The sequence below is a fragment of the Nostocoides vanveenii genome (assembly GCF_039531165.1).
Taxonomy (GTDB): Bacteria; Actinomycetota; Actinomycetes; order Actinomycetales; family Dermatophilaceae; genus Nostocoides_A; species Nostocoides_A vanveenii.
The window spans coordinates 1-57,237 of the sequence record NZ_BAAAPN010000009.1 but is presented as its reverse complement, the minus strand read 5'-3'; the positions used below and the strand labels follow the sequence as shown (position 1 = coordinate 57,237).

55 protein-coding genes and 1 tRNA gene (1 of these 56 only partly in view) are annotated in these 57,237 nt (G+C 68.1%); 19 read left to right on the top strand and 37 right to left on the bottom strand.

The annotated features are described in order from the left end of the window. From pafA to ABD209_RS01665, 7 genes are all read right to left on the bottom strand, one after another. Positions 1 to 116, bottom strand: partial view of a Pup--protein ligase gene (gene pafA, locus ABD209_RS01695; RefSeq protein WP_344061181.1) — the beginning only. Its footprint begins 1,270 nt before the window's first position; 116 of the gene's 1,386 nt are visible here — the first part of the coding sequence; its start codon is at positions 114 to 116; its stop codon lies beyond the left edge, outside the window. Between the two features lie 19 nt (positions 117 to 135). After that, a complete protein-coding gene (gene prcA, locus ABD209_RS01690; protein ID WP_344061178.1) occupies positions 136 to 1,014 on the bottom strand; it encodes a proteasome subunit alpha in 879 nt (292 codons plus the stop codon). Beyond that, entirely contained in the window at positions 1,011 to 1,832 is an 822-nt protein-coding gene (gene prcB, locus ABD209_RS01685) for a proteasome subunit beta (RefSeq protein WP_344061175.1), read from the bottom strand. Before prcB ends, prcA begins: the two co-directional genes overlap by 4 nt. Continuing rightward, entirely contained in the window at positions 1,829 to 2,026 is a 198-nt protein-coding gene (locus tag ABD209_RS01680) for a ubiquitin-like protein Pup (protein WP_324386175.1), read from the bottom strand. The genes prcB and ABD209_RS01680 overlap by 4 nt, the downstream gene beginning before the upstream one ends. An 88-nt stretch (positions 2,027 to 2,114) precedes the next feature. Further along, a complete protein-coding gene (gene dop, locus ABD209_RS01675; protein ID WP_344061169.1) occupies positions 2,115 to 3,650 on the bottom strand; it encodes a depupylase/deamidase Dop in 1,536 nt (511 codons plus the stop codon). A gap of 20 nt (positions 3,651 to 3,670) precedes the next feature. Continuing rightward, positions 3,671 to 4,312: a vWA domain-containing protein gene (locus ABD209_RS01670; protein ID WP_344061167.1), complete on the bottom strand. Its 642-nt coding sequence runs from the start codon at positions 4,310 to 4,312 to the stop codon at positions 3,671 to 3,673. After that, positions 4,309 to 4,707 (bottom strand): hypothetical protein, encoded by a 399-nt coding sequence (locus ABD209_RS01665; protein WP_344061164.1) that lies wholly within the window; start codon positions 4,705 to 4,707, stop codon positions 4,309 to 4,311. The genes ABD209_RS01670 and ABD209_RS01665 overlap by 4 nt, the downstream gene beginning before the upstream one ends. Positions 4,708 to 4,776: 69 nt before the next feature. On the opposite strand from ABD209_RS01665, the gene ABD209_RS01660 reads away from it, so the two are divergent. From ABD209_RS01660 to ABD209_RS01645, 4 genes are all read left to right on the top strand, one after another. Then, entirely contained in the window at positions 4,777 to 5,772 is a 996-nt protein-coding gene (locus ABD209_RS01660; protein WP_344061161.1) for an alpha/beta hydrolase, read from the top strand. A 37-nt stretch (positions 5,773 to 5,809) separates the two neighbouring features. Then, positions 5,810 to 6,790, top strand: a complete 981-nt coding sequence (locus ABD209_RS01655) for a ribose-phosphate diphosphokinase (protein ID WP_324386568.1) — start codon at positions 5,810 to 5,812, stop codon at positions 6,788 to 6,790. Between the two features lie 361 nt (positions 6,791 to 7,151). Next, a complete protein-coding gene (ligD, locus tag ABD209_RS01650) occupies positions 7,152 to 8,126 on the top strand; it encodes a non-homologous end-joining DNA ligase (RefSeq protein ID WP_344061158.1) in 975 nt (324 codons plus the stop codon). 327 nt (positions 8,127 to 8,453) lie between these two features. Further along, positions 8,454 to 8,759, top strand: a complete 306-nt coding sequence (locus ABD209_RS01645) for a hypothetical protein (RefSeq protein WP_344061155.1) — start codon at positions 8,454 to 8,456, stop codon at positions 8,757 to 8,759. Positions 8,760 to 8,819: 60 nt separating this feature from the next. Here ABD209_RS01645 and ABD209_RS01640 read toward each other — a convergent pair whose 3' ends face one another. The 4 genes from ABD209_RS01640 to ABD209_RS01625 all read right to left on the bottom strand — a co-directional run bounded on the left by ABD209_RS01640 (position 8,820) and on the right by ABD209_RS01625 (position 13,916). Then, a complete protein-coding gene (locus tag ABD209_RS01640; protein ID WP_344061152.1) occupies positions 8,820 to 9,782 on the bottom strand; it encodes a TolB family protein in 963 nt (320 codons plus the stop codon). 213 nt (positions 9,783 to 9,995) lie between these two features. Beyond that, on the bottom strand, positions 9,996 to 11,603 hold the full coding sequence (gene arc, locus ABD209_RS01635) for a proteasome ATPase (RefSeq protein WP_324386576.1): 1,608 nt from the start codon (positions 11,601 to 11,603) through the stop codon (positions 9,996 to 9,998). A 95-nt stretch (positions 11,604 to 11,698) separates the two neighbouring features. Then, a complete protein-coding gene (locus ABD209_RS01630; protein WP_344061149.1) occupies positions 11,699 to 12,682 on the bottom strand; it encodes a tRNA (adenine-N1)-methyltransferase in 984 nt (327 codons plus the stop codon). Between the two features lie 109 nt (positions 12,683 to 12,791). Beyond that, on the bottom strand, positions 12,792 to 13,916 hold the full coding sequence (locus ABD209_RS01625; RefSeq protein ID WP_344061146.1) for a site-2 protease family protein: 1,125 nt from the start codon (positions 13,914 to 13,916) through the stop codon (positions 12,792 to 12,794). A 69-nt stretch (positions 13,917 to 13,985) separates the two neighbouring features. Here ABD209_RS01625 and metH point away from each other — a divergent pair, with 69 nt between their 5' ends. Further along, positions 13,986 to 17,702, top strand: a complete 3,717-nt coding sequence (gene metH, locus ABD209_RS01620; RefSeq protein WP_425564525.1) for a methionine synthase — start codon at positions 13,986 to 13,988, stop codon at positions 17,700 to 17,702. Positions 17,703 to 17,812: 110 nt separating this feature from the next. Here metH and ABD209_RS01615 read toward each other — a convergent pair whose 3' ends face one another. Next, a complete protein-coding gene (locus tag ABD209_RS01615; protein WP_344061144.1) occupies positions 17,813 to 18,481 on the bottom strand; it encodes an HAD family hydrolase in 669 nt (222 codons plus the stop codon). A gap of 112 nt (positions 18,482 to 18,593) precedes the next feature. Between ABD209_RS01615 and ABD209_RS01610 the strand changes: the two genes are divergently transcribed. Beyond that, positions 18,594 to 19,442, top strand: coding sequence for a PAC2 family protein (locus ABD209_RS01610; protein WP_344061141.1), 849 nt, complete (start codon positions 18,594 to 18,596; stop codon positions 19,440 to 19,442). A gap of 50 nt (positions 19,443 to 19,492) precedes the next feature. Here ABD209_RS01610 and mshC read toward each other — a convergent pair whose 3' ends face one another. The 10 genes from mshC to ABD209_RS01560 all read right to left on the bottom strand — a co-directional run bounded on the left by mshC (position 19,493) and on the right by ABD209_RS01560 (position 30,128). Next, positions 19,493 to 20,740, bottom strand: a complete 1,248-nt coding sequence (gene mshC, locus ABD209_RS01605) for a cysteine--1-D-myo-inosityl 2-amino-2-deoxy-alpha-D-glucopyranoside ligase (RefSeq protein ID WP_344061138.1) — start codon at positions 20,738 to 20,740, stop codon at positions 19,493 to 19,495. A gap of 31 nt (positions 20,741 to 20,771) precedes the next feature. Beyond that, positions 20,772 to 21,545, bottom strand: a complete 774-nt coding sequence (locus tag ABD209_RS01600; RefSeq protein WP_344061135.1) for an SCO1664 family protein — start codon at positions 21,543 to 21,545, stop codon at positions 20,772 to 20,774. A gap of 14 nt (positions 21,546 to 21,559) precedes the next feature. Continuing rightward, positions 21,560 to 22,096, bottom strand: coding sequence for a DUF3090 domain-containing protein (locus tag ABD209_RS01595; RefSeq protein ID WP_324386515.1), 537 nt, complete (start codon positions 22,094 to 22,096; stop codon positions 21,560 to 21,562). Continuing rightward, entirely contained in the window at positions 22,093 to 22,878 is a 786-nt protein-coding gene (locus ABD209_RS01590) for an MSMEG_4193 family putative phosphomutase (RefSeq protein WP_344061132.1), read from the bottom strand. Before ABD209_RS01590 ends, ABD209_RS01595 begins: the two co-directional genes overlap by 4 nt. Positions 22,879 to 22,902: 24 nt before the next feature. Beyond that, entirely contained in the window at positions 22,903 to 23,757 is an 855-nt protein-coding gene (locus ABD209_RS01585) for an undecaprenyl-diphosphate phosphatase (protein ID WP_324386517.1), read from the bottom strand. A 149-nt stretch (positions 23,758 to 23,906) separates the two neighbouring features. Then, complete coding sequence (locus ABD209_RS01580) at positions 23,907 to 24,320, bottom strand: hypothetical protein (RefSeq protein WP_344061129.1); 414 nt, start codon at positions 24,318 to 24,320, stop codon at positions 23,907 to 23,909. 121 nt (positions 24,321 to 24,441) lie between these two features. Next, on the bottom strand, positions 24,442 to 25,758 hold the full coding sequence (locus ABD209_RS01575) for a M20/M25/M40 family metallo-hydrolase (RefSeq protein ID WP_324386519.1): 1,317 nt from the start codon (positions 25,756 to 25,758) through the stop codon (positions 24,442 to 24,444). A gap of 4 nt (positions 25,759 to 25,762) precedes the next feature. Further along, positions 25,763 to 26,239, bottom strand: coding sequence for a hypothetical protein (locus ABD209_RS01570; RefSeq protein ID WP_344061126.1), 477 nt, complete (start codon positions 26,237 to 26,239; stop codon positions 25,763 to 25,765). Between the two features lie 103 nt (positions 26,240 to 26,342). Continuing rightward, positions 26,343 to 27,434, bottom strand: coding sequence for an ATP-dependent DNA ligase (locus ABD209_RS01565; RefSeq protein ID WP_324386521.1), 1,092 nt, complete (start codon positions 27,432 to 27,434; stop codon positions 26,343 to 26,345). A 9-nt stretch (positions 27,435 to 27,443) separates the two neighbouring features. Beyond that, positions 27,444 to 30,128 (bottom strand): DEAD/DEAH box helicase, encoded by a 2,685-nt coding sequence (locus tag ABD209_RS01560; RefSeq protein WP_344061123.1) that lies wholly within the window; start codon positions 30,126 to 30,128, stop codon positions 27,444 to 27,446. Positions 30,129 to 30,275: 147 nt separating this feature from the next. Between ABD209_RS01560 and ABD209_RS01555 the strand changes: the two genes are divergently transcribed. Continuing rightward, on the top strand, positions 30,276 to 31,238 hold the full coding sequence (locus ABD209_RS01555; RefSeq protein ID WP_324386523.1) for an SPFH domain-containing protein: 963 nt from the start codon (positions 30,276 to 30,278) through the stop codon (positions 31,236 to 31,238). Positions 31,239 to 31,240: 2 nt separating this feature from the next. Beyond that, positions 31,241 to 31,459 (top strand): type II toxin-antitoxin system antitoxin, encoded by a 219-nt coding sequence (locus ABD209_RS01550; RefSeq protein ID WP_324386524.1) that lies wholly within the window; start codon positions 31,241 to 31,243, stop codon positions 31,457 to 31,459. A 32-nt stretch (positions 31,460 to 31,491) separates the two neighbouring features. Here the strand turns inward: ABD209_RS01550 and ABD209_RS01545 are convergent, their stop codons facing one another. Then, the gene (locus tag ABD209_RS01545; RefSeq protein ID WP_344061209.1) at positions 31,492 to 32,328 is read right to left on the bottom strand and encodes a pirin family protein; all 837 of its coding nucleotides are present in this window, start codon (positions 32,326 to 32,328) and stop codon (positions 31,492 to 31,494) included. A 145-nt stretch (positions 32,329 to 32,473) separates the two neighbouring features. Then, positions 32,474 to 33,430, bottom strand: coding sequence for a DUF389 domain-containing protein (locus ABD209_RS01540; RefSeq protein WP_344061118.1), 957 nt, complete (start codon positions 33,428 to 33,430; stop codon positions 32,474 to 32,476). A gap of 173 nt (positions 33,431 to 33,603) precedes the next feature. On the opposite strand from ABD209_RS01540, the gene ABD209_RS01535 reads away from it, so the two are divergent. Next, positions 33,604 to 33,687 (top strand) — tRNA-Leu (locus ABD209_RS01535). A 20-nt stretch (positions 33,688 to 33,707) separates the two neighbouring features. On the opposite strand, the gene ABD209_RS01530 is transcribed toward ABD209_RS01535, so the two are convergent. After that, positions 33,708 to 34,982, bottom strand: a complete 1,275-nt coding sequence (locus ABD209_RS01530; protein WP_344061115.1) for a YihY/virulence factor BrkB family protein — start codon at positions 34,980 to 34,982, stop codon at positions 33,708 to 33,710. A gap of 374 nt (positions 34,983 to 35,356) precedes the next feature. Between ABD209_RS01530 and ABD209_RS01525 the strand changes: the two genes are divergently transcribed. Together ABD209_RS01525 and ABD209_RS01520 are read left to right on the top strand one after the other, a co-directional pair. Continuing rightward, on the top strand, positions 35,357 to 36,880 hold the full coding sequence (locus ABD209_RS01525; protein WP_344061113.1) for an ATP-dependent DNA ligase: 1,524 nt from the start codon (positions 35,357 to 35,359) through the stop codon (positions 36,878 to 36,880). Between the two features lie 80 nt (positions 36,881 to 36,960). Beyond that, the gene (locus ABD209_RS01520) at positions 36,961 to 37,425 is read left to right on the top strand and encodes an SRPBCC family protein (RefSeq protein WP_344061111.1); all 465 of its coding nucleotides are present in this window, start codon (positions 36,961 to 36,963) and stop codon (positions 37,423 to 37,425) included. Here ABD209_RS01520 and ABD209_RS01515 read toward each other — a convergent pair. After that, on the bottom strand, positions 37,394 to 38,017 hold the full coding sequence (locus ABD209_RS01515; protein ID WP_344061109.1) for a VOC family protein: 624 nt from the start codon (positions 38,015 to 38,017) through the stop codon (positions 37,394 to 37,396). The two genes, ABD209_RS01520 and ABD209_RS01515, sit on opposite strands and share 32 nt — an antisense overlap. An 11-nt stretch (positions 38,018 to 38,028) precedes the next feature. On the opposite strand from ABD209_RS01515, the gene ABD209_RS01510 reads away from it, so the two are divergent. Both ABD209_RS01510 and ABD209_RS01505 read left to right on the top strand, forming a co-directional pair. After that, complete coding sequence (locus ABD209_RS01510; RefSeq protein ID WP_344061106.1) at positions 38,029 to 38,796, top strand: HipA family kinase; 768 nt, start codon at positions 38,029 to 38,031, stop codon at positions 38,794 to 38,796. Continuing rightward, positions 38,793 to 39,215, top strand: a complete 423-nt coding sequence (locus ABD209_RS01505; protein WP_344061103.1) for a DUF3037 domain-containing protein — start codon at positions 38,793 to 38,795, stop codon at positions 39,213 to 39,215. The genes ABD209_RS01510 and ABD209_RS01505 overlap by 4 nt, the downstream gene beginning before the upstream one ends. Here the strand turns inward: ABD209_RS01505 and ABD209_RS01500 are convergent. From ABD209_RS01500 to ABD209_RS01460, 9 genes are all read right to left on the bottom strand, one after another. Then, the gene (locus ABD209_RS01500) at positions 39,187 to 39,756 is read right to left on the bottom strand and encodes a hypothetical protein (protein ID WP_344061100.1); all 570 of its coding nucleotides are present in this window, start codon (positions 39,754 to 39,756) and stop codon (positions 39,187 to 39,189) included. The two genes, ABD209_RS01505 and ABD209_RS01500, sit on opposite strands and share 29 nt — an antisense overlap. Further along, positions 39,753 to 40,928 (bottom strand): hypothetical protein, encoded by a 1,176-nt coding sequence (locus ABD209_RS01495; RefSeq protein ID WP_344061097.1) that lies wholly within the window; start codon positions 40,926 to 40,928, stop codon positions 39,753 to 39,755. Before ABD209_RS01495 ends, ABD209_RS01500 begins: the two co-directional genes overlap by 4 nt. Positions 40,929 to 41,005: 77 nt before the next feature. Further along, on the bottom strand, positions 41,006 to 41,662 hold the full coding sequence (locus tag ABD209_RS01490) for an ATP-binding cassette domain-containing protein (protein WP_344061206.1): 657 nt from the start codon (positions 41,660 to 41,662) through the stop codon (positions 41,006 to 41,008). A 637-nt stretch (positions 41,663 to 42,299) separates the two neighbouring features. Then, positions 42,300 to 42,443 (bottom strand): hypothetical protein, encoded by a 144-nt coding sequence (locus tag ABD209_RS01485; RefSeq protein WP_344061094.1) that lies wholly within the window; start codon positions 42,441 to 42,443, stop codon positions 42,300 to 42,302. A 205-nt stretch (positions 42,444 to 42,648) separates the two neighbouring features. Next, positions 42,649 to 43,458, bottom strand: a complete 810-nt coding sequence (locus ABD209_RS01480) for a TrmH family RNA methyltransferase (RefSeq protein ID WP_344061091.1) — start codon at positions 43,456 to 43,458, stop codon at positions 42,649 to 42,651. A gap of 22 nt (positions 43,459 to 43,480) precedes the next feature. Further along, positions 43,481 to 44,302, bottom strand: a complete 822-nt coding sequence (locus ABD209_RS01475; RefSeq protein ID WP_344061088.1) for a sulfite exporter TauE/SafE family protein — start codon at positions 44,300 to 44,302, stop codon at positions 43,481 to 43,483. A 108-nt stretch (positions 44,303 to 44,410) separates the two neighbouring features. Next, positions 44,411 to 45,589 (bottom strand): SPFH domain-containing protein, encoded by a 1,179-nt coding sequence (locus ABD209_RS01470; protein ID WP_344061085.1) that lies wholly within the window; start codon positions 45,587 to 45,589, stop codon positions 44,411 to 44,413. Positions 45,590 to 45,689: 100 nt separating this feature from the next. Further along, positions 45,690 to 46,154 (bottom strand): NfeD family protein, encoded by a 465-nt coding sequence (locus tag ABD209_RS01465; protein WP_344061082.1) that lies wholly within the window; start codon positions 46,152 to 46,154, stop codon positions 45,690 to 45,692. 29 nt (positions 46,155 to 46,183) lie between these two features. After that, entirely contained in the window at positions 46,184 to 46,987 is an 804-nt protein-coding gene (locus tag ABD209_RS01460; protein ID WP_324386463.1) for an ABC transporter ATP-binding protein, read from the bottom strand. A 65-nt stretch (positions 46,988 to 47,052) separates the two neighbouring features. Between ABD209_RS01460 and argA the strand changes: the two genes are divergently transcribed. Then, complete coding sequence (argA, locus tag ABD209_RS01455) at positions 47,053 to 48,426, top strand: amino-acid N-acetyltransferase (RefSeq protein WP_344061079.1); 1,374 nt, start codon at positions 47,053 to 47,055, stop codon at positions 48,424 to 48,426. Between the two features lie 67 nt (positions 48,427 to 48,493). Here argA and glgA read toward each other — a convergent pair whose 3' ends face one another. Continuing rightward, positions 48,494 to 49,687, bottom strand: coding sequence for a glycogen synthase (glgA, locus tag ABD209_RS01450; protein ID WP_344061077.1), 1,194 nt, complete (start codon positions 49,685 to 49,687; stop codon positions 48,494 to 48,496). Between the two features lie 102 nt (positions 49,688 to 49,789). Here glgA and glgC point away from each other — a divergent pair, with 102 nt between their 5' ends. The 4 genes from glgC to cphA all read left to right on the top strand — a co-directional run bounded on the left by glgC (position 49,790) and on the right by cphA (position 55,551). Further along, entirely contained in the window at positions 49,790 to 51,040 is a 1,251-nt protein-coding gene (gene glgC, locus ABD209_RS01445) for a glucose-1-phosphate adenylyltransferase (protein ID WP_344061075.1), read from the top strand. Between the two features lie 66 nt (positions 51,041 to 51,106). Continuing rightward, complete coding sequence (gene serB, locus ABD209_RS01440) at positions 51,107 to 51,769, top strand: phosphoserine phosphatase SerB (protein WP_344061072.1); 663 nt, start codon at positions 51,107 to 51,109, stop codon at positions 51,767 to 51,769. A gap of 59 nt (positions 51,770 to 51,828) precedes the next feature. After that, positions 51,829 to 52,695, top strand: a complete 867-nt coding sequence (locus ABD209_RS01435) for a cyanophycinase (protein ID WP_344061069.1) — start codon at positions 51,829 to 51,831, stop codon at positions 52,693 to 52,695. Between the two features lie 27 nt (positions 52,696 to 52,722). Next, the gene (gene cphA / locus ABD209_RS01430) at positions 52,723 to 55,551 is read left to right on the top strand and encodes a cyanophycin synthetase (RefSeq protein ID WP_344061066.1); all 2,829 of its coding nucleotides are present in this window, start codon (positions 52,723 to 52,725) and stop codon (positions 55,549 to 55,551) included. A 70-nt stretch (positions 55,552 to 55,621) separates the two neighbouring features. Here cphA and ABD209_RS01425 read toward each other — a convergent pair whose 3' ends face one another. Continuing rightward, the gene (locus ABD209_RS01425) at positions 55,622 to 56,575 is read right to left on the bottom strand and encodes a hypothetical protein (protein WP_344061063.1); all 954 of its coding nucleotides are present in this window, start codon (positions 56,573 to 56,575) and stop codon (positions 55,622 to 55,624) included. Positions 56,576 to 56,766: 191 nt separating this feature from the next. Here ABD209_RS01425 and ABD209_RS01420 point away from each other — a divergent pair. Then, a partial coding sequence (locus tag ABD209_RS01420; protein WP_344061061.1) for a transposase occupies positions 56,767 to 57,237 on the top strand: 471 nt, incomplete at its 3' end.

Genomic DNA, 57,237 nt, shown 5'->3' with positions numbered 1-57,237 from the left:
GAGACGACCTTGCGGAAGAGATAACGGGCGACCTCGTCCGGCGTCAGCGTCCGGTGGCCGTCGGCCACGCAGGTGATACCGAACTCGGTCTCGATGCCATAGATGCGCCGTTCCATCGCCTCTCCCCGCTCCGCGTCAATCGCCCTCGGCGCCGTCGCCGGCGCCTTCCTGCGCGTCCTGTTCCGCCGGCCGCTGCGTCTGCGGATTGGTGGACGTATGCCGTGGGCTCGCCGACGCCTGATCGCCGGCCACATCGTGCAGGATGTCGCGATGCCCGGGCTCGCCGTCCTCGGCGGGCGCATCGCTGGTCGGGTCGGACTCGCTGAGCAAGGCGGCCAGGAGCGGCCCGGTGATCCGCCGGAAGGTGCGCCGCGGCCGGGTGCGATCCAGCACGGCGACCTCGAGGCCGCTCTGGTCGAGTTGGCGTGGCTCGCCGCCCGCCGGGTCCATCGCGAGTAGGCGCACCGCCAGGCCCAACGCCTCAGCGAGGGTCATGCCCGGTCGCCACTGCTCCTTCAAGCCGGCTTCGAGCGGCTCGGTGGCCCCGCCCATGGCGAGCCAGCCGACCTCGTCGGCGACGGAGCCGTCATAGGTCAGGCGATAGATCTGATCACCTTCGGGCGTGGTGCCGACCTCGGCGACACAGATCTCGACCTCGTAGGGCTTGCTCTCCTGGATGAAGACGCTGCCGAGGGTCTGGGCGTAGGCGTTGGCCAGCGCTCGCGCACTGACATCGGAGCGGTCATAGGAGTAGCCGCGCAAGTCGGCATAGCGGATGCCGGCCACGCGCAGATTCTCGAACTCGTTGTATTTGCCGACGGCCGCGAAGCCGATGCGGTCGTAGATCTCGGAGACCTTGTGCAGCGCCCGCGAGCGATTCTCGGCGACGAAGGCGATGCCCAAGTCGTAGCCGAGGACGATCACCGAGCGGCCGCGGGCGATGCCCTTGCGCGCGAAATCGGCCCGGTCCTTCATCAACTGTTCGGGCGAGACGTAGAACGGCTGCTGGCTCATCGGGCACCTCCCGGGTTGCCGGTGCGACCGGCGAGGACGGCTTCGACCGCGGCGGCAACCGACGCATCCTCGGCGAAGCGGGAGCCTTCGGCGTCGACGATGGCCACCGTCGGCCAGGTCCGGCGCAGCACATCGGGGCCGCCGGTCGCCGAGTCGTCGTCGGCGGCGTCATAGAGCGCTTCGACGGCCACCGACAAGGCCTGCGCCTGGTCCATGTCCGGGTGCCAGAGCTTCTTCATCGAGCCCCGGGCGAAGGGCGAGCCAGAGCCGACACTGTGGTGGTTGTGCTCCTCGTAGCACCCGCCGGTCACGTCATAGGAGAAGATCCGCCCGGTCACGGTGTCCAGGTCGAAGCCACCGAAGATCGGCACGACGGCCAGGCCCTGCATCGCCATCCCGAGGTTGCCGCGGATCATCGCGGCAAGGCGATTCGCCTTGCCTTCCAAGGACATCAGCGTGCCCTCGATCTTTTCGTAATGCTCCAGCTCCACCTGGAAGAGCTTGACCAGTTCGATGGCCAGCCCCGCTGTGCCGGCAATACCGACAACCGAGAATTCATCGGTCGCAAAGACCTTCTCCATATCCCGGTTGGCGATCAGGTTGCCCATCGTGGCCCGGCGGTCGCCGGCCATGATCAGGCCGCCGGCATACGTCAGGACGACGATCGTCGTGCCGTGCGGCGCATCGATCGACCCTGGTGGCAGTGGGCGCCTGGCAGGCAGCAACTCGGGGGCGTGGGTCGCGACGAACTCGGTGAAGGAGGAGGAGCCGGCCGACCGGAAGGTGTCCGGCAACCTGCCCACGTCGGCAGCCGTCACTGCCCGCCCTTTTGCACGAAGCTCTTGACGAATTCCTCGGCATTGGACTCCAGCACGCCGTCGATCTCGCTGAGCAGGTCGTCGACCTCGCTGTCGATCTGTTCCTTGCGCGCGCTCACCTGCCCGGCGTCGTCCCCGCCGCCCTCGTCCCCGTCCCCGCGACGGGTGGGCCTGATCTGCTCCTGGCCAGCCATGACAACCTCGCTTCTCGGTGCTTTGTTCGAGCCTATGTCACGGAGCCAACAGCGCCCCGTAAGGCACGGCGTGCTCCCATCGCCGAGGTCAGCGGCGGTCGAGGTCGCCGGTCAGCCACTCCAGGAGGGCCGCGACATCGGGGCTGGCGTCGATGATGTCGCCCACCGCCTCCCGCGTCCCCCGCAGCGGCTCCATCATCGGAATGCGGTGCAGCGTCCGGCGGCCGGGCACTTCGAGGATGATCGAGTCCCAGGACGCGGCGACCACGTCGTCGCCGAAGCGCTCCAGGCACCGGCCGCGGAAGTAGGCGCGCGTGTCCTCCGGCGGCCTCGTGACGGCCGACGCGACCTCGTCCTCGGAGACGAGGTCGGTGAACCGGCCACCCGCCCGCAGCTTGTTGAAGATCCCCTTGTCGGGCCGGACATCAGACCATTGGATGTCGATGGCCTTCAGTCGCGGGTCATTCCATTCCATCGCATCGCGCTCGCGATAGGCCTGCAGAAGCTGGAGTTTCGCGACCCAGTCTACCTCGCGGGCCGCACTCATCGGGTCGCTTTCGAGCTTCGCGAGCACATCGGCCCACCACCGCATCACCTCGGCCGTATGCCGTTCGCTCCCCTCCCCCGTCGCCTCCAGTCGCGCGTGGCACAGGTCGTGATAACGCCAGAGCAACTGCACCGCAGTGAGCTTGCGCCCGTCGTGCAACTCGATCAGCGTCGTCAGGCTCGGGTCGTGCGAGATCGCCTGCAGCGTGGCCACCGGGTTGCGCACCGAGAGGTTGTCGGTCATCGCCCCCGCCTCGATGAGCTCGAGGACCAGTGAGGTGGTGCCCAGCTTGAGCAGGCCCGCAACATCGCAGTGATTCGCGTCGCCGATGATCACATGCAGCCGGCGATACTTGTCGGCGACCGAGTGCGGCTCGTCACGGGTGTTGATGATCGGCCGCTTCAGCGTCGTCTCCAACCCGACCTCGACCTCGAAAAAGTCACTGCGCTGGGCGATCTGGTAGCCCGGGCGCTTCGAGTCGACGCCGAGGCCGACCCGCCCGGACCCGCACATCACCTGCCGCGCGACAAAGAAGGGCGTCAGGTGCCGGACGATCTCGGCGAAGGGCGTCGAGCGCCGCATGAGGTAGTTCTCGTGTGTGCCATAGGAGGCGCCCTTGCCATCGGTGTTGTTCTTGTAGAGGTTGACACCGGGCGGGCTGGCGGCCAGCCGCGCGACGGCGTCGGCCATGATCGCCTCGCCGGCCCGGTCCCAGATCAGCCCGGCCCGGGGGGTGGTCACCTCGGGTGAGCTGTACTCCGGGTGGGCGTGATCGACATACAGGCGGGCACCATTGGTCAGCACGACATTGGCGAGCGTCGGGTCGTCGGTGTCGCCGCCCCACTCGTCGGTCAGTTGCGAGGGATGCGCGACCCTGCGGCTGATGTCGAAGCCGCGGGCGTCGCGCAGCGGGGCCTCGTCGGCATAGTCCCAGGAGGCGCGCGCCGCGCGTACGCCCTGCGCCTGCGCGTATGCCGTGACCACCTGCCCCGAGAGCACCATCGGGTTGGCGTGCGGCGCCTTGGGCATCGAGATGCCGTACTCGGTCTCGATCCCCATGACGCGCTGCACACCCATGCGGTCAGCCTATGTCGCGCTCATCCGGCCGAGTCGCGACGCTCCTTCTCCGAATACCCGCGCAGCGAGGCGTCGGCGCAGTGCCGGCGGGCCGTGCGCAACTCGCCGACCATGCTCGACGCGGCGGCCATCGCGGGGGCGACGGCACCGCGGGCATACGTCAACGAATTGGCGGCCGCGACCCCGATGCTGGCGCCGACCTCGATGGCGTCCTGATCGGCCCCCATATAGAGGAATTGCCACAGGTAGTCGCGTTCCTGCTGCTCGATGAGCGCCTTGACCGCCGCGTGCGTCCACTCCTGGCTGGCGTTCTCCAGGCCATCGGTCATGATCGCGACGACGACGGTGCCGGGGCGCTCTGCCTCGGGCAGGCGCGCGAGGGCCTGACCGGCCTCGGTGACCAGGCGGCCGATCGCGTCGAGTAAGGCGGTCGTGCCGCGCGGCTGCAGGGTCAGCGGCTCGACGAGGGCGACGTCGAGATCGGCGTAGACGACCTCGTAGGCGTTGTCGAACTGCGCAAGCGTGACCCGGCATCGCCCAGCCGCGTTGCGCTGCTCGGCGATGAAGGCCGCGAAGCCGCCCTCGGTGTCGGTCTTGATCGACTGCATCGAGCCGCTGCGGTCGAGCAGGAAATACAGATGAGTCAGCGTGCTGTCGGTCATGGTGCTCCTTCGGTGGTGGGTCGCCGGGGCTTGAAGCGCATGGGCGCCGGGGTGGGCGGTGCTGCCGGGGCCGGTGTGCCGGTCTCCGCGTCGTACTGGGCTCGGCGGATGGCGTCCGCGGTCACCCGGCCCGCGTCATTGGCATAGCCGGCGAGGCGAGCCGTGCGCGCGAGGCGCGGGCCGACGGCGTTCTCGGTCAGCCCCGCGGCGGCCCCGGCTCCCCGCAGGCTGGCGCCTTCGTCGAGCACGGCCGCCGCTAACGCGTCGTCGATGAGCCGGGCCAGCAGGTCGGCCGCCGCGCGCAAGTGCGGCAGGGCAACCACCGGGGTCATCGCACCGGCCACGTCGAGTGCGGCCTTGATTTCCTCGATGCCGGGCTTCTGGTCTTCGATCATGGCCCCATTGTCCCGCAGATTATGCGGGACCGCAATATTTGCGGGGCCGCAGGTCTGCAAGGATGCGTCATGCTCCGCCCCTATCCCGGAATGGCCCCCTGGCTGACCACCGTCGTCACGCTCGTCGATGCGGCGGGTCGTAAGCCGATCCAGGATCTCGATCTCGACGGCATCGCGGCCAATCGTGCCGCGGTCTATCCGCGCGGCCGGCTCGCGCAGCGTGTGCTGGGCGCCATCGACCCGAGCGTCACCATCACCACCGCGGTTGCCGACGGGCGAGGCGGGACGCGAATCCCGTTGCGGCTGTATCGATCCGGACGCAGCGGACCCGGCGCGCCGGTCATCTTCTTCTACCACGGGGGCGGCTGGGTGCAGGGCAATGTCCTCAACTACGACCCACTCTGTGCCGACCTGGCGGCCGGTGTCGGCGCCTTCGTGGTGTCGGTCGACTACCGCCTCGCCCCTGAGCACAAGGCGCCCGCCGCAGCGCACGACTGCATCGACGCCACGAGGTGGCTGCTGGCGCGCGCCGAGCAGTACGCCGTGGACGCGAGCCGCGTTGCGGTATCGGGCGATTCGGCGGGTGGGAATCTCGCCGCCGTCGTCACGAAGGCCTTCCGCGATGCGGGGGCGGACGGCATACGGGCTCAGGCGTTGATCTATCCGGCAGTGGACTGCACGCTCGCCTCGCCGTCCATCGACGAGCACGCGTCGGCGCCCATCCTGACCCGCGCCGGCATCCACGCCTTCCTCGGGCACTATCTGGACGGGAGCGGCGTCGACCCGCGCGATCCCATCGTCTCGCCGCTCTTCGGCGACCTGCGCGACCTGCCGCCGGCGCTGATCCAGACCGCGGATCTGGACCCGATCCGTGACGACGGCCTGCGGTATGCCGCGGCTCTCGCCAGCGCGGGCATACCGGTTCGGGTCACGAACTTTCAGGGTGCGCCGCACGGCTTTGCCTCGCTAGCGGGCGCGTATCGGGGCGGCGAAGCCCATCGGCGGGAGTTGGTGGGCTTCCTCACAGCCGCACTCTCGGCGGCGAGGGCAGGCGTGGGCGGCTAGGCTGGCGCCAGTCCGTCCGCAGCGCCGTAGGGAATGTATGCGCGACATCGTGGTCTTCTCCGGGTCGAGTCACCGGGCCCTGTCCCAACGCATCTGCTCGGCGCTCGGGGTGCCCTTGTCGCCGAGCGTGACCTCGCGCTTCAGCAATGACTGCCTGCAGGCGCAACTCGGGGCGAACTGCCGGCAGCGGGATGTCTACATCATCCAGCCGATCGTGCCGCCGACCCAGGAGTCCTTGATGGAGCTCCTGCTGATGATCGACGCGGCCAAGGGGGCGTCGGCAGCGCAGATCACCGCGGTCCTACCGCACTATGCGTATGCCCGATCGGACAAGAAGGACGCCTCCCGAATCTCCATGGGCGGTCGCCTGGTCGCGGACCTGATCACGACCGCGGGCGCGCACCGGGTGCTGACCATGGCGCTGCACGCGCCGCAGGTGCACGGCTTCTTCTCGGTGCCGGTGGATCACCTGACGGCGATCGGGGTGCTGGCCGACCATTTCCGGGGCGGGAATCTCGAGAATTGTGTCGTCGTATCCCCCGACCTCGGCAATGCCAAGACGGCGACCCAGTTTGCGCGCCTCCTGGGCCTGCCGGTCGCGGCGGGGTCGAAGATGCGCAAGGCCGACGACAAGGTGGTCATCGACATGATCGTCGGTGACGTCGCGGGCAAACGCGCGATCGTGCTCGATGATGAGATCGCCACGGGTGGGTCGATCATCGAGTTGCTCGAACGGCTGAAGGACTTCGGCTGCACCGAGGCGGCGATCGCCTGCACGCATGGGTTGTTCACCGGGCGGGCCGTGGAGCGGCTCTCGACGCACCCGATGATCAGCGAGGTCGTGACCACCGACACCGTGCCCATGCCGGATGTGGAATGGCCCGGGTTGAAGGTGCGCTCGGTGTCGGGGCTCTTTGCCGAAGCGATCGGACGGATCCACATGGGCGAGTCGATCTCCTCCCTCTTCGACGGCGTCGACCCCACCCACGCCCCACCCCAGCCCACGCTCTTCACCTGAGAGCGCACCGACTGGGGCCGCATTTTCGTGTGGTCGGGGTGGAGCCGGCCAGGCAACCGGATCAGTGGCGACGCGTGCGCGCTGGTGTCTGGATTCCCGCGGGGATTTGCGCCGCCCTGACACCTGAGCAGCAGCACGCGGCCGCAGTCCATTCGGCAGCCTTGACCATGACCTCCGGGAGACCGCTGATTTGTGCCGGTCCGAGCGCAGCGAGGACGTGACCACCGAACTCGGGCCTGACTTTCGTTGGCGGGCCTCGGTATAATCCGGCCCCCCAACGAAAAGGCGGCCCGAGTCGTGCTGAAGGCGCCGGGAGCCGCGCCGGCGCGGGGGCGGGGGCCACACGGCATACGGTTGGTGTATGGCGGCGCGCAAGGGTGAGTTCGGGGAGCCGGTCGTACTCGACGTGGACGGCTACGACGTCAAGCTCTCCAGCCCCGATCGTGTCTACTTCGCCGAGCGCGGCGAGACCAAGCTCGACCTCGCGCGCTACTACGAGTCCGTCGCGCCCGGCATCGTCAACGCACTGCGCGAGCGGCCGTGTATGTTGCACCGCTTCCCCGACGGCGTCGACGGGCCCAAGGTCCACCAGAAGCGCCTGCCCCGCGGCGCGCCGCCCTGGGTCGAGACGGTGCGGTTGCACTTCCCGCGTTACGGGCTGCACGCCGACGAGTTATGCGTGACCAAGGCCGCGGATGTGATCTGGGCGGTCCAGATGTCGACGGTCGAGTTCCACCCGTGGAACAGCCGGCGGGCCGACACCGAGAAGCCGGACGAGTGGCGCATCGACCTCGACCCGATGCCCGACGCTCCCTTCGCGCGCGTCCGCCGCGCCGCCGAAGTCAGCCACGAGGTCCTCGACGAGCTCGGCGCTGTCGGCTATCCCAAGACCTCCGGTGGCCGTGGCCTGCACGTCTATGTCCGCATCGTGCCCGAGCACGGGTTTGGCGACGTGCGCCGCGCGGCTCTCGCCTTCGCGCGCGAGGTCGAGCGCAGGCTCCCGGACGATGTGACGACGACCTGGTGGCGCAAGGACCGCGACCCGGCGGCCGTCTTTGTCGACTACAACCAGAACGCGCGCGACCATACGATTGCCGCCGCCTACTCCGTGCGCGGCAACCCGCGCGGCACCGTCTCGGCCCCTCTGACCTGGGGCGAGATCGCTACCGCCGAGCCCGACGACTTCACGATCGCGACCATGCCCGCGCGCTTCGCCGAACTGGGCGACCTGCACGCGGCCATCGACACCACGCCCTACGACATTGCACCGCTGCTGGATCGGGCCGAGCGCGACGAGCATGCGGGCGCGCAGTCGCCACCCGAGGACGACGACTAACTCGGGTAATCCAGCCGAGAGGGCGCGCGGCGCCAGCCGGTATGCCGTGCACCCCCCAGCCCCTCGTCCGTCATCGCTCGGCGATGACGACCCCGAACCTCATCCAAAATCCCGGTGGCGAGTCCTCGGCGGGCAGCGCTGACGGGAATCCGGTCGCCGCACCGAAGTGGACCAAGGGACCTCAGAGTGGTTTCACCCCCCGTCAAATATGGTGTGGGCCTCTTCCCGACGTCGACAGCCCCGGGCCCGCCATCTCGAGGGAAAAGCTTCTTCGCCGGGGGTCCTTTGGGCACGCGGCCGGTCGTCACGGCCAGCCAGACGATTTCCTTGGCTGCCTACGCGACGGCCATCAGCAAGGGCTCGGTCAAGTACACCCTGTCCGGGTGGTTCGGCGGTTTCAGCGATCAGGATGACAACGCCAAGCTCAGTGTCACCTTCAAGAGCGCAACTGGCGCGAGCGTCGGAACGTCCGGATCGATCGGCGGCGTCAAGGCGGCCGATCGCGGCAACACGACAAAGTTTCTCCCCGCCACCAAGGCGGGAGCGGTGCCCAAGACCGCTCGGACTGCCCTGGTCACGATCACCATGCAATGGACTCAGGGCTTCTACGTCGACGATTACACGACAATCTGAGCCTGGTGCTGTCCGGCACCTGATGGTGCGGGCGTTCATGGGCCGAGAGCGCGACCTCGGTCACCAGCGCCAGTCCAGCGGCCGCGCGTTCGTGAAGAGCAGGCGGCGCGAGGTGCCAGCGGCATTGGTCACCCAAGCGTCCGAGAATGCCTTCGCATAGGCGACCCAGCGCCCGTCCGGCGACCACACCGGCGTGTCGGCAGAGTTCGGGAAGTCGCCGGGGCCGACCCACGGGGTGATCCGCACCGGGCTGGCCCCTGTTGGGCTGGTACGAATGACCGACGTCGCCCCCTCGACGTCGCGGGCGTCCACCCACACCAGCCGGCGACCGTCGGCCGACCAGTCCGGGTTGGCCAGGCGGCCGGCCACGCGGGAGACGACCGCGCCGGTGCTCGCGTTGACGACGAGGGGTAGCACCTTCGACGGAGCATCGGCATACCGGCAAGCATGTTGCAGCGCAAGGCGATTCAGGCGAGGGTGCCAGCTCGGATTGAGATAGGCATCGCTCGCCGAACCCTTGCACGCACCCGCGCTCGGGTGTTCTGTGCCGGTCAAGATCCACGTCGCCTTACCAGAAGGCGCGGTCGACCGGACCGTGGCCACGCCGCACCCGCGGAAGTCGGCCGCGCACGAGGAGTATGCCAGCCGCTTCCCATCCGGCGACCACGTCGGGTCCTCGTCGTATGCCGGTCCGCTCGTGATCCGTTGCTTGGCCCCGCCCGCGGCGGTCATCACCCAGATGTCCGGGTCGCCCGAGGTGTAGCTGGAGTAGGCGATGCGCATCCGGTCCGGAGACCAAGCGGCGGTGCTGACCTTGGCGGCCAGCCGGCGCCAACCGGTCCCGTCGGCGCGCACCGACCAGAGGTCACCGTCGCGCGCGACGAGCAGGGTGCCCGGCAAACGGAAGGAGTCCCGCACCTCGGAGGGCGGTAGGCCGGCCGCGCTTCCTTCGCCTGCCACACCCACGAGCGCGGTGACCGCGAGCGCGGGGGCCACGGCGAGCGCGCAGCGACGGGACGGCATACGGATGAACATGGCTTCTCCTGATGGCTTCGGCGGCGACTTCCCTTGAGCGCGCCAGACGCGTGACCGGCAGGTGAGGTTGCGGCGGTGGGGAATTCGCCAAACCGGGACAGCGGGGCCGGCCCGCCCTACGGTGCCGATGCCGATCCCCAGCGGCCGACTCAGCAGCGCGCCGGCACGCCTTGACCAGAGTCGAGCGTGCCCGCGCGCTGCTCAGAGATACTGCCCGGTGTTGCCGACCGACTCGATCGTGCGCCCCGGCTCGGTGCCGGACTTGGTCGAGACCAGGGTGCGGACATAGATGATCCGCTCGCCCTTCTTGCCCGAGATCCGCGCCCAGTCGTCCGGGTTGGTCGTATTGGGCAGGTCTTCGTTCTCCTTGAACTCATCGACGCAACTGGCCAGCAGATGCTCGACGCGAATGCCCCGCTGCCCGGTGGTGAGCAACTCCTTGATCGCGATCTTCTTGGCCCGGTCGACGACGTTCTGGATCATCGCGCCGGAGTTGAAATCCTTGAAGTAGAGGATCTCCTTGTCGCCCCCGGCATAGGTGACCTCGAGGAAGCGATTCTCCTCCTGCTCGGAGTACATCCGCGCCACCGTGGCCTCGATCATCGCCTCGACCGTCTCCTCCGGGGAGCCGCCGTGCTCGGCTAGGTCGTCGGCGTGCAGCGGCAGATCGGCCGTCAAGTATTTGCGGAAAATGTCGCGGGAGGCCTCGGCATCGGGGCGTTCGATCTTGATCTTCACATCGAGCCGTCCCGGTCGCAGGATCGCCGGGTCGATCATGTCCTCGCGGTTGGTGGCACCGATGACGATGACGTGCTCCAAGCCCTCGACGCCGTCGATCTCGGCCAACAATTGCGGCACGATCGTCGTCTCCACGTCGCTGGAGACACCCGACCCTCGGGTGCGGAAAAGCGAGTCCATCTCATCGAAGAAGACCACGACAGGCGTGCCCTCATTCGACTTCTCGCGGGCGCGGTGGAAGATCAGCCGGATATGCCGCTCGGTCTCGCCGACATACTTGTTGAGCAGCTCCGGGCCCTTGATGTTGAGGAAGTAGGACTTCGCCAGCGGCTTGCCCTCCTTCTCGGCCACCTTGCGCGCCAGCGATGCCGCGACGGCCTTGGCGATCATCGTCTTGCCGCATCCCGGCGGGCCGTAGAGGAGCACCCCCTTGGGCGCCTTGAGGTGGTGCTCGAGATAGAGCTCGGGGTGCAGGTAGGGCAGTTCCACCGAGTCACGGATCGCCTCGATCTGCCCGCGCAGCCCGCCGATGTCCTCATAGGAGATGTCGGGGACTTCCTCGAGCACCAAGTCGGCCACCTCGGCCTTCTCGATCCGCTCGAAGACGAAGCCGGAGCGCGGCTCCAGGAGCAGGGCGTCACCGACGCGAATGCTGCCCTGGGGAACGGAGTCGGCCAACCGGCATACGCGCTCCTCGTCGGCATGGGCCACGACGAGGACCCGGTCGGGTTCGATGAGCTCCTTGACCAGCACAACCTCACCCACACGTTCATACCCGCAGGTGGCCACGATATTGAGGGCCTCGTTCAGGCGCACCTCGCGGCCCTGGCGCAGCTCCGCGCGCTCGATGGTCGGGCTCACGGCGACCTGCATCTTGCGCCCGCCGGTCAGCACGTCGGCGGTCCCGTCGTCGTGGATCTCCAACACGATCCCGTATGCCGCGGGCGGTGCCGCGAGCCGGTCGACCTCGGACTTGAGGGTGACGAGTTGTTCGCGTGCGTCCTTCAGCGTGCGCACGAGACGGTCGTTCTGGGCGGACATGGTCGCCAGCTGCGATTGCAGGCGACGCATCTCGATGGACGAGTCCTCGGCCACGTCGACCTCCTTGAAAGCCAAGCCGTCGCCCCCGGAATGGGAGGCGCGGTCAGCTCGACCCTAACTCGCGATCAGGGCAGACGCCGGGAGGTTTCGCCCATCGAACGTGCGACTTTGCGCACGCGCTTGTCGCTGGGGACACGCTCGCCGATGTCCTCGGCGTCCCACTCGGCCTCGCCGTCGAGGTCGGTGACATAGCCCTTGCCGGGGCGCCGCTTGCGCAGGGGCGGGGTGACGCCGGGGGCGAGCCGGCGGCTGGTGATCAGGAAGCCGGTATGGCCGTGCATCCGGTGTTGGGGCCGGACGGCCAGGCCCTCGAGGTGCCAGTCGCGGACGATGGATTCCCAGGCGTGCGGTTCGGTGAACCCGCCGTGGTCGCGCATCGCCTCGGCGACCCGGGAGAGTTGGGTGGCGGTCGCGACGTAGCAGATGAGCACCCCGCCAGGCAGCAGCGCCTCCCCGACGACGCCGAGGCACTCCCAGGGCGCGAGCATGTCGAGGATGACACGATCGACGCTCGCCGGCCCAACGACTGACGGCAGCGACTCGACGAGATCGCCGACGGTGACCGTCCACGCCGGGTGGTCGGCGCCGAAGAAGGCGCGGGCGTTGGCCTGGGCGATGGTCGCGAAATCGGCCCGGCGCTCGAAGGACAGCACCCGCCCGGACTCCCCCACCGCGCGGAGCAGGGACATCGACAACGCGCCCGAGCCGACCCCGGCCTCGACGACAACCGCGCCGGGGAAGATGTCACCCATCGTGACGATCTGACCGGCGTCCTTGGGATAGACGACGGCCGCGCCACGGGGCATCGACATCACATAGTCGGCGAGCAGTGGGCGGATCGCCAGGTACTGCGTCCCCGCGGTGTTGGTGGTGGTCGATCCGTCGGGGGCGCCGATCAGGTCGTTGTGGCGCAGGAACCCGCGGTGGGTGTGGAACTCCTTGCCGGCCTCGAGGGTGATGGTGTGCATCCGGCCTTTGGGGTCGGTCAGTTGCACGCGGTCGCCCACCTGGAAAGGCCCGCGCCGCAGGCCCGCATCGATCGCCGTCACGGGCGGCAACTGTAGTGCCCCTCCCGCGCCGGGCCCGACTCAGCACAGGGTGGGTGACGTCGAGCAGGGTCTACCGTGCTGGAGGTGCCCTAACCTCTGCTAGCAGACGTTAGGGACGGGGGGCGCGAGCGGACGCGGCGGCATTGACGGCGGCCACGCTGACCACGCCGAGCACGCGGCCGTCCCAGCGGATTGCGACGAGCCCGGCCGGTTGCCGGCTGAGTGGGGCGAGGACCGGCGTGATCGGGCCGTTCGGGTCGACGTCGACGACCCAGTCCGGCGGCATCGGTCGGGTCACGCTCAGCACGGGCGTCTGCCCGATCGCGGCCCCGGGGACCGCGGCCAGCGCGTCCGCGTCGACCAGGCCGATCGGCATACCGGAGGTGTCGACGACGACGGGAGGCAGGCCAGAGGGCAGATCGGCCAAGCTCGCGCCGGCCGGCACGGGGACGACGGGCTGCAGAAGATCGACCACCCGCACGCCCGCGATAATGCCGGCGACTTTGCCCGAGCGGATCGCGTTCTGAGCCCCCTGCCACAGAAACATGCAGATCAGCAGCGACCACCCGATCGATCCGAAGGACGGCTTCTCACCCGCCAGCAACGGCCGCCCGACGAACCAAAAGAGCACGCCGAGCGTCACGACCAGCCCGGCATAACCCGCGACGACCCGCCCTCGGTGCCGGTTTCCGGTGACCTTCCAGACCAGCGCCTCGACCAGCTGCCCGCCGTCCAGCGGTAGCCCCGGCAAGAGATTGAAAAGCGCGAGCAGGAAGTTGAGCAGGGCAAAGATGCTTGCCAGCCCGTGCGGGATCCCCGGTTCTACCAGGGCCGCGACGCCCTGGCCCAGGGCCGCGAGCACGAGATTCGAGAGCGGTCCGACAACGGCCACCACGGCGCTCGGCCCGGGCGTCGCGCGCGAAACGTCCAGTGCCGTATGCCCGCCCCACAAGTCCGCGACCACCCGGTGCACCGGATACCCGAACGACCGCGCCCCCAGTGCATGCGCGCCCTCGTGCACGAACACGGCGACCAGCAACATCAGGGCGTATGCCGCGGCGATCAGATAGGCGCGAAAGCCCAGGTCCGGGTTGGCCTCCTGCAACTGCGGACCCAGCAGCACCAGGATGATCACCGCCAGGATCCCCCAGCTCCGGCCGATGTAGACCGGCACCGAGCCGATGGTGGCCACCTTCAATCCCGGTGATCGCTCGCTCTCGGGTTGACTGCTCACGCCCAGAACCTACCCGCCGGGGCGGCGATAAGTTCGTTGGTCGGTTGGCGGGTGGGGGATACTTCGGGCGTGTCCCTCCGCCCTGATGCCACCGCCGATCTGGCTGCCCTCCTGCGCGAGCGCCTACTCATCCTCGACGGCGCGATGGGCACGATGATCCAGCGACACCGGCCCAGCGAGGCCGACTATCGGGGTGAGCGCTTCGCCGACTGGCCGAGCGATCTGATCGGCAACAACGACCTGCTCTCGCTCACTCAGCCACAGATGATCGCCGATATCCACCGCGCCTATCTCGCCGCAGGCGCAAACCTCATCAGCACCAATACCTTTAACGCGCAACAGATTTCACTCGCCGATTACGGTATGCAGCAACTCGCCCGCGAGTTCAACGTCGCCTCCGCGCAGCTCGCGCGGGCAGCCGTGGACGAGGCGCTCACAGCCGATCCGAGCATCCCGAGGTATGTCGTCGGATCCCTGGGCCCGACCAACAAGACGGCCTCCATCTCCCCCGATGTCAGCGACCCGGGCGCGCGCAATGTCAGCTATGACGAGCTCGTCGCGGCCTATCGGGAGCAGGCGCAGGGCCTGATCGACGGCGGTGCCGACATCCTGGCCGTCGAGACGATCTTCGACACCCTCAACGCCAAGGCCGCGATCTTCGCGCTCGAGTCGCTCTTTGAGGACGAGGGCCGGCGCTGGCCGGTCATCGTCTCCGGGACGATCACCGACGCCTCCGGCCGCACCCTCTCCGGGCAGGTCGCCGAGGCCTTCTGGCACTCGATCCGGCACGCCCGGCCGATCGCGGTCGGCTTCAACTGCGCCCTCGGGGCCGCGCAGATGCGACCGCACATCGCGGAGTTGGCGCGCGTCGCCGACACCTTCATCTCGTGCTATCCCAATGCGGGGCTGCCCAATGCGTTCGGCGAATACGACGAGACGGCTGCCGAAACCTCTTCTGCCGTGGCAGAGTTCGCCAGCAGCGGCCTGGTCAACCTGGTCGGCGGCTGCTGCGGGACGACGCCCGAGCACATCGCCGCGATCGCCGCGGCGGTCTCGGGGATTCAGCCACGCGGCATACCGGACATCGCGCCGGCGATGCGTCTGTCAGGGCTGGAGCCGCTGACGATCACCGAGGACAGCCTCTTCGTCAACGTCGGTGAGCGGACGAATATCACCGGGTCGGCGCGATTCCGCAAGCTGATCCAGGCCGGCGACTATGCCGCCGCGCTCTCGGTGGCGCGCCAGCAGGTCGAGGCGGGCGCCCAGATCATCGACGTCAATATGGACGAGGGCATGATCGACGGGGTCGCGGCGATGGACCGTTTCCTGAAGCTGATCGCCTCCGAGCCGGACATCTCGGTCGTGCCGGTGATGATCGACTCATCCAAGTGGGAGGTCATCGAAGCCGGCCTAAAGTGCGTGCAGGGCAAGCCGATCGTCAACTCGATCTCGATGAAGGAGGGCGAGGCCGCCTTCATCGAGCAGGCGCGGCTGTGCCGCAAGTATGGCGCGGCCATCGTCGTGATGGCTTTCGACGAGGACGGGCAAGCCGACAACTTCCAGCGGCGCACAGAGATCACCCGCCGGGCCTACGACCTGCTCACCAAGGAGGTCGGCTTCCCGGCCGAGGACATCGTCATCGATCCCAACATTTTCGCCGTGGCCACCGGGATCGAGGAACATGCGACCTACGGCATCGACTACATCGAGGCGACCCGGTGGATCAAGGAGAATCTGCCGCACGCCCTGATCTCGGGCGGCGTCTCCAATGTCTCCTTCTCCTTCCGTGGCAACAACCCCGTGCGCGAGGCCATTCACGCGGTCTTCCTCTACCACGCGATCGCGGCGGGCATGGACATGGGCATCGTCAACGCCGGCGCGCTCGTCGTCTACGACCAGATCGATAACGAGCTGCGCGAGCGGATCGAGGACGTCGTCCTCAACCGGCGCGCGGATGCGACCGACCGACTGCTGGAGATCGCCGAGCGCTTCAATGTCGCTGCCGCGCAGGAGGACTCCTCTGCTCCTGAGTGGCGCACCCTGCCGATGCGCGGCCGCATCACGCACGCGCTCGTCAAGGGCATCGACGACTTCATCGAGGACGACACCGAGGAGATGCGGGCCGCCCTGTCCGCCGAAGGCGGCCGCCCGCTGGAGGTTATCGAGGGTCCGCTGATGGACGGGATGGGCGTCGTCGGCGATCTTTTCGGCGCCGGAAAGATGTTCCTCCCGCAGGTGGTCAAGTCGGCCCGCGTGATGAAGAAGGCGGTCGCCTATCTCATTCCCTTCATCGAGGCCGAGAAGCAGCCGGGCGAGGCCAGCCGCGCTAAGGGCACCTTGGTCACCGCGACCGTCAAGGGCGATGTCCATGACATCGGCAAGAACATCGTCGGCGTTGTGCTCCAGTGCAACAATTACGACGTCATCGACCTCGGCGTGATGGTCCCCGCGCAGAAGATCCTGGACACCGCCCGCGAGATCGGGGCGGATGCCATCGGCCTGTCCGGCCTGATCACGCCCTCGCTCGACGAGATGGTCAATGTCGCGGCGGAGATGGAGCGGCAGGGCTTCGACATCCCGCTGCTCATCGGCGGGGCCACCACGTCCAAGGCACACACGGCCGTCAAGATCGACCAGCGCTATCACGGTCCAGTCGTCTGGGTGAAGGACGCCTCAAGGTCGGTTCCCGTTGTCTCGCAGCTGCTTTCGGACGAGAATCGGCCGGCCCTGCTGGAGACGCTCGCGGGCGAGTATGACGCCATCCGCGTCCGCCACGCGGCCAAGTCCAATGACCGCCCCCTCCTGACGTATGCCGATGCCCGGGCCGCCGCGCCCGCGATCGAGTTCACGTCGCAGACCGTGACCCAGCCGAAGCAGCCGGGCATTCACCGCTTCATCGACTACGACCTCGCGGACCTGCGCGAATACATCGACTGGACGCCCTTCTTTGCGGCCTGGGAGCTGCGTGGGCGGTTCCCGGACATCCTCAACAACCCGGTCACGGCGGAGGCGGCGCGTAAGCTCTACGACGACGCGCAGCAGATGCTCGACCGGATCGTGGCGGAAAAGTGGTTGCGCGCCAAGGGCATTGCCGGCATCTTCCCGGCGGCGCGCGTCGGTGACGACACGGTCGTCTACACCGACGAGTCCCGCAGCGAGGTTCGGCTGGTGCTCCATCACCTGCGTCAGCAGGGACAGCATCGCCAGGGAATTCCTAACCGGTCGCTCGCCGACTTCATCGCGCCCGAGGAGTTTGGCGAGCCGGACCACGTCGGAGCCTTTGCGGTAACCGCTGGCCTCGGGACGACCGAGCGGGTTCTTGCGTTCAGGGCCGAGCACGACGACTACAACGCCATCCTGCTGGAGTCCCTTGCCGACCGCCTGGCCGAGGCGTTCGCCGAGCGGCTGCACCAGCGGGTGCGCACCGAACTCTGGGGCTATGCCACAGACGAGACGCTCGACAACGACGCCCTGATCGCCGAGAGCTACCGCGGCATCCGCCCGGCCCCCGGCTATCCGGCCTGCCCGGATCACACCGAGAAGCAAGCGATCTGGGACTTGCTCGACGTCCAGGCGGAGACCGGCATCGAGTTGACCGAGTCGATGGCGATGTGGCCCGGCGCGGCCGTCAGCGGGCTCTATTTCGCCCACCCGAGCGCGCAGTATTTCGTCGTCGGCCGGCTCGCGCGCGACCAAGTCGAGGCCTATGCCGAACGCAAGGGCTGGGACCTGCGGACCGCCGAGCGCTGGCTCGGCGCCAACCTCGGCTACCACCCCGAGGACTAACCAGTTCCACGCTTCGTCGAGTGGTCGGTCCCGGCCACTCGACGGGGCGGAACCGGCCACTCGACGGGGCTGAACCGGCCACTCGACGGGGCTGAACCGGCCACTCGACGTTAGGGGAAGAGGGGGGTGAGGTCGCGCGCGCCCAGGCCGGCCAAGGACGGCAGGCGGACGGCGCCGGGGATGTTGGGGACCTTGACGACATTGGGCACCGCGATGGTCGGCACGCCGGCGGCGACGGCCGAGCGCACGCCGGTCGCGGAGTCTTCGATCGCGACGCACCGCTCGGGCGGGACGTCCAAGGCGGCGGTGGCCGCAAGATACGGCTCGGGGTGCGGCTTTCCGTGGGTGACCCGATCACCGGTCACGACGACGGCGAAGGACCCTTCGGGCAGGGAGTCGGTCACGGCGCGCGCCAGCGACGCCCACGACATCGTCACCAGGGCGCAGGGGACGCCATGCGCGCGCAGATCGTCGAGCAACTCCCGGGCACCCGGCCGCCACGGGACGCATTCGGTCACCCGGGCGACCACCCGCTCGAGCAGAGCCTCGACGAGTTCATCCGGCGACATCGACACCGGGGAGTTGGCCAGGATGAACTCCGCCGACACCAGCAGCGGGTTGCCGACGATCTGGTGGGCGAGTTCGTCGCTCCATTGCCCGCCGTATTCGGCGACGATCGCGTACTCAGCGGCGATCCAGTAGGGCTCGGTGTCGACGAGGGTCCCGTCCATGTCCCAGAGCACGGCCGCGGGCAGCGGAGGTGTCGATCGGTCGGTCACGTGTGGAGTCCCTGTCGATGTGGTGGCGAATGCCCATGCTATTTCGGGTCGGCGCGATAGCCTGCCTATGCCCAGAAGTGGAGATGACCTCAAGGTCGGCAAGGAGAAGCGAGTGATCGAGCTCGACGACCTCCCGGAGTTGCGGGACACGGTGATGATCCTTGCCTTCGAGGGCTGGAACGACGCCGGTGAGGCCGCTACGGACGCGATCGAGCACCTCTCGGGGCTCTGGGACGCGCACCCCGTTGCGGCCCTCGACCCCGAGGACTACTACGACTTCCAGGTCAACCGTCCGCGGGCCGTCATCGACAATGGGCGCCGCCGCATCCAGTGGCGCACCACCCGCATCCTGCACGCGCGCCGCCCCGGCCTCGATCGCAGCGTGATCCTCGTCAGCGGGATCGAGCCCAGCTTCAAGTGGCGGGGCTTCACCGTGGAGTTGATGGAGTTCGCGCAGAGCGCCGGCGTGACAACCTTCATCACCCTTGGGGCGCTGATGGCCGATGTCGCCCACTCGCGCCCGATCCCGGTCACGGCAACGTCGGAGGACGACGCCACGATCCACCGTTTCGACCTCGAACCGAGCACGTATGAGGGCCCCACCGGCATCGTCGGTGTGCTCGCCGATGCGGCCACCCAGTCCGGGATCACGTCCATCTCCTGCTGGGCCGCGGTGCCGCACTACGCCGGTCACCCGCCGTCGCCCAAGGCGACCCTCGCCCTGCTGGACACCTTGAGCAAGCTGATCGATCGGCCGATCGACGCCGAGGACCTGACGGAGCAGGCCCAGGCCTGGGAGAAGGGCGTCAACGCTCTCGCCGAGTCGGATGACGAGGTCGCCGAATACGTCGAAGCTCTGGAGAAGGCCCAGGACACCGCCGAGTTGCCCGAGGCCAGCGGCGACGTCATTGCCCGCGAGTTCGAGCGCTACCTTCGCGGCCAGGGCGGCACCGAAGGCTGAGCGAACGCGGTCAGGCAGCCGGCGGGCGGGGCGGCCGGGCGCACGGATCGCTAGAGTCGCACGCCCAGTAGCGCGTCGAGCGCCCGGGCCAGGATGCCCGGCTGGTCGGCGGCCAGGTCGCCCGCGCCGGCCAGTGACGCAGCGACCCACGCATCGACGGCGGCTACGGCCGCCGGGGCATCCAGGTTGTCGGCCAGGGCGGCGCGGATCGCGGCCACGGTGGCCTCGGCGGGCGGCCCCTCATTGACCGATACCCCTGCACGCCACGACGACAGGCGCGTCCGCGCCGTTTCCAGGTCGTTGTCGGTGAACTCCCAGGGCGCGTCGTAGCGGTGGCCGAGCAGCAGCAACCGGATGGCCATCGGGTCGATCCCGGCCCCGCGCAGGGCGGAGACGAGCACCAGGTTGCCCTTGGACTTGCTCATCTTCTCGCCGTCGAGGCCGACCATGGCCTGGTGCACATACGCCTTGGCGAAGCGCTCGCCCAGGACCTCGGCCTGGGTCGCGGACATATCGTGATGGGGGAAGACGAGGTCGACGCCCCCGCCCTGGACGTCGATGGGCAGCCCGAGGCGGTCGCCGGCGATGGCCGTGCACTCGATGTGCCAGCCCGGCCGTCCGGCGGGCAACCCCGGCACCCGCCAAGCCGGCTCACCCGGCCGCTCGGCGCGCCACAGCAGGGGGTCGAGCGGATCGCGCTTCCCGGGCCGGTCGGGGTCGCCGCCCCGGTCGACGATCACGTCCATCATGGCCGTGCGCGTGAAGTTGCTGACGATCGGAAAATCGTCGGCGCGCGTCAGGTCCAGGTAGATGTCCGGGCCGTCCGCGCCCGGCACCCCCAACTCGTATGCCGCTCCCGCCGCGATCAGTTCGCGCACGTCCGCAGCGATGACGTCGATGGACTCGACGACGCCGACCAACTCCGCCGGCGGCAGCACGCCCAGCGCGGTCATGTCTTCGCGGAAGAGGGCGATCTCGGAGGCAGCGAGATCGGTCCAGTCCACGCCGTCGCGCGCTGCGCGCTCGAGCAGCGGGTCGTCGACGTCGGTCACATTCTGGATGTAGCGCACCCGCAATCCGCTGTCGCGCAGCGCGCGTCCGAGCAGATCGAAGGTCACATAGGTGGCGGCGTGACCGAGGTGGGTGGCGTCATACGGGGTGATCCCGCAGACATACAGGCTGGCGCTGCCGTCGCTGCCGGTCACCTCCACGAGCTCGCCGGACGCGGTGTCGCGCACGCGCACGGAACCGCCGTGACCGGGGATGGCTGGGATCGTGACCTCGGGCCAGGCTCTCACGTCGGCAAGGGTAACTGCCGCCGCCGACAGATCAGAGCGGCGGCCAGGGGATGGCGGGCCACTCCCCCGCGGGCGCCGGATGGTGCCGCTCCGCCAGCAAGGCCGCGACCCGCGCCCGGAGCGCACGCACCTCGCGGACCGTCAGGTGCTCGGCCAGTTCCGAGGACTCCTCGTCCACGCGCTCCAGCCGGGTGGCAAGGGTCTCCAGGCGGTGGATCTCGCTGTCGGGCAATGCTTCTCCGGCCCAACCCCATAAGACAGTCCGCAACTTGGGCTCGCGGTGGAAGGTCACGCCGTGATCGACGGCATACAGGCGCCCTTCATGCCGGAAGGCGTGCGCGCCTTTGCGGTCGGTGTTGTTCAGGACGACGTCGAGCACGGCCAGGGCACGCACGTCCGGTGCGTCCTCATGGGCGACGAGCAGCGGCCCGCCGTCGTCGTCGACGGCTCGCAGGACGGGGATCAGTCCGGTGGCCAGGCTGCCAGGGCGGATCACGTGGACGACGGATTCGGGGGCGTCCTCGCCCAGGCCGCCGAGCCACTCCTGGACCATGCCGCGTCCCAGTGGGCCGTCGCGCAGGATGGTGCGGGGCACCATGTGCCAGCCGCCTAGTTCGCTGATGACATAGGCCGCCCGCTCCCGCCCCGCGAGCGAGCCGTCGGGGAAATCCCACAGCGGGCGCTCGCCGGAGATCGGCTTGTAGATCGCCAGCGGACCGGTGCCGGCAGCATCGAGCCGGGTCAGCAGCGTGGTGTTGGAGGCGCCCGCGACCCGGCCGAGGATGTGCAACTCGGCGCGCTGCAACTGCTCCGCGTCGATCAGCGCCGGTAGCCGTTCGCGCGGGGGCAGATGTGCCCGGTCGGATCCAGGGGCAGCCCGCAGAAGGGACAGGGCGGGCGGCCGGCGGCCACTAGCGCCTTGCAGCGTCGCGCGAACTCGGCCGCCATCGGCGCGCTGAGCGTCACCTGAACCGACTGGATCGCGGCCGGCAGGCCGGCCTCGCGGGCCTGCTGCTGCGCCTCCTCGTCGGCGTCGGGGTCGCGGTCGTGGCATTCGAGAATGACGACCCGACGGTCCGCCTCGAAGCGCAGGGCGAGGGTGTTGATGCGGAAATCGTCTTCGAAGGGGGTGTCCAGGGGCTCGTTGTCGACCGCAAGCGGCACGGCCGGCAGCGACCCAGAGGCCTCCAGGGCATCGCTGATCCGGTCGGCGATCGCGATGACGTGCACCTTTTCCACCGACATCGTCGAGATCCGGGCGCCGTCGCGGGCCTGCAGGAAGAAGGTCCGGTTGCCGGGCGGGCCGACCGTGCCTGCAACGAAGCGCTCCGGCGGGTCGTAGGACGTCAGGCTCATCGGACGTCCTCGCGCCCGACCTGACCGGTGGAACTCATGTCTTCGACCCTACCCGCCGGGTCGGGCGCGCCTCCGCCGCCGCCGCCGATGATCCCGTCGCCGGTGTCGTCGGCCGGAGCCTCCTCGGCGATGGGCGCCGGGATCAGGCCCTCTAGGCCTGTGCCCGTGCCGTTGATCCCGAGGACGAGCGGCCGGCCGGTGGTATAGAGGATGACGCTCACCGATGCCGGGTCAACGTGGATGCGCTGGAACTGATCCAGGTGGGTCCCCAGGGCGTCGGCGAGGATCGCCTTGATGACGTCGCCGTGGCTGACCGCCGCCCAGATGGCCTGCGCGCCATGCTCGCCGCGAACCTCGGCATCGTGCCCTCGCACTGCGGCGATCGCCCGGGCCGACATCTGCGCCAGGGATTCGTTGGCGTGCTCCGGGCTGGGCGGGAAGGTCGCGGCGGACGGTGCCCGCTGCACGGTCTGCCAGAGGTCCTCGGCCGCCAGGTCCTTCAGCGGCCGGCCGGTCCACGCGCCATACCGGCACTCCTCCAGGCCCACCTCCGTCAGCACGGGCAGCCCGTGCGCCTCGGCCACCAGCGTGGCGGTCTCGACCGTGCGCTGCAGCGGGCTGGCGACCACACGGCATACGGGCAGGGCGCTGAGGCGCTCCGCGAGCCGGGCGGCCTGGGTGCGGCCGACCTCGTCGAGGCCGATGCCGGGCAGGTGGCCGGCGAGCGTCCCGGAAGCGTTGGCGGTCGTCCGGCCGTGGCGGATCAGCAGGAGTGTCGGCACTGGGGCAGTCTAGGTCGCGCGACCTCAGGTCGCCGCGAGCCAGCCCGCGCCCAGCGCCAGGGCCAGGCCGGCACCGGCCAGGACGCGGTAGCCGATGAAGGAGCGCAGCGAGTTGGTCGCGACGAAGCGCAGGAGCCAGGCGATCGAGGCATACGCGACGACGAAGGCGACCACGGTGCCTAGGAGCATCTGGCCGGCGCCGAGTGCACCGAGGTTGTCCTTCTCGGACACCATCGAGAACAGGCCGGCCGCGGTCAGTGCCGGGATGGCCATGAAGAAGCTCAGTTCGGTCGCGGTGACGCGGTCGATGCCGCGCAGGAGCCCGGCCGAGATCGTGGCCCCGGACCGGGACACTCCGGGGATCAGCGAGAAGCACTGGACCAGGCCGATGATGACCCCGTCCTTGGCGTCGACCTGCCCCTCACCGCGCTGGCTGCCGGCCGCTGCGAGGTCGTCGTGGCGCTTCTCGGCGACGAACATCACCGCACTCCAGGCGACCAGGGCCGCGGCGACGACCCAAAGATTACGCAAGGGACCTTCGATGACGTGACGCGCCAGGAAGCCGACGATCCCGACCGGGATCGAGCCGAGGATGACCGCCCAGGCCAGGGGGTAGTCATGATTTGTGCGCGCCTGGGCATCGGTCAGCCCGCGCACCCACGCCAGAAACAGCCGAATGATCTTGCGCCCGAAGAAGAGAAGGGTCGCCAGGATTGCTCCGAGCTGAATGATCGCCGTGTAGGCCGTGACCGCCGGTTCGTCGACCTTGAGGCCGAGCATTTTCTCGGCGACCGTCAGATGGCCGGTGGAAGAGACGGGGAGGAACTCGGTGAGTCCCTCGACGACGCCGAGCACGACGGCATCGAAATAGCTGAGCATGAGCAGAGGCCTCGGGGGTCAGAGGGCGGGCATGGGAGCGAGCACGGCAACGAGCAACGCGGTGCAGAATTCAACCAGCCAAAACTGGGAAGCACCTGAGGGCGCGCCGGACGGACTGTGGGGGGCGCGGTTGAGTGCGGGAGCGGACGTCAGCTCGGGTGGCCGGCCGCGTCGTCGCCGAGCTCGACGACGTCGAACTCCTCGTCGTCCAGGCCGAGATAGCGCTGATCCGAATCGGACTCGTCATCGCTGCCCGTCGCGCTCTCGTCGTCGTCCTCATCGTCGAGGTCATCGTCGTCGTCGAGGTCGTCCTCGTCGTCCGGCTCCTCATCCAACTCCTCATCCTCGTCGGAGTCGTCGTCCTCGCCTGCGTAGAGCTCGAGCGGAGTCATCTCGCCGAAGGCTTCCAGCAGGGACTCGTCATATTCCTCGAAGGCGTCGGCCAGGTCGTCATAAGCGGCCACCACGGCCGGGTCGTCCTCGCCGCGGCGTTGTGCGCAGGCTTCCAGGTGTCGTTCGAAGGCGGCGGTCAAGGCAACAAGGGCAGCGCGCGGGTCGGCCATGGCAGACACGGTAGCGCGTGCCTGTTCGCACACAAGGAGCCCGGGTCACCGACAACTCACCCGGGCGGAGACCCGCCGCTTCGCCGATGGCGCTGTCCGTCGGCCGCTTGCGCGGGGTTCGTCAGCAGGTGGCGATCAGGCGCGCGAGGACCCGAGTGCCAAACTCCAGCGCAGCCACGGGCACGCGCTCGTCGATTCCGTGGAACATCGGGGCGAAGTCGAGGTCGGCGGGCAGTTGCAGGGGCGCGAAGCCGTAGCCGGTGATGCCGAGCCGCGAGAGGGCCTTGTTGTCCGTGCCCCCGGAGAGGCAGTAGGGCAGTACCTCTGCGCCTGGATCTTCGGCCTGGATGGCCTCGATCATCGCCTCGACCAGCCCGCCGGAGAAGGGTGAGTCCAGGGCGATGTCCTCGTGCAGGATGTCGATGTCGACGTGATCGCCGGCCAGGTCGCGCAAGGTCTTCATGACGGTTTCGTCATGACCGGGCAGGAAGCGTGCGTCAATGCTGGCGTGCGCGTCCTGCGGGATGACGTTCTGCTTGTACCCGGCCTCCAGCATCGTCAGGTTGGCCGTGTCGCGCAGCGTGCCCCGCACGAATCCGGCCGCCCCGCCGAGGTGCGCGAGCAGCGGGTCGAGGTCGCCGCCGGCATACGAGGTCCCGGTCAGGTCGGCGAGGCCGTCCAGGAGCGACTCGACCGACGGGATGAACTCGCGCGGCCACTCGTGGGCGTCGATCCGGGCGATCGCCTGGGCGAGACGGACGATCGGGTTCTCGTCATTGGGGACAGAGCCGTGCCCGGCCCGGCCGTGCGCGGTCATCCGAAGCCAGAGGATGCCCTTTTCCGCGGTCTGGAGCAGATAGGCGCGGCGCGGATTGCCGTCGGCGCCGGGGACGGTGACGCTGTAGCCTCCGACCTCGCTGATCGCCTCGGACACGCCGGCGAAGATCTCCGGATGGTTCGCGACGACATACTGCGAGCCGTGCACGCCGCCCGCCTCCTCGTCGGCGAAGAAGCCGATCACCAGGTCGCGCGGCGGGACGGTGCCGGTGCGGGCGAGTTCGCGGACGGTCGCGAGGATCATCGCGTCCATCCCCTTCATGTCGACCGCGCCACGACCCCAGATGCACCCATCGCGCTCGACCCCGGCGAAGGGATCGACCTGCCAGTCCGCCGCATTCGCCGGAACGACGTCGAGATGACCGTGGATGGCCAGGCCGGGCCGGGTGCGATCCGCCCCCGGGATGCGCAGGAAGACACTCGCGCGCCCCGGGTCGGATTCGATGACGGTCGGCGTCAGGCCCACCTCTTCGAGCAACCCGACGACGTATGCCGCGGCCGCCGCCTCCCCGGGGCCGCGTCCGTCGCCGAAGTTGCTCGAATCGATGCGGATCAGCTCTTGGCAGATCCGCGCGACCTCGTCCTGCGCCGTCACCGCCATCGCGTCAGCTGCAGACCTTGCCCAGCGCCTCGCTGTAGGCGGTGAGCTTGTCGGTGTAGGCGGTGGTCGCGTTCATCGCCTCGGTGCCGGATTTGCCGACAATGTCCTTGGCGGCCGTCTCCGCTGCGGTGTAGAGATCCTTCAGACCGTTCGGGAGCTTGTCGATGGTGCCGGCGGGGAAGGCCTTGTCGAAGGCTGCCTGATCGAACTTGCCGGTCAGTCCCTCCAACCCGACACCGGCCATCGCCAGCCCGACGTTCGCGGCGTCCATACACCCCTCGAGATTGCCGGGCAGGCCAGCGCCGCTGGCGGTGTCGGTGGCGGGAGCCGAACTAGCAGCGCTGGTCGTGGCGGCTGCGGTTGTGGCCGGCGGCGTGGTGGCCGCTGCGCTCGTGGTGGACGAGCCACCGCCACCGCCGCAGGCGGTCAGGGCCGTGGCGGCGGCAAAGACGAGAGCGGTCAGCTGGGTGCGGGCATACATCGAACGATCTCCCCATAGTTCGTTGTTGTGATCGGCGCAGCGCGCCGCCCACCCACTGTAAAGGAGGGGGCGTGCGGTGGGCCCGTCGGCCCCGCACGACGGCTCAGTCGGTGCGCAGGATGTCTGCCAGGTCGTAGGACGCGACCTCGTCGAGCTGGTCGTAGCCGCAGCTCTCTGGTTCGCGATCGGGGCGCCAGCGCTTGAATTGTGCCGTATGCCGGAAACGCCGGCCCTCCATGTGGTCGTAGCCGACTTCGAGGACGCGTTCGGGCCGCAGCGGCACGAACGAGAGATCCTTGCCGGCGCTCCATCGGCTCTGGGTGCCGGGGACTCGGTCGGGGTTGGCGATCGCCCACTCGGCCCAGCCGCCCCAGGGGTGCTCCTCGAAAGGGCACTCCAGGGGACGCAACTCCTCGACCAGCGCGGCTCGGCGGGCCTGCGTGAAGGATGCCGAGACGCCGATGTGTTGCAGCCCGCTCTCGGTGTCATAGAGCCCGAGCAGCAAGGATCCAAGGAGGGGATGGTCGGGCGTGGAGTTCTTGTGGAGGCGATAGCCGGCGAGGACGACGTCCGCGGTGCGCTCGTGCTTGATCTTGAACATCGTGCGTCCGTTGGGGACGTATGCCGCGCCCATCGGCTTGGCCATCACCCCGTCCAGTCCCGCGCCCTCGAATTGTTCGAACCATGCGTGTGCTCGGGCGGGGTCGGTCGTGGTCCGTGTGATGTGCACACTCGGGCTGTCCTTGGTCAGCACGCCCGTCAGGGCAGCGCGGCGCTCGGTGAAAGGGCGGTCCATGAGGTTCTCCGAGGCGAGCGCCAGGAGGTCGAAGGCGACATATTGCGCGGGCGTCTGGGTGCTGAGCAAGGTGACGCGGGACGTGGCTGGGTGGATGCGTTCCTGGAGGACTTCGAACTCCAAGCGGTCACCGATTGCGACGAAGATCTCGCCGTCGAGGACGACCTTGTCGGGCAGGCACCCGCGCATCGCGGCGACGACCTCGGGGAAATACCGCGTCAGTGGCTTGGTGTTGCGCGAGGTCAATTCGATCTCGTCACCGTCTTTGAACACCAGGCACCGGAAGCCGTCCCACTTCGGCTCGAAGGAGAGTCCGCCGTCGTGCTTGCCGGGGTCAGGGATGCCCTTGACCGACTTGGCGAGCATCGGCAGGACGGGCGGGAGCACGGGCAGATCCATCCCGTCACCCTAGGGCGCGGGAGCGAAGTCGAGGGTGCGCAGGTCGAGTTCGCCGGCCTCGTCGGTGGCCGCGATGTCGAGACGCAGGGTCACTCGCCAGTCCCGGTCGCCCTCGGGGTCATCGAGCACCTGAGTCACGATCCACTCCCCCGGGCGCTCGTCGATGGCGAACAGACCCGGGCCGCGCGCTTCGGGCCCGGTGCCGATGTCGGCGTATTCGGCGAAATAGTCGCCGGCGGCGCTCTCCCACTCGGCCTGGGTCAGGCCCGAATCCAACTGGGCCAGAGCGGCATACGCCTCGCGGGCGAGCAGGTCGATGCGCCGGAAGGCCGCCTGGCGGACCATGACGCGCAGGGCGCGCGGGTTGGCGCTGAGGACGCGGGTGTCACCCGAGCGGACCTCGGTCGCGTCCTCGTCGCTGGGGTTGGCCAGCTCCTCCCACTCATCGAGCAGGCTCGAATCGGTCTGTCGCACAAGCTCACCGAGCCATTCGAGGAGATCGTCGAATTCCTCCGAGCGCACACTGACCGGAACCGTGGAGCGCAGCGCGCGATACGCGTCGGACAGATAGCGCAACACCACGCCTTCGGCACGCGCAAGCTTGTAGCGGCCGACGAACTGACCAAAAGTCATACCGGTCTCGAACATCTCGCGCACAACGGATTTCGGCGACAGATCGCCGTCGTGGATCCACGGATGGCTGCGGCGATAGCTGGCGAAGGTCGCGCCGAGAAAGTCGGCGAGCGGCTTGGGCCAGGTGACATCCTCCAGCAGCGCCACGCGCTCCTCGTAGTCGAGGCCGTCCGCCTTGAGCTGGTCCACAGCCACCCCACGCGCCTCGAACTGCTGCGCCATCAAGACCGCCCGCGGATCCTCCAGCGTCGCCTCGATGACGCTGACCAGATCTAGCGTGTAGCCCGGATCCTGCGGATCGAGCACGTCGATGGCCGCAACGGCGAAGGCGGAAAGCGGCTGGTTGAGCGCGAAGCCGTGCTGCAGATCGTCGACCAGCCGGTATGCCGTGGCCAACGTCCCCGCGACGTCGAGCGGCATGTCGTCCTCGCCCGCCGCATCGGAATCCCTTGTGTCTGCCTCGACCCCGGCCTCGTCCGGCTCGGCGCCCCCGTCCGTGGCCGCGTAAGGAATCCCGCCCACGAGGCCGGCCTCCGTGGCCTGCGTCGCTCCCTCGGGAGAGGTGAGCAGGGCCGCCGGGACCGCGTAGCCGGGCTCGTCCACGTCGACCTCGACGATGTCGGCACGCACGAGCGCGTCGATCACCTGGGCGGCATGTCGGATCAGTCCTGGGTAGCGCGAGGCGTCTTCGTGGTTGTCGGACAACAGGATTCGCAGGGTTTCGCCCTGACCATCCGGTTCGGCGAAGGCGTTGAGGAGCATTGCGTGGGTGACGTGGAAACGTGAGCGGAGCGCTTCCGGCGGGGCGGCGACCAGCCGGTCATACGTCGCTTGGGTGTAGGAGAGGACGCCCTGGGGCGGGCCCTTGCGAGCGACCTTGCGGCGCTTCTTGGGATCGTCACCGGCCTTAAGGAGCGCCCGGTGATTCTCGATGACGTGCTCGGGCGCCTGGACGACGACGAAACCTTCGACGTCATACCCGGCGCGCCCCGCGCGACCCGCGATCTGGTGGAACTCGCGCGCCCGCAGGACCCGCTGGCGCCGGCCGTCGTACTTGGTCAGCGAGGTGATCAGCACGGTCCGGATAGGAACATTGATGCCGACCCCGAGGGTTTCGGTGCCGCACACGACTTTGAGCAGGCCGGCTTGAGCGAGCATCTCGACGAGCCGGCGGTATTTCGGCAGCATCCCGGCGTGGTGGATGCCGATGCCATGCAGGACAAGGCGTTTCAGCGTCTGGCCGAAGCCCTTGCCGAAGCGGAAGCCACCGACGAGGGCCTTGATGGCGTCCTTGTTCGCGGTCGAGGAGACGTTGACACTCATCAGGGCCAGGGCCCGCTCGACGGCTGCCTGCTGGGTGAAATGGACGACGTAGATCGGCGCCTGCCGCTCACGTAGCAGATCCTCGATGGTCTCGTGGATCGGCGTCATGGCCCACGCGAAGTGCAGCGGCACCGGCCGGTCCGCGTGCGTGATGGCCACTGTCTCGCGTCCGGTGCGGCGGGTCAGGTCAGTCTCGAAGAAGCTGGTGTCACCGAGGGTCGCCGACATCAACAAGAACTGCGTGTGTGGCAGTAAGAGGAGCGGGACCTGCCAGGCCCACCCGCGGTCGGGCTCGGCATAGAAGTGGAATTCGTCCATGACGACCACCCCGACATCGGCCGTATGCCGTTGGCGCAGCGCCTGATTCGCGAGCACCTCAGCGGTGGCGCAGATGATCGGGGCGTCCGTGTTGACCGCAGCGTCTCCGGTCAGCATGCCAACGTTCTCGGCCCCGAAGATCGCGACCAGGGCGAAAAACTTCTCCGACACCAGCGCCTTGATCGGGGCGGTGTACCAACTGCGCTCCCCAGCGCCGAGCGCCTTGGCGTGCGCGGCCACCGCCACGAGGGACTTCCCGGAGCCGGTGGGCGTCGCCAGGATGACATTCGCACCGCCGAGCAGCGCCAGGACCGCCTCCTCCTGTGCCGGATAGAGTGTGATCCCTTGCCGCGCAGTCCATTCGGTGAAGTCCGTGAGCACCTCGTCCGGCGTGCGCGCGGCGCGCGGTGCGGCATACATGCGTGGGCTCCTTGCGGGTCAGTGGTGCGGACGCCCAGCCATTCCACCATCCCTGGGGCCGAGTCGAGGCCCGGGAACCGGACGCGCTGCAAAAGCGTCATTAATGTGATATCACTTAGATAGCTTCTCAAAGACAGGGGAAACACCATGACGCAGAACATCAGCGAGCCCTCGGTCCCGCAGCCAGCGGGCGTGCCGGTCGGTCATCAAGGGGCGCGAGTGGACGTGGCCGAGCGCCCGTCGTTCGCGGTCAACGGATTCTTGGCCCTCGCGGCCGGCGTGGCCCTGCTCGCGAGCGCGGCCTATGTCTTCGTCAAGGCGATCCCGGTGGGCCAGGTTGGCGTCAATCCGAGCGTCGGCCGAATGATCGCGGCCGTCGTGCTGTTCGTCCTGGCCCTGCTGATCCTGTCCTCGATCGTGGTCGTCCAGCCCGGTCAGAGCAAGGTGATCCAGTTCTTCGGTCGCTATATCGGCACAAACCGCCGGACCGGCCTTGCGATGGTTGCGCCGCTGACGACCAAGAAGCGAGTCTCCTTGCGGGTCAACAACTTCGAGACCAATGCCCTCAAGGTCAACGACGCCAGCGGCAACCCCGTGGAGATTGCTTGCATCGTGGTCTGGCAGGTCGCCGACACGGCCAAGGCCTCGTTCTCCGTCGAGGACTACCAGGGCTTCGTGCGTGTGCAGTCCGAGGCAGCGCTGCGGCATGTCGCGACCAGTCACCCCTACGACGATGCCGCGGGCGACGGCGAGTCGCTGCGCGGGTCGACCGATGTCGTCTCGGGCGAGCTGGCTCAGGAAGTCGCCGCCCGGGTAGCGGTGGCCGGCGTCGAGATCATCGAGGTCCGGATCTCACATCTGGCCTACGCCCCCGAGATCGCCCAGGCGATGCTGCGTCGCCAGCAGGCGTCGGCCGTCGTCGCGGCACGCGCCAAGATCGTCGAGGGAGCTGTGGGCATGGTCGAGATGGCGCTGGCCAAGCTCGAAGAGGAGTCGATCGTCGATCTTGACGACGAGCGCCGCGCCGCCATGGTCTCGAACCTGCTCGTCGTCCTGTGCAGCGAGCAGAACGCGGCACCCGTCCTCAACGCGGGCAGCCTCTACACCTAGTCATGACGGGCTCGAACGCGGATCGGCCGGAGCGGCGTCAGGTGCTGCTCCGGCTCGATCCTGCCGTGCACGAGGCATTGACCCGCTGGGCGGGCGACGAGTTGCGCAGCGTGAACGCCCAAATCGAGATGGTGCTGCGCCGCGCGCTCGCTGATGCCGGTCGCTCCCCCAGGTCCGCCCAGCCCATCCCTCGCCGCGGCCGCCCTCGCAAGGACCCATGAGACGGGTGACGATTGGCGGCGACGCACGCAGCTTAGGTGCGGCCGGAACGGTTCCGCGACCGCAGCCGCCCACTCGGCAGCGGCGGCGCGGGGATGCGGGCGACCGCGCCGGCATACCCGGGCACGTCGCCGAAGCGATCGCTGCTCGCCTCCCACTCGTCGCGCGCTTCCACGATTTCGTCGTGGGTGCGGGCGACGAAGTTCCACCACATGACGATCTCCTCCTCGAAGGGGAGGCCGCCGAGTAGCACGACACGCGCCCCCGCCGGCCCGGCCGCCAGCGTCAGCGAGTCGCGCCCGGCGTCGAAGCACGCCAGGTCGCCGAAGGCCAAGTCCCGCCCGGCGACGCTCAGGGCGCCGATGTCGAGCAGCACCCCGTGCTCGTATGCCGGGTCCAACCTCAGGTCCAGCATCGCCCCGGGCACGAGGTCGAGTTGCGCCCCCAGCAGCGGAGTGTGTGTTTTGACAGGCGATGCCGCCACATTGCCCAGCGCGCCCAGGAACACGTATGCCGTGCCCGCTTCCCCCGGCAGCGCCGCCCGCTGCGGGGCGAAGTGCTCGAACGACCGCTCGTGCTGGCGGGCTTCCTCGGGCAGCGCCACCCATAACTGGACGCCGTGCAGCACGTGCGTGGCCGGCGTGGACACCTCGGAGTGGGCGATGCCCCGCCCACCGGTCATCAGGTTGACCTCCCCGGGACGGACCATCGCGTGATTGCCGCCGGAGTCGCGGTGCTCGATCTCGCCGTCGAAGAGCCAGGAGACGGTCTGCAGGCCGGTGTGCGGGTGGGGTGGCACGTCCATACCGCCCGATCCGTCGACGCCGACGGGCGCGGGACCGTAGTGGTCGACGAAGCACCACGCCCCGATGAAACGACCGATCGCGATGCGGCAGCGTGCGTCGCACGGTCAGTGCACGTATGCCGCCGAGGGGCACCTCGCGTCCGTCGAGTACCTGCACCACAACCTCCTTGGTCCGATCTGCTGAACCTAGACCTCACGGCATACGGTCGGTTCATTGCGGCAGGCGGCCGACCATCGTCTTGCTGCGCGGGCTGATCCGAGACCAGATGGACTGCTGCAAGAACAGCGTCAACCAGCCGGCGATCGCCATGCCCGCAAGGTTGACCACGAGTTGGATGACCGATCCGCGAATCTCGCCCCAGGCGCCGAACGCTAGCCCCAGCCCGACATTGCCGGCTGCGGGAATCGTTGTGACCGAGATGAAGACACCCGACAGGCCGCCGACCTTGGCCGAGGTCAGCGAGAGGACGCCGGCCGCCGCCGCCACGATCGCCACGATGAAGGACCACTTGTCCGGGGAGTAGATGAAGGCGGTGCCGGGGCGCGGGCCGATGACGTCCTCGAGGGTGACCCAGCCGAGGAGGCGCCCGGTCAGGCTGGCGAGCGTGGTGATGGCAATGGCGACGCCGAAGCCCAGGGTGAGAGTCCGAGTGGCCAGCGCCAGCAGGTGCCAACGCCGTCGCACGAGTGCCAGGCCGATCGCGGCGATCGCCCCGAACTCGGGGCCGAGGACCATGGCGCCGACGGTCAGGATCCCCGAGTCGACCACAATGGCGATGCTGGCCAGGAGGGTGGCCATGGTCATGAACGACAGGAAGGTCCAGTTGAACTCGGAGTCGGCGTATGCCCGATTCCCCACCTGCGCCCACACCACCGCATCGGCGCTGGAGCCTGGGGCCTGACTCTCTGCCTCGTAGGCGCCGTGCGAGAGCCAGGTCCCGACTTCCTCGATGTGGACGGTGCCGTACTTGTGCACGCCTAGGTCGCGCAGCGCGTCGAGGATCTCGTTGGCACCTTCGCGCGCCACATCGGCGGTGACGATGTCGCCCAGGGGCCGCAGCGCTGCACCACGGTGGAAGCCGACCGCGCTGACATACGGATGGCCGTTGACCACGTCGAGCACACCGGGGGTCAGTTCGGTAGGCGTGGTCACGCGCAGGTGCAGCACGGCGCCAGTGTGCCGCACGCGGGGAATTCCGGTGATCCGCGGGCCATTCCCGATGAGGCAACGATCACGGCGTGCTGGCAGGACGCGGGAGGCGCCCGCGATTGGGTAGGCCCCGGCCGGCGTGCTAGTCTCTCCCCTCGGTGCGGCGCTCCTGGGCGTCACGCCGATACCTCGTCCGGGTGGCGGAATTGGCAGACGCGCTAGCTTGAGGTGCTAGTCCCCTCACGGGGATGGGGGTTCAAGTCCCCCCTCGGACACATCGTGACGGCTTCGCCTCCTATCGCGCGCGGGCCATTGCCTTCTTGCGTCTCGCGAGGACCCGCATGAGGACGAGACCGATCATCCCGACGAAGCCGACCGTCGTGACGGGTTGCTCCTCCGGGGTCGCGGGCCGGTCTGCGATAGGTGGCCGGGCGGCCGAGTCGAGGCCGCCGGGCTCGGCTGCTGCCGCTTGACGCGCAGCCTTCTTGTCAGGCGTGGCCTGGGCGAGCTCGCCGGTGCGGTGGGGATCGATCGGCTCAATGCTGTTGCCGGATGACTCGCGCAGTTCGCGGCCCTCGGCGACCTTCTTCTCGTGTTTGGCCGCCGCCTTCTTGGACTTCGTGTCATCGCGGGGCGGCAGTTGGAGGTTGCGCTCAGCGACGATGCCGGCCTGCAACTGGCGGGCACGTTCGAGTTCCGAATCGACCTCGGCGCCGAAGAGCAGCGCGAGATTGGTCAGCCAGAGCCAGAGGAGGAAGACGACGACGCCAGCGAGCGAGCCATAGGTCTTGTTGTAGTTGCTGAACTGGGAGACATAGAAGCCGAACGCCAGCGACGCAAGCACCCACGTAAGGATGGCGATGACCGCACCGATGCTGACCCACTGGATCTTAGGCTGGCGGACATTCGGCGTCGCGTAGTAGAGGACGGCGACCATGACGACGACGATGGCCAGGATGACCGGCCACTTTGCGATATTCCAGGCGGTCACGGCGGTGTCGCCGAGGCCGATGACATCGCCGATGCTTCGCGCCAGCGGGCCGCTGACGACCAAGCCAAGCAGCACCAGTGCCGCGAGGATGACCATGAAGACGGTGACCGCGAGCTGGATCGGGCGCAATTTCCAGAACGGCCGGCCCTCATCGATCTGGTAGATCCGGTTCATCGCGCGGCCGAAAGCGCCGACATATCCCGACGCCGACCACAGGGCGCCGAGAATTCCCGTGACGAGCGCGAAACCGGCGCCGCCTGCGTTGACCATGCTGGTGAGGACCTTGCGCAGTTCGGCGTCGACATTGCCGATGCCGGCCTCGTCGAGCAACTTCAAGAGAGCGTCGATGGTTGACTGCCCCTGCCCGACGACACCGAGCAGCGAGACCAGCGCGAGCAGTGCGGGGAAGACCGCGAGGACGGAGTAGTAGGTCAGCGCCGCGGCGAGGTCCGTGCACTGATCCTGACCGAACTCGTGCCAGGCGGCTTTGAGGGTGTACTTCCACCCGGGCTTCTTGATCTCGGTCGGCGCCTGCGGCTTGCGCGGGTCGTCCGGGGCCGGCGCCGTTCCGTCTTTCACGGCAGCTTGCCCTTCGGCGGCCATTGTTCCTCCGGGGGGTCTTGGGCCAGGTCGGGTCGGTCTGGGTCGGCTGGGGGATGTCATCGGTCAGTCAGATGTCGTCTGGAGCCACACCCACGCTACGACACCCCACGAAGTTTGCCCACGCAGAGCGTGGGACCCTCGCTCCTTCGGCCCACGCAGAGCGTGGGACTCAGCTTCAATACTTCGCGGGGACCGCTGTCCCTCCGTGGTTTCGTCACACGCTCTAGTTCGCCTCGCCCTGCCGCGGGGGCTAAGCACGCACTCGCCGGCACCGGGGTGTGCAGGCTCAGCCGGCGGATCCTTCTTGGCTCCTCTGCCCGTTGTCGGTGCCCCGCGACACAATCGACCGTATGCTGCTCGCTCGCCTCGTCCAGACCTCCGCGGATCTCGTCGCCACGTCCGCGCGCAATGCGAAGGTCGCGTTTGTGGCCGAGACGCTGAGCGCGGCGGAGCCGGGCGAGGTCGGCGTCGTCGCGTCCTACCTGTCGAACGTCCTGCCGCAGCGCCGGCTCGGCGTTGGCTGGCGCTCACTCTCCACCCTGCCGGACTCAGCACAGGAGGCCACCCTCACCGTGGCCGAGGTCGACGCGGCGTTTGAGCAGCTGGCTACCACCGGCGGCGAGGGATCCGGCGCCACGCGTCGGGCCATCCTCACCGAATTGCTGAGCCGCGCAACGTCTTCCGAGCAGGAGTACCTGCGCGGCCTGATGCTCGGTGGCGTCCGCCAGGGCGCCCAGGACGGCGTCATGCTCGCCGCGATCGCCAAGGCCGCCGAGGTCCCGCTGGCCGCGGTGCAGCGCGCCGTCATGCTCGCGGGCTTCGCTGGACCGGTCGCCGAGGCGGCTATGTCCGGCGGACAGAGCGCCCTCGAGGCAGTCACCCTGGAGGTCGGACGACCGCTCCGGCCGATGCTCGCCGGCAGCGCCCCGGACGTCGCCGCGGCGATGACCGCCGGCACGCCGATGTTGCTGGAGCGCAAGATCGACGGCGTCCGGCTGCAAGCCCACAAAGACGGTGACGAGGTTCAGCTCTTCACCCGGAGCCTTGACGAGATCACCGATCGTCTGCCCGAGGTCGTCGAGCTCGTCCGGGCCCTACCCGCCGAGCGCCTCGTCCTTGACGGCGAAACCGTCGCCGTGCGCCCCGACGGCCGTCCCGAGCCCTTCCAGGTCACCGGCTCGCGCACCGCCTCCAGCGCGGACCCGGCCACGCTGCGCGCGTCCACCCCGCTTGCCACGAGCTTCTTCGACCTGCTCCACATCGACGACGAAGACCTGCTCGACCAACCCCTGACCCAGCGAATCGAGAGGCTCGACGCTCTCGTGCCCCCCACCGCCCGCATCGAGCGCATCCATACCGGCTCCCCCACCACAGCCACCGAGTTCTTCGCCGCCCAGGTCAGCGCGGGCCACGAGGGCGTCATCGTCAAGGACCCCACCAGTGCGTATGCCGCGGGCCGCCGCGGCGCGGGCTGGGTGAAAGTGAAGCCACGGCATACCCTCGATCTTGTCGTACTGGCCGTCGAGTGGGGCAGCGGTCGCCGACGGGGCAAACTGTCGAATATCCACCTGGGAGCGCGCGATCCACGCACCGGCGACTTCGTCATGCTCGGCAAGACCTTCAAAGGCATGACCGACGCGATGCTCGACTGGCAGACCGAACGCTTCCAGGAACTTCAGACCAGTCGCGACAGCTACACCGTGTATGTGCGCCCCGAGCAGGTTGTCGAGATCGCCTTCGACGGTATCCAACGCAGCTCGCGTTACCCCGGCGGCATGGCTCTGCGCTTCGCCCGCGTGTTGCGCTATCGCGACGACAAGAGCGCCGAGCAGGCCGACACCATAGACACCGTGAAGGCCGTGCGAGGCTGGTAGCCCCATAGCGACGTGGCCTACCGCAACGACGCCTGGGCGCTTAGCCCCTGTCCTCGATGGGACTGACTTATGGTGCAGAGATGGCCGACACCAAAATCACCGTCGAGCGTCTCATTCCCGCCTCGACAGACACCGTCTTCGATATCCTCTCCAACCCGGAACGGCACATCGCTCTCGACGGTTCCGGCTTTATCCGCTCGACGGCCGGCGCCCAGCGGATCAAGGCTGTCGGGGACATCTTCACCATGAACATGGAGGGTGACCACATGGGCGGTGAGTACCAGACCGACAACCACGTCACCGGCTACGCCGACAACGCCTTGCTCGCCTGGCAGACCGCCCCCGCTGGCACCGAACCGCCCGGCTGGGAATGGGTCTGGGAACTCTCCCCCGAGGGCCCGGACCACACCCTTGTCCGTCATTCCTATGACTGGTCGAAGGTTACCGACCCTGCTTTGCTACAGAAGGTGAAATTCCCTCTGGTGAGCGAAGACCAAATGAAGGCAACCTTGGTCAAGCTCGACGAGGCCGCGAGCGGGTCCTGATCTCCCCTCCTTCAGGCCCGCAAACGGCGGAACCCGACTCCGCGGCATTCGCCACGAGCCCCGGGTTCCGTCCGTTCAGTGCCCTTTGCCCGTGAACACAGACCTCAGTCCTGTGCGGGCGCCGCCCCGGCAATGTTGCCCATCCAGTGATCCCGAAGCGGTCGTCGAGCATCCCGAACTCGTCGCCCCACATCTGCTTCTCCAACGGCATCGTGACGGTGCCGCCCTCGGCCAGCCCGGCCCAGTAGCCGCGCAGTTCATTGCTCGCGTTCCCGCTGAGGCTGATCGAGATATTGGTGCCCGCGACATACCCGTCACCCATCCCTGGCGGCATGTCGGACGCCATCGACGTGAAGCCGGCCGGCGTCTGCAGTTGGGCGTGCATGACACCCTCGTTGCCCGGGTCACCGAACTCGGCGAAGGTGCTGACTCGCAGGTCACCGCCGAGGACGGCGGCGTAGAACGCCATCGCCTCGCAGGCGTTGCCGTCGAAGGTCAGGTAGGGGTTGAGCGTGACACGATGACTCCTGATGATCTGATCGCCGCGGCCGCGCGTCGGCAGGGCGTCCGCACACTGTAGGGCAGTCCGCATACCCTTCTGCCATGCTCGAACCGGTCCGCGCCACGCGTTTCGTGACGCCCCTGCGCGAGGGCGGCAGTCTGCCGGGCATCGTTGAGGCCGACGATCTCGGGACCTATGTCGCGAAGTTCCGCGGCGCCGGACAGGGCCTGAAGGTGCTGGTGGCCGAAGCCATCGTCGGCGAGCTCGCCCGCGCCCTCCATGTCCCGACGCCACGCCTGGTCGTGATCGACCTGCCCGCGGCGATTGCCAGGTACGAAGCCGACGAGGAGGTCCAGGATCTCCTCTCGGCCAGCGTCGGACGCAACCTCGGCGTCGACTTCCTCCCCGGCTCCTTCGGCTACGACGGCTCTCGACCTCCCACTCCCGAAGCTGCCGCCGACATCATCTGGCTCGACTCCTTCACAGCCAATGTCGACCGCACCTGGGCAAACCCGAATCTCCTTGTCTGGCATGGCACAACGTGGGCAATCGACCACGGCGCTGCGCTCTATTTCCACCACAGCTGGCCGCGCCGCGAACCCGACCCCGGCAGGTTCGCCGCCCTCCCCTTCGAGGCTTCGAAGCACGTCCTCGCCGATATCGCCGGGCCGGTCGGCGGGGCCCACGAACGACTCGCGCCGCGCGTGACCGACGCGCTTGTGACCACGATCCTGGAGTCCGTCCCCGACGATTGGCTCGAACCGACACCCTGGCTCCCGGATCCCGGCGCCGCCCGACAGGCGTATGCCGCCCACCTCCGCGCCCGCCTCGACAACTCCCCCGCGTGGCTTCCGGGCGGCACCACGTGACCGCGATTCCCTACCAGTACGTAGTCCTGCGTTGCGTGCCGCGCGTCGATCGCGAAGAGTTCGTCAACGTCGGTGTGGTGCTCTTTGCCGATGCCGTCGACTACCTCGATGCCGCCTTCCACCTCGACGAGGTGCGCCTGCAGGCCTTCGCCCCAACGCTGGACCTCGCCGCTGTCGCTGCCGCCCTCACCGTGGTGTGTGACGTATGCCGTGGCGTCACCGGCCGCGGCCGGCCCACGCTGGCGACACCCGGCAAACGCTTCGGCTGGCTCGCCGCACCCCGCAGCACCGTCGTGCAACCCGGCCCGGTGCACGGCGGCGTCACCGACGACCCCGCTGCCCAACTGCACTTGCTCGCCGACCGACTCGTTGGCGGGAGCACGGGCTGGGCTAAATCCGTCGCCGACCGAAACCGTTAGTCGCCACCAACAGCAAGGCGGACAGATCAATTCCGAGTGCCACGCCCGTGCCGGTGACGCTCGGAACGAACGACATCAACGCCCACGGCGCAAATGGCGGGTAGGCGGGTGAAATGACAATCACGGGCACCCAGAGACACGCCGCTGCCAGGCCAGCGCTCCGGTTGACCAGGAGGGCGATTGCAAGCGGCAAAGACAAAGACAACGCGCCCGTCCATAGCGTCCCCATCAAGGCATGGTCCGGCCGGGCCGACCAGGCGTAGCTATGGAAGGCGAGGACGATCAGGCCGGTCCACATCAGGCGCAAGAGCAGCGGTGTTCGCAGTGACAGGGACTCTGCCGCCGAAGACGGGACCGCGCCGACGGCGCTCGCTGCAAGGGCAGGCATCAGAATCTGTCCTAGCCGGATGGCTAAGAAGCTTTCGCCGAGCGGATTGCCGATCTCCAGCTCCCGGCCGAGCGTTGCGAGGCCGGCGACCAGCGCGGCCCCGGCAAGCAGTCGTCCCTGATGATCCGAGACCCAGGCACGTGTCAGGGTCATGCGAGGAGCCGGAGTGCGTCGACTGGGAGAGCCCGCGAATCACACCTCGTGAGGGCTTGCGCGGACGCGCGCACGACCCTCATGCGCTGCTCCTGATCACGAACCAACTGCTCGAGTTGCGTGTACTCAGTGGCAACCGAGCGACCGGTCAGTCGTGACTCTACGAAGCCGCGGACCAGCCTCGCTGCCGTGAACCATTCGGGTGGTGGCGCCGTCGAGGCAAACCATTGGGGGCAAGACCGCGGGGCCACCACCCAATCGATGACCATCCCGGCATCGATCTGCGCCCGAATGTTCGCGGGATTGAAGAGAAAGACGGCCGGCTTGTGCCTGGAGTCAACATCAGCCGACCACGCGTCATATCTCTGCGGAGGGCTGGCCAAGAGCGTCTCGGCCATGACGTCGTAGGCACCGAGTGCAATAGCTTGCCCGGCCACTAAACGAGAACGCAGCACTGAAGGTCCGCAGATTTCGGGCTCTTTTCCGACGCACACCGTATCACTTGATTCAACAAACGTATAGCCGTCGGCATCGCCAAAGAGCGACCGACCTGCAGCCAATAGCGTGAGCACGACACAGAGGCTAACAAAACACACCCAACCACGAGTCATGACAATCCCCACGGTCGCGAGGGACAACGCGAGCAGAAAAGTGCCGCGCAAGAAGAAGAATGTCGCGTCGGGCGTGTATCCCATCAAGGTTCCGGCGGGCGTGAACTCAGTCACACCCAAGGTAAACCATCCGGCCTGCTCACCGATGACGCCCATCAACCAGATGACGCCTGCGGCTATAGAAATACCCCAGGTGCCCGCTAAGGCGCCAAGTGCGTAACCGAAACAAGTAGGGACAAGAATCCCGGCGAGTTGGGTGACGAGCAGCCAATAGTTCTCATTTCGAAAATTGAGTTCCGTCAAAGACGAGGCGATGACGACGCCGATGTGAGCCAGCGTGATGATGACCGCACCGGGCAGCCACCACGCAATGATCGTCCGCCACGTGTGGCGTGGAATCAGATCCGGCGCCCGCAGCAATTGCCGCATCCCCGAGGCATCGCGCGCTCCATCCAAAGCACACGCACCGGCGAGAAGTCCGTATCCCAACAGTTGGAGTCGGGCAACTGTCGTTTGGCCCCACAACGGGTCGCCGATCCACGGGGCGTGATTGATCAGCAAGGTCAGGGAAAGGACCAGGAGGAGGACTGACCACGTCCCGACGACAAGGGGTCGAGTGCTCAGGTGGCGCAGCGGAGTCACCGACCCAGGACGTCGAGCAGATAGGCTTCCGGGGAGAGCTCGCTCGCCGCGTAGTCGGCCCGCAACTGGGCGCCGTCATGGGGCTCGTGGACGACGCCGTCACGAATGGGCACGACGCGGTCCGCGAATTCCAAGGCGACACTGGCGCTGTGCGTGCTGACCACGAACGGGCGACTCCGAGACAGTTCCGCGAGCACCAGCCAAAGTTCGCGTGTCGCCGCGATGTCCAACGATGACGTTGGTTCGTCGAGCAGCACACATCCCGCATCACCTAGAAGACATTGGGCCAGCAAGACTCGTTGTTGCCATCCGCCAGAGAGCGCCGAATATCGCATCGTCCGATGCTCGCTCAGCCCCGTTTGATCAACCACGGCCGAGACCCTGGCATCGCGTTCGGCTGACGGAACACCCCGAAGTGTGGCGAGATATGTGAGGAGGTCATCAACCCGAAATCTTGAGGACAACTGGGCACTTTGTGGGAGAAATGCCGCATTCCCAACTCCAGAGACCCTACCTGATGTGACCCGTTGGATTCCTGCGAGTGTTTTCAGGAGAGTCGTTTTGCCGGCCCCGTTGAGGCCGACCACTACTGTCAATCCCGGGCTTTCATCCCAATGGCGGCAGCGCAAAGAAAAGGATCCGCGGCGCACCATGACATCGCGCAATCTGATTGCTTGGGATGCCCGTGATGCGTTGGCTGGACCTCGCAGGCTCACCAGTTCTGATCCGGGCCATTAGCGGTATATCCACAATCGTCAGGCGCGGGCCAGGCATCGTCTTGACACACTTCGCCATAGGTGTAACCCCTTCTGGTGGGCGTCACACCCAGGTCCTTCCAGCGAGCCTCATCGACCCAGGTGCTAGAAAAGTTCTGAGAACCTTCAATCTTTCGATCGGAACATCCAGCGATAGGATCGCAATAGACGTGCAAATTAAGCTTACCCCTGACGGGACTTCCTCCCGGCCGAGGATCGCGAGAACCAACCTGCTTTCCCCATCGGTCTGCGACGGTGTCAATGCCGTGCCAGCCCCGACCCTCGGCGACTAGCCGACCACCTTCATAGGCCTTCAGAGTCGTCGTGTACCCGTATTGATTGAAGAACGTCCGCTTTCCTGCTCCCAGGACAGCACCGGCGGGTTGGCTCAGAAAAAATATGGCAGCAACCGCGATCGCCCCCCCGCAAAGAACCTTTTCATCGTGTACCTCCTGTAACGGACTGAGTGACACCGCTTGAGAGGCTAGCACCACGACTTCATCTTCGCGCGGTGAAACCTAAGCAGGCGAGCGCCCTACTCCGCCAACGCGGCGAACGCGGCGAATACGATGAAGCGCGGGCAAGACCTGGTCCAGACCGACTCGCGCCCCTCGTGCGCTTCGACGAACAACTCCTCGACCACCAGTTTGAGAAGGGCAGCCGCACCGAAAGCAAGCACCGCGCCCATCATCGTGGTGCCCGTGTCGGCCTGACACCGCCGCGCACCCTTGGGGGCGGATCGCGGCTGCTTGCGGCGCCTCCTCGCAGGCAGGCTGCAGATCCCCGACCAATCAGGCGAGACCTACCCGCTCCCATATGCTGGACCCGGCCCACGTGCCGCGCCGAAATCCGCCGCCTCGTCAGCTCGGGCGCGCGCGCCGGGCTCAGGGCACGCGCAGCGCCCAGGCCGCGACTGCGCCGGCGGCAGCCACATTCAGGGAGTCGACCCCGCCGCGCATCGGGATGCGCACGGTGTGGTCGACGGCCGCCAGGGTGCGCGTTGTGAGTCCGTCACCCTCGGTCCCGAGCACCAGGGCAAGCCGCTCCGGCGGGTCGGCGGCGAGCTCGTCGAGGGTGACCGAGCGTTCACTCAACGCCAACGCCACTGTCGTGAAGCCGAGCGCGCGCAAGGCATCGACCGACCCGGGCCAGGGATCGATCCGTGTCCACGGGACCTGAAAGACCGTGCCCATCGAGACGCGAATTGCTTTGCGGTACAACGGATCCGCGCACTGCGGCGTCACGAGCACGGCGTCGATCCCCAGGGCGGCGGCGCTGCGGAAAGCGGCGCCGACGTTGGTGTGGTCGACGATGTCCTCCAGCACGAAGACCCGTCGCGCACCGGCCAGCACCCGATCCAGCTCGGGCAGCGGTCGACGCTCCATCGATGCCAACGCGCCCCTGTGCAGGTGGAAGCCGGCCAAGGCTTCGATGGTCGCTGCGTCACCGGTGTAGACCGGAATACCATCGCGTTCGGCCGCGGCCACCAGATCCACCAGATCGCTCAGCCAGCGCCGGCCCATCAGATACGACCGCGGCCGATACCCCGCGGCCAGCGCCCGCCGGATCACCTTCTCCGACTCGGCGATGAACAACCCCATCTCAGGTTCCGCCCGCGTGCGCAGCGCGACGTCGGTCAGCCCGACATAGTCGCGCAGGGCCGAGTCGCCTAGGTCAGTGAGTTCGATCGGCATACGGGAGAAGGACTTTCGCGGGTCAGGGGAAGAAGACGATCTTGACGATGCCGACGATGCCGACGGCGATGATGATGCCCCGCAGCACAGGAGCCGGCAGGCGTCGACCGACGCCCGCACCGATCAAGCCGCCGGTGAAGGTGCCCAGCGCGATGTAGAGCACGACCCACCATTCTATGTGCTCCGGTGCCGCGATCAGGAAGACGATGGCGGCGATCAGGTTCGCGGTCGTCGCCAGGACGTTCTTGTAGCCGTTGAGCGTCTGCAGGCTCCCGTGCGCGAGGGTGCTGAGCAGACCCATGAGGATCACGCCCTGCGCCGCGCCGAAGTAGCCTCCATAGGTGCCGGCGAGCAGGATGCCGGCCAGCAGGGCCAGCCGTTGCGATCGCGGGCCGACGAGCACACCTGTGTTGGACGAGACAACCGACGACACCGCGTCCCGCGCCTCCGCGGCATCGTGCCGCGACCGCGCCCACGCCTGGATCCGCGGCCCGAAGACGACGAGCAGCAGCCCGAGCAGGATCAGCACTGGCACGATCGCCGCGAAGGCCTCGCTCGGTAGGACCAACAAGAGCAGCGCCCCGGCAGCCGAGCCGACGAGCGAGACCGGGACCAGGCGAGCCAGCCCGCGCCCATGCCCGGCCAACTCCCGGCGGTAGCCGAAGGTCGCGCTCAGGCCGCCCGCGACCATACCGACGTTGTTGGAGATGTTCGCGGTGACCGGCGGGAAGCCGAGCAGCAGCAGCGTGGGGAAGGTGATCAGCGAGCCCGAGCCGACAATCGCATTGATGGTCCCCGCCCCGACCCCGGCCGCAATGATCGCCAGGGCGTCGAGAATGGACACCACGTCACCTTATGCAGGACCGGGGCCGAACAGCCGGGTGCCCCGCAGGGCGAGACGTGATCGCTCGCGCTGCGGGGCACCCGGGGAACTTCTGCACCAGTCAGCGCATCAGCCCTGCGCACCCGGCTCGGAGGGCGGTGGCGGCGTCGTGGCCGGGGCCGGCTCGCCATACGGGAACTGCGGCATGGGGGAGGCGTTCGGCGGCGGAGCGGGTAGCGCTCGCTCGCTCTCGGCGACGCGCGGCTGGACACGCGGCGCCGGGGCACCGTGCTGGTTCGCCTCGGACTCGACCTGGCCGGCTTGCCCGCGCGCCTCTTCCAGCGCCTTGGCCGGGTCTTCGAGCGTGGTGGCGGCGAAGGGGTTGGCCAGGTCGTCGTCACCGGGCTGCCATTCCTCGTCTTCCTCCGGCTGCACGCCCGTCATACCGCCGAGAGTGTTACCGATCCCGCGCAGGGCGTCGGTGACCTCGGAGGGGATGATCCACATCTTGTTGGAGTCGCCGCGGGCGAGTTGCGGGAGCACCTGGAGGTATTGGTAGGCGAGCAGCTTCTGGGTCGGCTTGCCGCGGTGGATCGCGTCGAAGACCTGCTGGATGGCCCGCGCCTGGCCCTGGGCTTCCAGCACGCGGGCCTGGGCGGAACCCTCGGCCCGCAGGATCTGCGACTGCTTCTCACCCTCGGCGGTGAGGATCTGGCTGGCCTTGACGCCCTCGGCGTTGAGGATGGCGGCGCGGCGGTCGCGTTCGGCTTTCATCTGCTTCTCCATCGACTCCTGCACCGAGTGCGGCGGGTCGATGGCCTTCAGTTCGACGCGATTGACGCGGATGCCCCACTTGCCGGTCGCCTCGTCGAGCACTCCGCGCAGCTGGCCGTTGATCTGGTCGCGGCTGGTCAGCGTCTGCTCCAGGTCGAGCGAGCCGATGACATTGCGCAATGTGGTGACGGTCAGTTGCTCGATGCCCTGGATGAAGTTGGCGATCTCGTAGACCGCAGACTTCGCGTCGATCACCGAGTAGTAGATGACGGTGTCGATATTGACGACGAGGTTGTCGCTGGTGATGACCGGCTGCGGCGGGAAGCTGACGACCTGCTCACGCAGGTCGATATTGGCGCGCACCTTGTCAACGAAGGGCACCAGGAAGTGGATCCCGCCTTCGAGCGTGCGCGAATAGCGACCGAGCCGCTCGATGATCAGCGAGGTCTGTTGCGGCACGATCCGGACGGTGCGCAGCACCACGATCACGGCAAAAACCAAGAACAGGAAAAGGACGATCAGTCCTGGTTCCATGTCTTCTTCTCTCTCTCGTCAGATGTTGACAGCCCCTGTGGCCGCCCCCTTGCACTGCTTCGATTCGCCTGCGGCACAAATGGTTCCGTATGCCGTTCGCTCACCTGTCGGCGATCGCCTGCTCCCCGCTGACGATCGCCGTCGCCCCATGGATGGCGATCACGCGCACCTCGTCGCCGGCTTCGCACACCCGGCCGCCGGCGGCGATCCGAGCCGACCAGATCTCGCCGCCTAGCTTGACCCGACCGTCGTGCTCGGTGACGGCCTGGACGACGTGGGCGGTGCGCCCGACGAGGGCGGAGGAGCCGATGCCGCTGTCGGTGATGCCCTCGGTGAACTTGCCCTTCACCAGCGGGCGGACGAGGAAGACCAGGAGGGCGCCGACCACGGCGGCGATGATCGCGGCTGCGGGGAAGGGCGCCCCGAACGCGGCGGCCAGGCTGCCTGCCAGCGCGCCCCCGGCGAGCATGACGAAGACGAAGTCGACGGTCGCGACCTCGATGGCACCCAGGGCGATGGCCAGACCCAGCCAGCCCAACCATTGGTTGACGCCCAGCCAGTCCATAGTCTTTTCTCCTTTGTCGCCATCAACGGTCAGTCGGCTGATGGCGTTCCGGTTGCCGAGCGCGCCGAGAATCGGTCGCCGTACTGCTCCAGGACCAACTCCATGCCGAAGGTGGCCGACAGATTGGCCGCCGTGAGAGTGATCTCGATCGGGCCCTGCGCGACCACCTCGCCGTCACGGAGCAGAAGGACGTCGGTGAAGTTCGGCGGGATTTCCTCGACGTGGTGAGTGATCAGGACCAGCGCCGGTGCTTCGATGTCGCCGGCGAGTTGCCCGAGCCGCGCGACCAGATCCTCGCGGCCACCAAGGTCGAGCCCGGCGCCGGGCTCGTCCAGCAGGAGCAACTCCGGATCGGTCATCAGCGCCCGGGCGATCTGGACGCGCTTGCGCTCGCCCTCGGAAAGGGTGCCGTAGACACGCTCGCGTAGGTGGCCGGCGCCGAGCGCGTCCAGCAGCTCGTCCGCGCGACCCTCGTCCATGCGGTCATACCGCTCGTGCCAGCGGCCGACGACGCCATAGGAGGCGGTGACCACGACATCGCTGACTCGCTCCCCGGCGGGAATGCGTTCGGCTAGTGCGGCCGAGGCCAGCCCGATCCGTGGGCGCAACTCGAAGACGTCCACCGCGCCGAGCACTTCGCCCAGGATGCCGGCGACGCCGGCGGTGGGGTGCATTCGACCGGACGCCACCTGCAGCAGCGTCGTCTTGCCCGCACCGTTAGGCCCGAGCACGACCCAGCGCTGGCCCTCCTCGACCTCCCAGTCGATCTCGCGGACGAGGAACTTCCCACCGCGCACGACACTGACGCCGGCGAAGGCGAGGACGTCACTCATGGCGTCGACAGTAATACAGCGGGACGGCCCGTCGGACGGGGACACCGGGCGGCTACCCTCGCTCCGTGACGAGCAACGCCTCCCCCCAGCCGGGGATGGGACCGGTCGCCGGCGAGACCTTCGTCGCGGCGCTGCGGGGGGCCGCACCATACGTCCATATGCACCATGGGCGCACCTTCGTCATCGTCGTCCCCGGCGAGATCTGCGCGCGTGACGACATCGACCGACTGCTCGGTGACATCGCGTTGCTCGCGAGCCTGGGGGTGCGCCTGGTGCTCGTGCACGGCGCCCGCCCACAGATCGAAAGGGAGCTGCGCATCCGGGGGGTCGAACCGGCATTTGCGGGCGATCTGCGGATCACCGACGCGGCCACCATGGAGGCGGTCAAGGCGGCCGTCGGAGTGCTGCGGATGGATCTCGAAGCCCGGCTCGCCGCCAGCCGGAGTGTGACCGTGCGCGAGGAGTCGCAGCCGCGGGTCGTCGGGGGCACGTGGGTGACGGCCAAACCGCTCGGGGTGCGCGGGGGCGTCAATCACGAGCTGACGGGTGAGGTTCGCCGGATCGACATCGCGCAGATCCGCCAGGCCGTCGAGTTGGGTCAGATCGTCTTGCTCTCCCCGATCGGCTCCTCCCCCACCGGCGAGACCTTCAACCTGCGCAATGCCGATATCGCTGAGGCTGTTGCCAAGGGACTGGGCGCGGACAAGCTCATCTTCATCATGGAGTCCGAACCAGGGTCTTGGCGGATGGCCCTCGATGCCGGCGACGCGGGGCAACTCTCGCTCACCCAAGCGGGTGCGCTCGCGGGGCAGGAGCAGACCGAACGGCAGTTGTCCGCGGAGGACCGCAACTGCCTGCGCGCCGGCGTGTCCGCGGTGCGTTCGGGCGTGCGGCGCGTGCATCTGCTCGGCACCGCCGGCCACTCCCCCTTGTTGCGCGAGCTCTACACGCGCGACGGCGCCGGGCTGATGATCGCGGCCGACGACGACTACGACGCCATCCGGCCTGCCACGGTCGAGGACGCGCGCGCCATCGCAGAACTCATCCGGCCGCTGGAGGACCAGGGTGTGCTGCGTCCGCGCAGCCGCGAGCAACTCGAGATCGATATCGCGACCTTCTCGGTGATCGTCCGCGACGGCATGGTCATCGCCTGCAACGCCCTCGTGGAGTATGCCGACGATCATGCGGCGGAGTTCGCGTGCGTCGTCGTGCACCCGGAATATCGTCGCCGCGACCTGGCCGCCGCGCTCCTGCGGCGCGCCCGGGCGAGGGCACGCGCGCGCGGCTATCGCCGACTGTTCGCGCTCACCACGCAGACGCCGCATTGGTTCCTCGAGCACGGCTTCACCCCGGGCACCGTGGCCGACCTGCCCGCGGCCAAAACCCGGACGTATGACGCCTCTCGCGCTTCGCTGGTCGTGGTCCTCGACAACCCCTGACGGAATGCCCCTGACCGATTCGGACGCTGGCCCAGGTGCTTCGCGGCCGACTCAGCAGAGGTTAGGGTCAGGCGCCGAGGACCTCGCGGTAGACCTCCATGGTTCGGTCGCCGATGCTCGCCCATGAGAAGGAGTCGACGGCGCGTTTGCGGCCCGCCAGGCCCATTGCCCGCGCCCGGTCGGTGTCGCTCACCGCGTCGTTCATCGCCGCGGCCAGGTCGGCCACGAACTTGTCGGGATCGACGGGGGTGCCGGTGCCGTCCTGGACCTGCTCGATGGGCACCAGCCAGCCGGTCTCACCGTCGACGACGACCTCCGGGATGCCCCCCGTCGCCGTCGCGACCACGGGCAACTCGCACGCCATGGCTTCGAGGTTGACGATGCCGAGCGGCTCATAGACCGACGGACACAAGAACACCGTCGAGGAGGTCAGCAGCGCGGTGACTTCGTCCCGCGGCAACATCTCGGGGATCCAGATGACGCCCTCGCGCGTGGCCTTGAGGTTGTCCATCAGCCCCTCGACCTCGGCCATGATCTCCTTGGTGTCGGGCGCGCCCGCACACAGGATCAACTGGACGTCCGGCGGCAGCTCCGCGGCCGCCCGCAGGAGATAGGGCAGGCCCTTTTGCCGGGTGATCCGGCCGACAAAGATCGCCGATCGCTTGTCGGGGTCAACGCCGTGCTTCCTGACGACGTCAAGATCGTGATTCGGTTGCCAGAGAACCGAATCGATGCCGTTGTGGACGACCTTGACCTTGTCGGGGTCGATCGATGGGTAGCTGCGCAACACGTCCTCGCGCATCCCCGCGCTGACCGCGATGACGGCGGCAGCGGCTTCATACGCCGACTTCTCGATCCACGACGAGAGACGGTAGCCGCCGCCGAGCTGCTCGGCCTTCCACGGCCGCATCGGCTCCAGGCTGTGCGCACTGATGACGTGGGGCATCCCGCCGAGCAGGCTTGCCACATGGCCCGCAAAGTTGGCGTACCACGTATGCGAGTGCACCAGGTCCGCGCCCGCCGTGCCGGACACCATCGACAGGTCCACGCCCATCGTCTGAATGGCGGCGTTGGCATCCGCCAGTTCCGGCAGATCGGGATACGAGTAGGTGTCGGCCTCGTCTCGCGGGCCGCCGAAGGCGTGCACCCTGACGGTCATGTCGCCCCGGTCGCGCAGCGCACGAACCAGTTCTTGGACATGGACCCCGGCGCCGCCGTAGATGGTCGGTGGGTATTCCTTGCTGAGAATGTCGAGGCGCACATGGAAAACCTAGTAGCTCGACCGCCGCTCTGCCACAGGTGATCCCGAACATTCCATGACCATCCCACGCACGACGGCCCCGCCACCCAATAGGTTGGTGCCATGGCTGCTGGGAAAGACCCCAAGGTTCTTGTCATCGTTCTCGCGGGTGGCGAGGGCAAGCGTCTGATGCCGCTGACGGCTGACCGCGCGAAACCCGCTGTCCCCTTCGGCGGGATCTATCGCCTCATCGATTTTGCCCTGAGCAATGTCGTCAACTCCGGCTATCGACAAATCGTCGTGCTGACGCAATACAAGTCGCACAGCCTCGACCGCCACATCACCAAGACGTGGCGGATGTCGACGATGCTCGGTGGCTATGTCGCGCCCATCCCGGCGCAGCAACGCATGGGCAAGTCCTGGTACCTCGGCAGTGCCGACGCGATCTACCAGTCGCTGAACACGATCAAGGACGAGAAGCCGGACATTGTCGCCGTCCTCGGCGCCGATCACGTCTACCGCATGGACTTCTCCCAGATGGTCGACCAGCACATCGCCACCGGCGCGGGTGTCACCGTCTCGGCGATCCGCCAGCCGATCTCGCTCGCCGACCAGTTCGGCGTGATCGAGGTCGACGCCGAGAACCCCAACAAGATCCAGGCTTTCCGCGAAAAGCCCACGGACGCAATCGGTTTGCCCGATGCCCCCCACGAGGTGCTCGCGTCGATGGGGAACTATGTCTTCGATGCCGACGTGCTCGTCGACGCCGTGACTAAGGACCACGACCTCGAAGGCAGCAAGCACGACATGGGCGGCGACATCGTCCCCGCCTTCGTCAGTCAGGGTGCCGGCTACGTCTACGACTTCAAGAACAACGAGGTCGACGGAAGCACCGATCGTGACCGCGGCTACTGGCGCGATGTCGGGACGATGGACTCCTACTACGACGCGAACATGGACCTCGTGAGCATCCAGCCGGTCTTCAACGTCTACAACTACGACTGGCCGCTCTACACCAGCTACGGCCCGTTGCCGCCTGCCAAGTTCGTCCACGGCCACCACGGCCGCTTCGGCGAAGCGCTCAACTCGATCGTCTCCCCCGGCGTGATCATCTCCGGTGGCCGAGTCACCGGATCGGTCATCAGCCCCAAGGTCCGCGTGCGCAGCTACTCCGAGATCTCCGACTCCGTCCTGATGGACGATGTCGAAGTCGGCCGCAGCTGCCAGATCCGCCGGGCGATCATCGACAAGGGCGTCGTCATCCCCGAGGGCACCAATATCGGCGTCGACCACGACCACGACCGCGCGCGCGGTTTCGAGGTCACCGATTCCGGACTCGTCGTCATCGGCAAGGAGCAGATCGTCACTCCGTGACGTTTGCGGTGCCCGTATGCTGCGCCCGGCCTCCGTGTGGAGGCCGGGCACGCATACGGTTGGGGGGTGATTGCCCCGAGCGACCTGCCCCGGCGCCTGCTGATCGTCAGCGATGTCGACTCCACCTTCATCGGTCAGGAGGTCATCGAACTCATCGCGCGCCGGGCCGGCGCCGAGTCCGAGGTGGCCGAGGTCACCGAGGCGGCCATGCGTGGCGAGCTCGACTTCGCCGAGAGCCTCCAGGCCCGCGTCGCGACCTTGGCCGGGCTGCCGGTCGCGGTGCTGGACGAGGTCCGTGCCGACGTGACCTTGACACCGGGTGTTCCCGAGCTGCTGGCCTGGGCCGCTGAGCGCGGCCACGTCGTGGCGCTCGTCTCCGGCGGCTTTCACGAAGTCGTCGATCCTCTGGCCGCCACCCTCGGCATCCGGCATGTCCGCGCCAACCGGCTCGAAGTCAGCGATGGAATCCTCACCGGCAACCTCGCTGGTCCGATCGTCGATCGAGCCGGAAAGGCGGCCGCGCTGGAGGAGTTCGCCCGCGCCGAGGACATCGCCCTGTCCGCCACGGTAGCCGTGGGCGACGGCGCCAACGATCTCGACATGATCGCCGCCGCCGGCCTGGGTGTCGCCTTCGCCGCCAAGCCGCTTGTCGCTGACCAGGCTCAGCGCACACTGCCCGGACCCCGGCTCGATGCCCTGATCCCGCTGCTGGAGAACTGGACGCCCTGACCGGTCGGCGCGCCGGGGCGGACGCTGCCGGGCAACCGCGCGCCCACTAGGCTGACGCAATGGTTTCCCCGGCTGTGCCCCTGCAAAAGTTGCTCATCATCGGCGGCGCCGAAGATCGAGTGGGCAAGGCCAAGATTCTGCGCCGTTTCGTCAAACTCGCCGGGGGTAAAGCCGCACGGATCGTGATAATTCCCACCGCGTCGTCCTTCCAGGACGAGGTCGTCGCCGCTTATGGGCAGGTGTTCGCCCGGTTCGGCGCCACCGGGTGCGCGATCGTCAACCCCCGCACCCGGAGCGAGGCCGACGACGCGAGCCTCGTCCAGGCCCTGGACGAGGCCACCGGCGTCTTCATGAGCGGCGGCAACCAACTCAAGCTGAGTCAGATCTTCGCCGGGACGGCGTGCGGCGAGGCGATCCTGCGCGCCCACCGGCGCGGCGCGGTGGTCGGCGGGACCTCGGCCGGCGCGTCGATCATGAGCGAGTTCATGATCTCCCTCGGTGATGAGTCGGTCACGCCGCGCCAGCGCACCAGCCAGCTCACGCACGGGCTCGGCCTGCTCGACGGCGTCATCGTCGACCAGCACTTCGCCCAACGTCAGCGCTACGGCCGCCTGATGTCGATCGTCGCCTCCTCGCCCAACCTCATCGGAATCGGCATCGACGAGGACACCGCGATCGAGGTCACCGACAATCGCGAGCTGACCGTCATCGGGCGGGGTGCGGCATACGTCCTGGATTGCCGTCGCGCGATCACCGACGCGCCCGAGGCGCGCACGGGCGCGCCGCTCTTGGTGTCGGGTGCGATCGTGCACTCGCTTCCCGCAGGCGCGACGTTCGACATCACCAAGCTGATGCTCACCGACTTCGTCGAGCAGCATCCCGATCTCGGCGTCACGGTCACGGCCGCGGCGTCCTCTCGTCCCTAGCCAGCCCACCGAAAGAGGTATGCACGCATGAGCACCGAGCGCCCCACGCCCACCGGTCCGCTGGCACCGGATCTGCGCATCCTCGAAGAACGCGTCTACCGAGGTGGGAACGTCTGGTCTTACGACCCAGCCATCCACCTGGTCATGGATCTCGGTGTGCTGGAGGGCTATCCGACCGACACGATCCCCGGATTCACCGACCGGCTCATCGAGATGCTGCCGGGTGTCGCGAGCCACAGTTGCTCCCGCGGCCACGAGGGCGGATTCGGCGAACGGCTGCGTGAAGGCACCTGGCTCGGCCATGTCGCCGAGCACATCGCCTTGCAGTTGCAGCAGGAGGCCGGGCACGACCAGCGGCGGGGCAAGACCCGGATGGTGCGCGGTCGCACCGGTGTCTACAACGTCGTCTACGGGTACTCCGACGAGGGCGTCGGCCTGATGGCCGGACGGCTCGCCGTGCGTCTGATCAATCACCTGATCGCACCGGAGGACGGCTTCGACTTCGAGGCCGAGCTGGAGAACTTCCTGCGTAGCGCGGAGCGCACGGCCTTCGGTCCGTCGACGGCGGCGATCCTCGAGGAAGCGGTCAGCCGGGATATCCCTTACATCCGCCTCAACTCCGCATCGCTGGTGCAGCTGGGGCAGGGGGTTTACGCGCAGCGCATCCGAGCCACGATGACCTCCAAGACCGGTGCGCTGGCCGTCGACATCGCCAGCGACAAGGACATGACGATCAAGCTCCTGGGGTCGGCGGGCCTGCCGGTGCCGAAGCAGGAGACCTGCCGCACCGTCGAAGGCGCGGTGGCCGCGGCCCGTCGGATCGGGTTCCCCGTGGTCGTCAAGCCCCTGGACGGCAACCACGGACGTGGCGTCGGTCTCGACCTGATGTCGGACGACGACGTACGCGCGGCTTTCGTTGTGGCGCAAGAGGAGTCGCGCCGCGGCTGGATCATCGTCGAGTCCTTCATCACCGGCAAGGACTATCGCTGCCTGATCGTCGGCGGACGCATGCAGGCCATCGCGGAACGGGTGCCTGCCCATGTCGTCGGGGACGGCACTCATACGGTCGAGGAACTCGTGCGGATCACCAACGCCGACCCGCGGCGCGGCGTCGGCCACGAGAAGGTGCTGACCCGGATCAAGGTGGACGACGCGGCGATCGAGCTGGTGCGCGAGCAGGGCTTTGCGATGACCGATGTGCCGCCGAACGGTGTGATGGTCAAGCTCGCGCTCACCGGCAATATGTCGACGGGCGGCATCTCCGTGGACCGGACCTTCGATGCGCATCCGGACAATATCGAGATCGCGGAGGAGGCCGCCCGGATGATCGGCCTGGACGTCGCGGGAATCGACTTCATCTGCCCGGACATCACCCAGCCCGTGCGCGAGACCGGTGGGGCGATCTGCGAGGTGAATGCCGCGCCTGGCTTCCGCATGCACACGCACCCCACGGTCGGGGAGCCGCAGTTCATCGCCAAGCCGGTGGTCGACCTGCTCTTCCCGCCCGGCTCGCCGTCGCGCGTGCCGATCGTGGCCGTGACCGGGACCAATGGCAAGACGACGACATCCCGGATGATCGCCCACGTCTTTAAGACCATGGGCACGAAGGTCGGGATGACCTCGACCGATGGCATCGTCATCGATGAGCGGCTGGTCATCAAGTCCGACGCCTCCGGGCCGCGGTCCGCGCGGATGGTGTTGCAGAACCCGCGCGTCGAGTTGGCCGTGATGGAGGTCGCCCGCGGCGGCATCCTGCGCGAGGGTTTGGGGTATGACCGCAACGACATCGCCGTTGTCACCAATGTCGCGCCCGACCACCTCGGCATGAAGGGGATCGACACCCTCGAACAACTCGCCGACGTCAAGGCCGTCGTCGTGGAAGCGGTGCCGCGCAATGGTTTTGCCGTGCTGAACGCCGACGACAGGCTGGTGCGGCGGATGCGCAACCGGTGCGCCGGAAATATCGTCTGGTACTCCCTGCGGCCGGCCGACTCCCCCGAGCGACGCTTCATCGATCAGCGCCTCGCGCGCGGCGGCCGGGCCGTTGTCCTGGAGAAGACCGATCGCGGTGACATGATCGTCATCAAGCACGGCAAGCGCTCGATGCAACTGGCCTGGACCCACCTGTTGCCCTCGACCTTCGGCGGCACGGCCATGTTCAACGTCGCCAATGCCATGGCTGCAGCGGGGGCCGCGTTTGCGGCGGGCGTCGGCCTGCACGAGATCCGGCAGGGGCTGCGGACGTTCGCCACCAACTACTACCTCTCGCCCGGCCGCATGAACCTGATCAACGTCCGTGGCATCGAGGTCATCGTTGACTACTGCCACAATGCGCCCGGTATGGAGGTGCTCGGCCAGTTCGTCGACAAATACGCCGACCAGAAGGCCGCGACCAGCGAGTGGGGCAAGATCAGCCGGATCGGCATGGTCGCGACCGCAGGCGACCGGCGCGACGCCGACATGCGCGAGCTTGGCGCGATCGCCGCGAAGTACTTCGATGTCATCGTCGTCCGTGAGGACGAGCGCTTGCGCGGCCGCAAGCCCGGCGAAGTCGCGGCCCTGGTCGTCGAGGGCGCCCGCGCCGCTCAAGCCGCGGGCGGCGTGCGCGTGCGGCAGATCGAGACGGTACTCGGGGAGGTCGACGCGGTCCGGCACTGCGTGGGCCGCGCCAACCCCGGCGACATCGTCGTGCTCTGCGTCGACAACCACGCCAAGGTGGTCTCCGAGTTGGAGACGATCACGCACAGCGCCCAGGCCCGCGCGCACAGCGACGCCGATGTGGGCGACCCGGACCTCGACCCGAAGTGGGCCGAGAACGAGATTGCCCGGGACGAGAGCGGGGCGCCGCAACCTTAGAGGAGTTGCGGTCCCGGTCCCCGACGTCGCCAGTCGTCTGACGCGTGCTCGGCTGGCGAGCGCCGCGATCTCAGGGGCGGGTGCGCCAATCCTGAGGGGTGGGCGGACTGTCCGGATACCCGGCGCCGCGCATCAGGACGCGCGGTCGGGTGCCGTCGAGCCCTGAGATCACGATCGCGCTTCGTGCGCCGTAATCCTGGGCGGACCTCGCGTAGGCGACCGTGCGCCCGTCCGGCGACCACACCGGCTGCTCCCAGCCGATCGCGTCGGTCGAGGGAGGGGAGACGCGCCGGATCAGCGATCCGGCGGCCGAACGCAACTGGACCACGGGCGGTTCGCCGTCATACGTGGTGCTCCATGCATGATTGATGATCTGCTTCCCGTTGGGCGACCAGCTAACGTCGTCGCCGTAGACGTGGCCGATCTGCGCGCCGGTTGCTGCGGACACGATTGCGGTGTAGTCGCCACCGCTGTCGTCATCGCACCAGACGCCGACGGCGAGGGCGCGCCCGTCCGGACGCCACGCGACCGCGCGTTCGTAGTCCGGGCCGTAGCAGTAGGGGTCCGAGATCTGACCAGGTCGCGAGACCACGCGCGGGACCCCGCCGGAGGCGGGGATCGTCACCAGATTGCATTGGCCGCCAGTCCCACACCGGATGAAAGCGATCTGCTTGCCGTCCGGTGACCAGTCGGGACCCAGGGCCGATGCCGGGCCGAAGGTCAACCGTCGCACGCCGGTGCCGGCCGCCGACATGACATAGAGCGCGTTGACGCCGTCGCGATTCCCCTCGACCACCACCGCTTTCCCGTCTGGTGACCACTGGGCCCGGTAGACATCGGTCAGCGCGCCGACCGCTCGATCACCCGTCCCGTCCCCGCCGATCGCCCGGAGCGCGCGGTCCTGGTCGATGTAGAGCAGCTCCGTGCTGCCGGCTTTGGCGTCGGGTGCAGCCGGTGACTCGACCGCCATCCCGGACGCCGCCGTGCTCAGCCCAAGGGCGGGGCCGGCCAGAACGACCGCCACTAATGATGCATATTTCATGACTCCCCCACGTGATGACCGGCGCCCGTGTGGCGCCTGACTTCGACGCTAGCCTCGATCGTTCACGGGTGATCGGCGTGTCTGGGGTGTGAAAGTACGGAAGTGCCTGTCCTGCAACGGGATACTTGGACTTACGACAGTTCAAAGTTCCTGAGCGGGAAGGCACTCCGTAGGTGAAGCGTACTTCGTGGTCGAGCGGGTTGGCGATATCGGGTGACGGGTCGGGCGTGGTCGCCCACGCGGGCAGCGTCGCGGTGCGGCTTCTTGCTGATCGGGTCGGCCTGACCGAGACGCTCTCGACGGCCCTGGCGCGGCGCGGTTTCGTCCCGGGTCATGACCGGGGCCGGGTGCTGGTGGATGTGGCCACGATGCTGGTCGCCGGTGGTGAAGCGATCTCGGATATCGACACGCTGCGTCACCACGACCAGGTGCTCGGGCCGGTGGCGTCGCCGGCGACGGTGTGGCGCGCGTTGGACGAGCTGGCCGATACCTCGGCGAAGCGGGTCGCGGCGGCGCGGGCCAAGGCCAGGGCGCGGGTCTGGGGGTTGCTGCCGGGCGGGCTCCCGGCGGCGCGAGTGGCCGACAGCACGTTGCCGAAGGATCTGGTCGTGCTGGATGTCGACGCCACGATCGTGATCGCCCAC

Coding starts and splice junctions, on each gene's coding strand:
- prcA (WP_344061178.1), bottom strand. CDS start 1,014: ATGAGCCAGCAGCCGTTCTACGTCTCGCCCGAACAGTTGATGAAGGAC.
- ABD209_RS01680 (WP_324386175.1), bottom strand. CDS start 2,026: ATGGCTGGCCAGGAGCAGATCAGGCCCACCCGTCGCGGGGACGGGGAC.
- dop (WP_344061169.1), bottom strand. CDS start 3,650: ATGGGTGTGCAGCGCGTCATGGGGATCGAGACCGAGTACGGCATCTCG.
- ABD209_RS01670 (WP_344061167.1), bottom strand. CDS start 4,312: ATGACCGACAGCACGCTGACTCATCTGTATTTCCTGCTCGACCGCAGC.
- ABD209_RS01665 (WP_344061164.1), bottom strand. CDS start 4,707: ATGATCGAAGACCAGAAGCCCGGCATCGAGGAAATCAAGGCCGCACTC.
- ABD209_RS01660 (WP_344061161.1), top strand. CDS start 4,777: ATGCTCCGCCCCTATCCCGGAATGGCCCCCTGGCTGACCACCGTCGTC.
- ABD209_RS01655 (WP_324386568.1), top strand. CDS start 5,810: ATGCGCGACATCGTGGTCTTCTCCGGGTCGAGTCACCGGGCCCTGTCC.
- ligD (WP_344061158.1), top strand. CDS start 7,152: ATGGCGGCGCGCAAGGGTGAGTTCGGGGAGCCGGTCGTACTCGACGTG.
- ABD209_RS01640 (WP_344061152.1), bottom strand. CDS start 9,782: ATGCCGTCCCGTCGCTGCGCGCTCGCCGTGGCCCCCGCGCTCGCGGTC.
- arc (WP_324386576.1), bottom strand. CDS start 11,603: ATGCGTCGCCTGCAATCGCAGCTGGCGACCATGTCCGCCCAGAACGAC.
- ABD209_RS01595 (WP_324386515.1), bottom strand. CDS start 22,096: ATGAGCCTGACGTCCTACGACCCGCCGGAGCGCTTCGTTGCAGGCACG.
- ABD209_RS01585 (WP_324386517.1), bottom strand. CDS start 23,757: ATGCTCAGCTATTTCGATGCCGTCGTGCTCGGCGTCGTCGAGGGACTC.
- ABD209_RS01580 (WP_344061129.1), bottom strand. CDS start 24,320: ATGGCCGACCCGCGCGCTGCCCTTGTTGCCTTGACCGCCGCCTTCGAA.
- ABD209_RS01575 (WP_324386519.1), bottom strand. CDS start 25,758: ATGGCGGTGACGGCGCAGGACGAGGTCGCGCGGATCTGCCAAGAGCTG.
- ABD209_RS01570 (WP_344061126.1), bottom strand. CDS start 26,239: ATGTATGCCCGCACCCAGCTGACCGCTCTCGTCTTTGCCGCCGCCACG.
- ABD209_RS01565 (WP_324386521.1), bottom strand. CDS start 27,434: ATGGATCTGCCCGTGCTCCCGCCCGTCCTGCCGATGCTCGCCAAGTCG.
- ABD209_RS01560 (WP_344061123.1), bottom strand. CDS start 30,128: ATGTATGCCGCACCGCGCGCCGCGCGCACGCCGGACGAGGTGCTCACG.
- ABD209_RS01555 (WP_324386523.1), top strand. CDS start 30,276: ATGACGCAGAACATCAGCGAGCCCTCGGTCCCGCAGCCAGCGGGCGTG.
- ABD209_RS01550 (WP_324386524.1), top strand. CDS start 31,241: ATGACGGGCTCGAACGCGGATCGGCCGGAGCGGCGTCAGGTGCTGCTC.
- ABD209_RS01525 (WP_344061113.1), top strand. CDS start 35,357: ATGCTGCTCGCTCGCCTCGTCCAGACCTCCGCGGATCTCGTCGCCACG.
- ABD209_RS01520 (WP_344061111.1), top strand. CDS start 36,961: ATGGCCGACACCAAAATCACCGTCGAGCGTCTCATTCCCGCCTCGACA.
- ABD209_RS01515 (WP_344061109.1), bottom strand. CDS start 38,017: ATGCGGACTGCCCTACAGTGTGCGGACGCCCTGCCGACGCGCGGCCGC.
- ABD209_RS01510 (WP_344061106.1), top strand. CDS start 38,029: ATGCTCGAACCGGTCCGCGCCACGCGTTTCGTGACGCCCCTGCGCGAG.
- ABD209_RS01500 (WP_344061100.1), bottom strand. CDS start 39,756: ATGACCCTGACACGTGCCTGGGTCTCGGATCATCAGGGACGACTGCTT.
- ABD209_RS01490 (WP_344061206.1), bottom strand. CDS start 41,662: ATGGTGCGCCGCGGATCCTTTTCTTTGCGCTGCCGCCATTGGGATGAA.
- ABD209_RS01480 (WP_344061091.1), bottom strand. CDS start 43,458: ATGCCGATCGAACTCACTGACCTAGGCGACTCGGCCCTGCGCGACTAT.
- ABD209_RS01470 (WP_344061085.1), bottom strand. CDS start 45,589: ATGGAACCAGGACTGATCGTCCTTTTCCTGTTCTTGGTTTTTGCCGTG.
- ABD209_RS01465 (WP_344061082.1), bottom strand. CDS start 46,154: ATGGACTGGCTGGGCGTCAACCAATGGTTGGGCTGGCTGGGTCTGGCC.
- ABD209_RS01460 (WP_324386463.1), bottom strand. CDS start 46,987: ATGAGTGACGTCCTCGCCTTCGCCGGCGTCAGTGTCGTGCGCGGTGGG.
- glgC (WP_344061075.1), top strand. CDS start 49,790: ATGGCTGCTGGGAAAGACCCCAAGGTTCTTGTCATCGTTCTCGCGGGT.
- ABD209_RS01435 (WP_344061069.1), top strand. CDS start 51,829: ATGGTTTCCCCGGCTGTGCCCCTGCAAAAGTTGCTCATCATCGGCGGC.
- cphA (WP_344061066.1), top strand. CDS start 52,723: ATGAGCACCGAGCGCCCCACGCCCACCGGTCCGCTGGCACCGGATCTG.